Annotated in this window: 60 protein-coding genes and 2 riboswitches (1 of these 62 running past the window's edge); of the genes, 36 read left to right on the top strand and 24 right to left on the bottom strand. The window is 73.7% G+C overall.

Annotated elements, in window-relative coordinates; translation table 11 throughout:
- From A4V12_RS03560 to A4V12_RS03550, 3 genes are all read left to right on the top strand, one after another.
- On the top strand, positions 1–318 hold the 3' end of the coding sequence (locus A4V12_RS03560) for a hypothetical protein (RefSeq protein WP_064067705.1). The gene continues 357 nt to the left of window position 1, outside the view; 318 of the gene's 675 nt are visible here — the last part of the coding sequence; its start codon lies beyond the left edge, outside the window; its stop codon occupies positions 316–318.
- A 151-nt stretch (positions 319–469) separates the two neighbouring features.
- Positions 470–907, top strand: coding sequence for an SRPBCC family protein (locus A4V12_RS03555; protein WP_064067704.1), 438 nt, complete (start codon positions 470–472; stop codon positions 905–907).
- A 38-nt stretch (positions 908–945) separates the two neighbouring features.
- Positions 946–2,598: a phytoene desaturase family protein gene (locus tag A4V12_RS03550; RefSeq protein WP_064067803.1), complete on the top strand. Its 1,653-nt coding sequence runs from the start codon at positions 946–948 to the stop codon at positions 2,596–2,598.
- A gap of 154 nt (positions 2,599–2,752) precedes the next feature.
- Here A4V12_RS03550 and A4V12_RS39405 read toward each other — a convergent pair whose 3' ends face one another.
- Entirely contained in the window at positions 2,753–3,766 is a 1,014-nt protein-coding gene (locus A4V12_RS39405) for a hypothetical protein (protein ID WP_064067703.1), read from the bottom strand.
- Positions 3,767–3,958: 192 nt separating this feature from the next.
- Here A4V12_RS39405 and A4V12_RS03540 point away from each other — a divergent pair, with 192 nt between their 5' ends.
- On the top strand, positions 3,959–4,783 hold the full coding sequence (locus A4V12_RS03540; protein ID WP_064067702.1) for a DUF2382 domain-containing protein: 825 nt from the start codon (positions 3,959–3,961) through the stop codon (positions 4,781–4,783).
- 230 nt (positions 4,784–5,013) lie between these two features.
- Here the strand turns inward: A4V12_RS03540 and A4V12_RS03535 are convergent, their stop codons facing one another.
- Entirely contained in the window at positions 5,014–5,451 is a 438-nt protein-coding gene (locus tag A4V12_RS03535; protein ID WP_064067701.1) for a subtilase-type protease inhibitor, read from the bottom strand.
- Between the two features lie 530 nt (positions 5,452–5,981).
- On the opposite strand from A4V12_RS03535, the gene A4V12_RS03530 reads away from it, so the two are divergent.
- Entirely contained in the window at positions 5,982–6,566 is a 585-nt protein-coding gene (locus tag A4V12_RS03530; RefSeq protein WP_064067700.1) for a carbonic anhydrase, read from the top strand.
- Positions 6,567–6,653: 87 nt separating this feature from the next.
- Positions 6,654–8,159: a SulP family inorganic anion transporter gene (locus tag A4V12_RS03525; protein WP_064067699.1), complete on the top strand. Its 1,506-nt coding sequence runs from the start codon at positions 6,654–6,656 to the stop codon at positions 8,157–8,159.
- Here A4V12_RS03525 and A4V12_RS03520 read toward each other — a convergent pair.
- Complete coding sequence (locus A4V12_RS03520) at positions 8,132–8,350, bottom strand: hypothetical protein (RefSeq protein ID WP_064067698.1); 219 nt, start codon at positions 8,348–8,350, stop codon at positions 8,132–8,134. The two genes, A4V12_RS03525 and A4V12_RS03520, sit on opposite strands and share 28 nt — an antisense overlap.
- Positions 8,351–8,571: 221 nt before the next feature.
- Between A4V12_RS03520 and A4V12_RS03515 the strand changes: the two genes are divergently transcribed.
- The gene (locus tag A4V12_RS03515; protein WP_064067697.1) at positions 8,572–9,036 is read left to right on the top strand and encodes an SPW repeat protein; all 465 of its coding nucleotides are present in this window, start codon (positions 8,572–8,574) and stop codon (positions 9,034–9,036) included.
- A 195-nt stretch (positions 9,037–9,231) separates the two neighbouring features.
- Positions 9,232–9,717: a DUF1360 domain-containing protein gene (locus tag A4V12_RS03510; RefSeq protein WP_350497994.1), complete on the top strand. Its 486-nt coding sequence runs from the start codon at positions 9,232–9,234 to the stop codon at positions 9,715–9,717.
- Between the two features lie 33 nt (positions 9,718–9,750).
- Here the strand turns inward: A4V12_RS03510 and A4V12_RS03505 are convergent, their stop codons facing one another.
- The 4 genes from A4V12_RS03505 to A4V12_RS03490 all read right to left on the bottom strand — a co-directional run bounded on the left by A4V12_RS03505 (position 9,751) and on the right by A4V12_RS03490 (position 14,746).
- Positions 9,751–11,478, bottom strand: a complete 1,728-nt coding sequence (locus tag A4V12_RS03505) for an ATP-binding SpoIIE family protein phosphatase (RefSeq protein WP_064067802.1) — start codon at positions 11,476–11,478, stop codon at positions 9,751–9,753.
- Between the two features lie 243 nt (positions 11,479–11,721).
- Positions 11,722–12,546: an ABC transporter ATP-binding protein gene (locus tag A4V12_RS03500; protein WP_064067695.1), complete on the bottom strand. Its 825-nt coding sequence runs from the start codon at positions 12,544–12,546 to the stop codon at positions 11,722–11,724.
- Entirely contained in the window at positions 12,546–13,685 is a 1,140-nt protein-coding gene (locus tag A4V12_RS03495) for a FecCD family ABC transporter permease (RefSeq protein ID WP_064067694.1), read from the bottom strand. The genes A4V12_RS03500 and A4V12_RS03495 overlap by 1 nt, the downstream gene beginning before the upstream one ends.
- Positions 13,682–14,746: an ABC transporter substrate-binding protein gene (locus A4V12_RS03490; RefSeq protein ID WP_064067693.1), complete on the bottom strand. Its 1,065-nt coding sequence runs from the start codon at positions 14,744–14,746 to the stop codon at positions 13,682–13,684. The genes A4V12_RS03495 and A4V12_RS03490 overlap by 4 nt, the downstream gene beginning before the upstream one ends.
- Before the next feature lie 30 nt (positions 14,747–14,776).
- Positions 14,777–14,958, bottom strand: a riboswitch (cobalamin riboswitch).
- Positions 14,959–15,264: 306 nt separating this feature from the next.
- Positions 15,265–15,384, top strand: a riboswitch (cobalamin riboswitch).
- A 58-nt stretch (positions 15,385–15,442) separates the two neighbouring features.
- On the opposite strand from A4V12_RS03490, the gene A4V12_RS03485 reads away from it, so the two are divergent.
- From A4V12_RS03485 to A4V12_RS03475, 3 genes are all read left to right on the top strand, one after another.
- Positions 15,443–16,288 carry a (2Fe-2S)-binding protein gene (locus A4V12_RS03485; RefSeq protein WP_079136780.1) on the top strand — a complete coding sequence of 282 codons (846 nt, stop codon included), beginning with the start codon at positions 15,443–15,445 and terminating at the stop codon, positions 16,286–16,288.
- A 445-nt stretch (positions 16,289–16,733) separates the two neighbouring features.
- Complete coding sequence (locus A4V12_RS03480; RefSeq protein WP_064067801.1) at positions 16,734–18,026, top strand: MFS transporter; 1,293 nt, start codon at positions 16,734–16,736, stop codon at positions 18,024–18,026.
- Positions 18,027–18,229: 203 nt separating this feature from the next.
- Positions 18,230–20,506, top strand: a complete 2,277-nt coding sequence (locus tag A4V12_RS03475; protein WP_064067692.1) for a catalase — start codon at positions 18,230–18,232, stop codon at positions 20,504–20,506.
- Between the two features lie 4 nt (positions 20,507–20,510).
- On the opposite strand, the gene A4V12_RS03470 is transcribed toward A4V12_RS03475, so the two are convergent.
- Genes A4V12_RS03470 through A4V12_RS03460 form a run of 3 tightly spaced genes read right to left on the bottom strand, consistent with a single transcriptional unit; the run spans position 20,511 to position 23,441 of the window.
- The gene (locus A4V12_RS03470; RefSeq protein WP_064067691.1) at positions 20,511–21,095 is read right to left on the bottom strand and encodes a cupin domain-containing protein; all 585 of its coding nucleotides are present in this window, start codon (positions 21,093–21,095) and stop codon (positions 20,511–20,513) included.
- Positions 21,092–22,315 carry a cytochrome P450 gene (locus A4V12_RS03465; RefSeq protein ID WP_064067800.1) on the bottom strand — a complete coding sequence of 408 codons (1,224 nt, stop codon included), beginning with the start codon at positions 22,313–22,315 and terminating at the stop codon, positions 21,092–21,094. The genes A4V12_RS03470 and A4V12_RS03465 overlap by 4 nt, the downstream gene beginning before the upstream one ends.
- A complete protein-coding gene (locus tag A4V12_RS03460; RefSeq protein ID WP_079136779.1) occupies positions 22,308–23,441 on the bottom strand; it encodes a type III polyketide synthase in 1,134 nt (377 codons plus the stop codon). Before A4V12_RS03460 ends, A4V12_RS03465 begins: the two co-directional genes overlap by 8 nt.
- Before the next feature lie 353 nt (positions 23,442–23,794).
- Between A4V12_RS03460 and A4V12_RS03455 the strand changes: the two genes are divergently transcribed.
- From A4V12_RS03455 to A4V12_RS03440, 4 genes are all read left to right on the top strand, one after another.
- Positions 23,795–24,037 (top strand): acyl-CoA carboxylase subunit epsilon, encoded by a 243-nt coding sequence (locus A4V12_RS03455; RefSeq protein ID WP_064067690.1) that lies wholly within the window; start codon positions 23,795–23,797, stop codon positions 24,035–24,037.
- A 21-nt stretch (positions 24,038–24,058) separates the two neighbouring features.
- Positions 24,059–24,583 carry a metallophosphoesterase family protein gene (locus A4V12_RS03450; RefSeq protein ID WP_064067798.1) on the top strand — a complete coding sequence of 175 codons (525 nt, stop codon included), beginning with the start codon at positions 24,059–24,061 and terminating at the stop codon, positions 24,581–24,583.
- Between the two features lie 18 nt (positions 24,584–24,601).
- A complete protein-coding gene (locus A4V12_RS03445) occupies positions 24,602–25,858 on the top strand; it encodes a hypothetical protein (protein WP_064067689.1) in 1,257 nt (418 codons plus the stop codon).
- Between the two features lie 126 nt (positions 25,859–25,984).
- Positions 25,985–26,797 (top strand): SAM-dependent methyltransferase, encoded by an 813-nt coding sequence (locus A4V12_RS03440; RefSeq protein WP_064067688.1) that lies wholly within the window; start codon positions 25,985–25,987, stop codon positions 26,795–26,797.
- 64 nt (positions 26,798–26,861) lie between these two features.
- Here the strand turns inward: A4V12_RS03440 and A4V12_RS03435 are convergent, their stop codons facing one another.
- Together A4V12_RS03435 and A4V12_RS03430 are read right to left on the bottom strand one after the other, a co-directional pair.
- The gene (locus A4V12_RS03435; protein ID WP_064067687.1) at positions 26,862–27,767 is read right to left on the bottom strand and encodes a helix-turn-helix domain-containing protein; all 906 of its coding nucleotides are present in this window, start codon (positions 27,765–27,767) and stop codon (positions 26,862–26,864) included.
- An 84-nt stretch (positions 27,768–27,851) separates the two neighbouring features.
- A complete protein-coding gene (locus tag A4V12_RS03430; protein WP_064067686.1) occupies positions 27,852–28,067 on the bottom strand; it encodes a DUF397 domain-containing protein in 216 nt (71 codons plus the stop codon).
- A 170-nt stretch (positions 28,068–28,237) separates the two neighbouring features.
- Between A4V12_RS03430 and A4V12_RS03425 the strand changes: the two genes are divergently transcribed.
- On the top strand, positions 28,238–28,705 hold the full coding sequence (locus A4V12_RS03425; protein WP_234372059.1) for an ATP-binding protein: 468 nt from the start codon (positions 28,238–28,240) through the stop codon (positions 28,703–28,705).
- Positions 28,706–28,782: 77 nt separating this feature from the next.
- Here the strand turns inward: A4V12_RS03425 and A4V12_RS03420 are convergent, their stop codons facing one another.
- Entirely contained in the window at positions 28,783–29,172 is a 390-nt protein-coding gene (locus A4V12_RS03420) for a rodlin (protein WP_064067685.1), read from the bottom strand.
- A gap of 201 nt (positions 29,173–29,373) precedes the next feature.
- On the opposite strand from A4V12_RS03420, the gene A4V12_RS03415 reads away from it, so the two are divergent.
- A complete protein-coding gene (locus A4V12_RS03415) occupies positions 29,374–29,664 on the top strand; it encodes a hypothetical protein (RefSeq protein ID WP_064067684.1) in 291 nt (96 codons plus the stop codon).
- A 9-nt stretch (positions 29,665–29,673) separates the two neighbouring features.
- On the opposite strand, the gene A4V12_RS03410 is transcribed toward A4V12_RS03415, so the two are convergent.
- Entirely contained in the window at positions 29,674–30,372 is a 699-nt protein-coding gene (locus A4V12_RS03410; protein WP_064067683.1) for a maleylpyruvate isomerase N-terminal domain-containing protein, read from the bottom strand.
- Between the two features lie 130 nt (positions 30,373–30,502).
- Between A4V12_RS03410 and A4V12_RS03405 the strand changes: the two genes are divergently transcribed.
- Positions 30,503–30,985: a hypothetical protein gene (locus A4V12_RS03405; protein ID WP_064067682.1), complete on the top strand. Its 483-nt coding sequence runs from the start codon at positions 30,503–30,505 to the stop codon at positions 30,983–30,985.
- Between the two features lie 134 nt (positions 30,986–31,119).
- Positions 31,120–32,058: a DUF3048 domain-containing protein gene (locus tag A4V12_RS03400; protein ID WP_234372058.1), complete on the top strand. Its 939-nt coding sequence runs from the start codon at positions 31,120–31,122 to the stop codon at positions 32,056–32,058.
- 49 nt (positions 32,059–32,107) lie between these two features.
- Here A4V12_RS03400 and A4V12_RS03395 read toward each other — a convergent pair whose 3' ends face one another.
- The 3 genes from A4V12_RS03395 to A4V12_RS03385 form a co-directional block, all read right to left on the bottom strand.
- The gene (locus A4V12_RS03395; protein WP_064067680.1) at positions 32,108–32,962 is read right to left on the bottom strand and encodes an aldo/keto reductase; all 855 of its coding nucleotides are present in this window, start codon (positions 32,960–32,962) and stop codon (positions 32,108–32,110) included.
- Between the two features lie 86 nt (positions 32,963–33,048).
- Entirely contained in the window at positions 33,049–33,939 is an 891-nt protein-coding gene (locus tag A4V12_RS03390) for a LysR family transcriptional regulator (protein WP_079136776.1), read from the bottom strand.
- 245 nt (positions 33,940–34,184) lie between these two features.
- The gene (locus A4V12_RS03385) at positions 34,185–34,586 is read right to left on the bottom strand and encodes a helix-turn-helix domain-containing protein (RefSeq protein ID WP_079136775.1); all 402 of its coding nucleotides are present in this window, start codon (positions 34,584–34,586) and stop codon (positions 34,185–34,187) included.
- Between the two features lie 101 nt (positions 34,587–34,687).
- Here A4V12_RS03385 and A4V12_RS03380 point away from each other — a divergent pair, with 101 nt between their 5' ends.
- The 3 genes from A4V12_RS03380 to A4V12_RS03370 all read left to right on the top strand — a co-directional run bounded on the left by A4V12_RS03380 (position 34,688) and on the right by A4V12_RS03370 (position 38,165).
- Positions 34,688–35,071 carry a bleomycin resistance protein gene (locus tag A4V12_RS03380; RefSeq protein ID WP_064067678.1) on the top strand — a complete coding sequence of 128 codons (384 nt, stop codon included), beginning with the start codon at positions 34,688–34,690 and terminating at the stop codon, positions 35,069–35,071.
- A gap of 280 nt (positions 35,072–35,351) precedes the next feature.
- Positions 35,352–36,833: an MFS transporter gene (locus tag A4V12_RS03375; RefSeq protein WP_064067677.1), complete on the top strand. Its 1,482-nt coding sequence runs from the start codon at positions 35,352–35,354 to the stop codon at positions 36,831–36,833.
- 156 nt (positions 36,834–36,989) lie between these two features.
- On the top strand, positions 36,990–38,165 hold the full coding sequence (locus A4V12_RS03370) for a MalY/PatB family protein (protein ID WP_064067676.1): 1,176 nt from the start codon (positions 36,990–36,992) through the stop codon (positions 38,163–38,165).
- Between the two features lies 1 nt (position 38,166).
- Here the strand turns inward: A4V12_RS03370 and A4V12_RS03365 are convergent, their stop codons facing one another.
- The 4 genes from A4V12_RS03365 to A4V12_RS03350 all read right to left on the bottom strand — a co-directional run bounded on the left by A4V12_RS03365 (position 38,167) and on the right by A4V12_RS03350 (position 42,459).
- Positions 38,167–40,101 carry a transglycosylase domain-containing protein gene (locus A4V12_RS03365; protein ID WP_234372057.1) on the bottom strand — a complete coding sequence of 645 codons (1,935 nt, stop codon included), beginning with the start codon at positions 40,099–40,101 and terminating at the stop codon, positions 38,167–38,169.
- A 122-nt stretch (positions 40,102–40,223) separates the two neighbouring features.
- Positions 40,224–40,481: a hypothetical protein gene (locus A4V12_RS03360; protein ID WP_064067675.1), complete on the bottom strand. Its 258-nt coding sequence runs from the start codon at positions 40,479–40,481 to the stop codon at positions 40,224–40,226.
- Positions 40,482–40,764: 283 nt separating this feature from the next.
- Positions 40,765–41,451 carry a formylglycine-generating enzyme family protein gene (locus A4V12_RS03355; protein WP_064067674.1) on the bottom strand — a complete coding sequence of 229 codons (687 nt, stop codon included), beginning with the start codon at positions 41,449–41,451 and terminating at the stop codon, positions 40,765–40,767.
- Between the two features lie 12 nt (positions 41,452–41,463).
- Positions 41,464–42,459 carry a helix-turn-helix transcriptional regulator gene (locus A4V12_RS03350; RefSeq protein WP_064067673.1) on the bottom strand — a complete coding sequence of 332 codons (996 nt, stop codon included), beginning with the start codon at positions 42,457–42,459 and terminating at the stop codon, positions 41,464–41,466.
- Positions 42,460–42,611: 152 nt separating this feature from the next.
- Between A4V12_RS03350 and A4V12_RS03345 the strand changes: the two genes are divergently transcribed.
- The gene (locus tag A4V12_RS03345) at positions 42,612–43,025 is read left to right on the top strand and encodes a DUF3224 domain-containing protein (protein ID WP_064067672.1); all 414 of its coding nucleotides are present in this window, start codon (positions 42,612–42,614) and stop codon (positions 43,023–43,025) included.
- Between the two features lie 86 nt (positions 43,026–43,111).
- Positions 43,112–43,582, top strand: a complete 471-nt coding sequence (locus A4V12_RS03340) for a hypothetical protein (RefSeq protein ID WP_064067671.1) — start codon at positions 43,112–43,114, stop codon at positions 43,580–43,582.
- 157 nt (positions 43,583–43,739) lie between these two features.
- On the opposite strand, the gene A4V12_RS03335 is transcribed toward A4V12_RS03340, so the two are convergent.
- Positions 43,740–44,204 (bottom strand): SRPBCC family protein, encoded by a 465-nt coding sequence (locus tag A4V12_RS03335; RefSeq protein ID WP_064067670.1) that lies wholly within the window; start codon positions 44,202–44,204, stop codon positions 43,740–43,742.
- Between the two features lie 507 nt (positions 44,205–44,711).
- Here A4V12_RS03335 and A4V12_RS03330 point away from each other — a divergent pair.
- From A4V12_RS03330 to A4V12_RS03300, 7 genes are all read left to right on the top strand, one after another.
- The gene (locus A4V12_RS03330) at positions 44,712–45,863 is read left to right on the top strand and encodes a sensor histidine kinase (protein ID WP_064067669.1); all 1,152 of its coding nucleotides are present in this window, start codon (positions 44,712–44,714) and stop codon (positions 45,861–45,863) included.
- Complete coding sequence (locus A4V12_RS03325; RefSeq protein WP_064067668.1) at positions 45,860–46,528, top strand: response regulator transcription factor; 669 nt, start codon at positions 45,860–45,862, stop codon at positions 46,526–46,528. The genes A4V12_RS03330 and A4V12_RS03325 overlap by 4 nt, the downstream gene beginning before the upstream one ends.
- Positions 46,529–46,607: 79 nt before the next feature.
- Positions 46,608–47,975: a S1 family peptidase gene (locus A4V12_RS03320; RefSeq protein WP_064067667.1), complete on the top strand. Its 1,368-nt coding sequence runs from the start codon at positions 46,608–46,610 to the stop codon at positions 47,973–47,975.
- Positions 47,976–48,078: 103 nt separating this feature from the next.
- Positions 48,079–48,486, top strand: coding sequence for a hypothetical protein (locus A4V12_RS03315; RefSeq protein WP_064067666.1), 408 nt, complete (start codon positions 48,079–48,081; stop codon positions 48,484–48,486).
- A 193-nt stretch (positions 48,487–48,679) separates the two neighbouring features.
- Positions 48,680–48,919, top strand: a complete 240-nt coding sequence (locus A4V12_RS03310) for a hypothetical protein (RefSeq protein ID WP_064067665.1) — start codon at positions 48,680–48,682, stop codon at positions 48,917–48,919.
- On the top strand, positions 48,919–49,293 hold the full coding sequence (locus A4V12_RS03305) for a hypothetical protein (RefSeq protein WP_064067664.1): 375 nt from the start codon (positions 48,919–48,921) through the stop codon (positions 49,291–49,293). The genes A4V12_RS03310 and A4V12_RS03305 overlap by 1 nt, the downstream gene beginning before the upstream one ends.
- A 156-nt stretch (positions 49,294–49,449) precedes the next feature.
- A complete protein-coding gene (locus tag A4V12_RS03300) occupies positions 49,450–50,037 on the top strand; it encodes a phospholipase A2 (RefSeq protein WP_064067663.1) in 588 nt (195 codons plus the stop codon).
- Between the two features lie 55 nt (positions 50,038–50,092).
- On the opposite strand, the gene A4V12_RS03295 is transcribed toward A4V12_RS03300, so the two are convergent.
- Positions 50,093–50,641, bottom strand: coding sequence for a VanZ family protein (locus A4V12_RS03295; RefSeq protein WP_234372056.1), 549 nt, complete (start codon positions 50,639–50,641; stop codon positions 50,093–50,095).
- Positions 50,642–50,811: 170 nt separating this feature from the next.
- On the opposite strand from A4V12_RS03295, the gene A4V12_RS03290 reads away from it, so the two are divergent.
- A complete protein-coding gene (locus A4V12_RS03290; RefSeq protein ID WP_064067662.1) occupies positions 50,812–50,997 on the top strand; it encodes a DUF6381 family protein in 186 nt (61 codons plus the stop codon).
- Positions 50,998–51,149: 152 nt separating this feature from the next.
- Here the strand turns inward: A4V12_RS03290 and A4V12_RS03285 are convergent, their stop codons facing one another.
- Positions 51,150–51,575: an Asp23/Gls24 family envelope stress response protein gene (locus A4V12_RS03285; protein WP_064067661.1), complete on the bottom strand. Its 426-nt coding sequence runs from the start codon at positions 51,573–51,575 to the stop codon at positions 51,150–51,152.
- A 284-nt stretch (positions 51,576–51,859) separates the two neighbouring features.
- Between A4V12_RS03285 and A4V12_RS03280 the strand changes: the two genes are divergently transcribed.
- The 4 genes from A4V12_RS03280 to A4V12_RS03265 all read left to right on the top strand — a co-directional run bounded on the left by A4V12_RS03280 (position 51,860) and on the right by A4V12_RS03265 (position 54,112).
- Complete coding sequence (locus A4V12_RS03280; RefSeq protein ID WP_064067660.1) at positions 51,860–52,063, top strand: cold-shock protein; 204 nt, start codon at positions 51,860–51,862, stop codon at positions 52,061–52,063.
- 159 nt (positions 52,064–52,222) lie between these two features.
- On the top strand, positions 52,223–52,594 hold the full coding sequence (locus A4V12_RS03275; protein ID WP_064067659.1) for a hypothetical protein: 372 nt from the start codon (positions 52,223–52,225) through the stop codon (positions 52,592–52,594).
- An 85-nt stretch (positions 52,595–52,679) separates the two neighbouring features.
- Positions 52,680–53,027, top strand: coding sequence for a DUF6233 domain-containing protein (locus A4V12_RS03270; RefSeq protein ID WP_079136772.1), 348 nt, complete (start codon positions 52,680–52,682; stop codon positions 53,025–53,027).
- Positions 53,028–53,128: 101 nt separating this feature from the next.
- Positions 53,129–54,112, top strand: a complete 984-nt coding sequence (locus A4V12_RS03265) for an IS481 family transposase (RefSeq protein ID WP_064067658.1) — start codon at positions 53,129–53,131, stop codon at positions 54,110–54,112.
- Positions 54,113–54,116 lie beyond the last annotated feature (4 nt).

The following is a 54,116-nucleotide window of genomic DNA, read 5'->3' as shown; positions in this document are numbered from 1 at the left end:
TGGCTCGCCCTCAACGGCGACCCGGCGGACGTGGCGATCGCGCTGTACGCCAATTTCGCCGCGTGGGGCGACTACTGCGCGACCATCGCCGGGGCACTGCGCACGCGGTACGGCTTCACCGACGAGGCGTGCGGCTTCTTCGACTTCTTCGCCCTCCCGGCGCCCGCCCTGGAGGACCTGGCCGTTGCGGCCGCCCAGGAGGGCCTGGACGGCGGGCACGTCACCATGCCGGCCGCACTCCGCCACGGCCGGCTCCTCCAGTCCTACGAGGCGATGTTCTGGAACACCCTCGCGTCACAGACGCCCGAGCGCCGCTGACCCGCCCGAGCACTGCCGACCCGCCCGAGCGCCGCAGGCACACCTCCCGGCCGCCCGCCTGCGCGCGTCGGTACACCCGGGCGTTCGCAGCGGCCGGATCCGGGTACCCGCGCTGCGTTCGTTCCCCGACGGCGGACAACGGAGGCGTTCCATGGCCGTACGGCACCAGTTGATCAAGAGGCCCCCCGAGGCGGTGTGGGCCGTACTCGAGGACGCGTCGCGCTACAGCGACTGGGTCGTCGGCACCTCGTCGTCCCGGCGCAAGAGCGGGGACTGGCCGAAGACCGGGGCGGCCCTCGAGTACACGGTGCGCCTCGGCCCGTGGACCGCTGACGGTGAGACCGTCGTACGTCTCTACGACCCGCCCGGGCGCCTGGAACTGGAGGCCAAGAGCGGTGCCCTGGGCACGGCCAGGATCGCCATAGAGGTACGCCCCTGGGGTGACGAGACACTCGTCGTCGTGGACGAGCACCCCCTGCGCGGCCCCGGCGGACTGCTGCACAACACCGCCATCGACGCCCTCCTGCAGGTGCGCCACCGGGCGATGCTCCGCCGCCTCGCCGACGTGGTCGAGGGGGACGCCCCGTGACCTCCGGTCGCCTCGTGCCCGACGCGGCGCCCGACACGGTGCCGGACGCCGTCGTCATCGGCGCGGGCCCCAACGGCCTGGTCGCCGCCAACCTGCTCGCCGACGCCGGCTGGTCGGTCGAGGTCCTGGAGGCACAGGACGAGCCCGGCGGGGCGGTCCGCAGCGACCGGGGCGTCCACCCCGACTACGTGAGCGACGTGTTCAGCGCCTTCTACCCGCTGGCGGCGGCCTCCCCGATCCTGTCCCGCCTCGACCTCCACGAAGAGGGCCTGCACTGGAGCCACGCCCCCAGCGTCCTGGCCCACCCGCTGTCCGACGGGCGGTGCGCCGTGCTGGAGCGCCACCGCACGTCGACGGCCTCCGGACTGGAGAAGTTCGCCCCCGGCGACGCCCTGGCCTGGGACCACCTTTGCGACATCTGGGACCGGATCGGCGCCGACATCGTCGACGCCCTGTTCACCCCCTTCCCCCCGATCCGCTCCACGGCACGGCTCGCCGCCCGGCTGCGCGCCGCGGGCGGCCTCCGGCTGGCCCGCATGATGGTCCTGCCGGTGCGACGCCTCGCGGAGGAGGAGTTCCGCGGCGAGGGCGGCCGGCTGCTGCTGGCCGGCAACGCGCTCCACGCCGACCTCGCCCCGGAGGCGGCCGGCAGCGGCGGCTTCGGCTGGCTGATGTCCATGCTCGGGCAGGCCCAAGGCTTCCCCGTGCCGGTCGGCGGCGCGGGCGCGCTGACCGACGCCCTCGTACGCCGCCTCCAGCGCCGCGGCGGTGTGGTGCGGTGCGGTGAGCGGGTGGTGGAGGTGACCGTCCGCTCCGGCCGCGCGGTGGCCGTCCGCACGGCCGCAGGGGAGACGGTCCCGGTGAACCGGGCGGTCCTCGCCGACGTGGCGGTCCCCGCGCTGTACGGCGAACTCGTCGCCCCCCAGCACCTGCCGTCCCAGCTGCTCGACGACATGCGGCGCTTCCAGTGGGACTGGGCCACCTTCAAGGTCGACTGGGCGCTGTCGGGCCCCGTCCCGTGGACGGCCGGCGAACCGGCGGCCGGCGCCGGGACCGTGCACCTGGCCGACGGCATGGACGAACTGACCCGGTTCTCCGCCCAGCTCTCCATGCGGGAGGTGCCCGACCGGCCGTTCCTGCTGTTCGGACAGATGACGACCGCCGACGCGTCCCGCTCCCCGGCCGGCACCGAGTCGGCCTGGGCCTACACCCATGTACCGCACCACGCCCGGGGCGACGCGGGCGACGACGGCATCACCGGCACCTGGGACGCGCGGGAGCAGGAGGCGTTCGCCGACCGGATGGAGGAGCAGGTCGAGCGATTCGCGCCCGGTTTCCGTTCGCTGGTGCGCGCCCGCCGGATCCTCGCTCCGACGACCCTCGAGGCGATGGACGCCAATCTGCGCCGGGGCGCCATCAACAGCGGCACCACCGCCATGCACCAGCAGCTCTTCTTCAGGCCCGTGCCCGGCACCGGCCGCCCCGAGACCCCGGTGGAGGGGCTGTACCTCGCCTCAGCAGGCGCCCACCCGGGCGGCGGAGTGCACGGGGCGCCCGGCGCGAACGCGGCCCGCGCGGCCCTGCGCAGTTCCCGCCCGCTTCGCCGGGCGCTGAGCCGGGCGCAGTCCGCCCTGGCGGGCCGCGGCGCCCGTGCCGTGTCCGGCCCGGAAGGCCTGCCGCGCACCGGCTGACCGGGCCCGGCGGGTGCTCCGTGCGCACGCGGCGCCACCCGGACGCGCCCGAGGTCCGGCCGGCCGCACCGTTAGGTGGCACCGGCACGGGGGCACCGCAGCCGACAGCCGGCACCCGGCCCGGGCACTCGCACGACCGGCCGGCGCCGGGCCCTCAGGGCGGGGAGCCCCGCCGACCGGGGCGGGCAGCCGCGTCCCGCGCGCGGCGCCGGGCCTCACGCGCCGCCCGCTCGGCCTCCTGGAACCGCCGCCGTGCGATGCGGACCTCCTCGTCCGCCGTACGCCGCGCCCGCTCCGCCTCCGCGAGTTCCGCCGCCAGCGCGTCCACCCGCGACGCCGCTTCCCGCAGCCCCTCCTCGGCGCGATCCCGGTCCGCCGCGGCCCGCTCCCGCTCGTCCTCCCGGGCTCCGGCCTCCTCCTCCGCGCGCCGCAGCTCCTCCCGGAGTTCCCGTTCCCGCCGCTCCCGCTCCGCCCGTTCCCGTTCCTCCGCCGCCTGCTCCGCCCGTTCCCGCTTCTCCTCGGCATCCGCCTTCGCCTCCCCGCCCCCCACCGTCCCCTCCCGCGCCGACCGCCCGCCGGTGCGGCGGGCACCGGTGCCGCGGGGGCGCTGTGCCGGCGCGGCCGCCCGCTCCGCACTCCGCTCCCGCCCACCCGTGCCCCGGCCGCCCTCCGGAAGGGGCGCCTCCGTGAGTGCCGCGCCGAAGCCCACCGGGGCGCTCAGTGGTCTCACCAGCCGCCCCGACGCCCATTCCCCGGCAGCCGCCGGGTCCGCCAGGACCGCGTGCAGGGTCGCCTCGACCTCGTGCTGGACGTCGTCCCCGACCGGCTGTCCGGCGTCCGCCGCGAGTTGCCGGGCCTGGCGGGCGAGGGCCGCCACCACGGCGTGCTGTTTCCGGCTCAGTTCCCTGAGCCGCTCCCCGTCCAGCTCGCGGTGGGCGCGGCGCAGACCGTCCCCGAGGGCGGCCAGCGACCGTGCCTCGGCCGGACGCTCCCGTACGAGCAGATTGCTCACCCACGCCGCCAGGGTGGGCCTGCGCAACGACCGCACGGCCTCGGCGAGCGCGCGGTCACCGGCCTTGCGCGCCTCGGCGACGCGTGCGTTGCGGGCGGCGGTGAAGCGGTCCGGGCGCAGCCCGTACAGCTCTTCGGTCACGCTCTCCAGGTCCACGGCTCTCCCGTCCGGCACGGTCGGTCGGACCGGCGTCGTCCGCACTCCTCCGAGACTGACCAATATGCCCAACTTTGAGCGTGTTGGAGATGTTTCCCTTCCGAAGGTGACGGTCACCCGCCCCCATAAGGGGTCACGAAGACCCGGAGGCCAGACGACTCCGAAGGTACGAGAAAATCCTCAGGAGGATGCATGATCACCCAGGCACAGATCCCGGCCGTGCTCGACCATCCGGTGTACGACGCGACCGGTGACAAGATCGGCGAGGCCAAGCACGTGTTCGTCGACGACGTGACGGGCCGGCCCGACTGGGTCAGCGTGAAGACCGGCTTCTTCGGCTCCGGCGAATCGTTCGTGCCCATCCATGACGCCAGCGTGGTCGAGGACCACCTGGAGGTCCCGTACCCCAAGGGCAAGGTCAAGGAGGCCCCGAACGTCGACGTCGACGCGGGGGGCCACCTCTCCGCAGAGGAGGAGCGGCGCCTGTACGAGTACTACGGCATCCGCTGGGACAGCACCCTGGAGAGGGACGACCGGGCCGGCGACGCGTACTCCGCCGGAACGGCGGGGACCGCCGGTACCGCGGCGGACGCCGGAACGGTGGGCGCGGCGGGTACCGCCGACCGCGCCGCGGACGACGCGATGACCCGCTCCGAGGAGGAGATGCACGTCGGGGTGGAGCAGCTCCAGACCGGCAAGGCGCGGCTCCGCAAGTACGTCGTCACCGAAGAGGTCCAGCAGACGATCCCGCTGCGACACGAAGAGGTCGTCCTGGAGCGTGAGCCCGTCACGGACGCCAACCGCGACGCCGCCCTGTCGGGCCCGGAGATCACCGAGGCCGAGCACGAGGTGACGCTGCACGCCGAGCGTCCGGTGGTGGAGACCGAGGTCACCCCGGTGGAGCGGGTACGGCTCGGCACCGAGGAGGTCACCGACGAGGAGACCGTGCGCGGCCGGGTGCGCAAGGAGCGGATCGAGGCCGATCTCCCCGACGACGAGACCGGAAAGAACCGCTGACGAGCGGGTCCGCCCCGCTTCCGTAGGGGGTGGGGCGGAACGCTTCTCCCTTCCCGGTTCGGCCGTTCCGGGCGGCCGGCCGTATACGGCCGGCCGCCCGGCGCACATTTCCGTGGCACGTTCTGTGCTCACGGTCCGGGTGGTGCGGGAAAAGCGAAAAGGGCCGCACGGCAGAGGGCCCGCACGGCCGTCGAGCGGCCGTGCGGGCCCTTGGTGCGGGGAGGGGAGATCTAGAAGGAGAAGACGCTGGACCCCTCGGTCTGCATGACGCAGGAATTCGCGTACATCTTCTCGAAGTTCACACGCCGGCCTTCCCACGTACCTTGCGCCGTGACGACGACCGGGTCGTAGATCTTGATGCAGGGGCGGGTCTCCTCGCCGCCCAGCCTGTCGAACCTGCCCTCCACGGAACGCAGTTCCTCGCACGCCTTCTTCGGCGCCGGATGCGTCCCCGCGGCGGTCGGAGTGCAGGTGAGCGTCACCGCCCGCAGCGGTACGGCGGTGGCGGCGCTCTCCCCCTGGGCGACCGTGAGGACGAGGGCGCTCGGTGCGTAGAGCCGCGGCTCGGGCGCGGCGGCCTCCGCGGCGGCCCCCGAGGCGGTCATCGGTCCGAGGACCGCCGCCGTGGCCAGACCGCAAATGACGGCGCGCCTTACCAGTGTCCGCATGACAGGAAACCTTTCCGTTCGATCGGGATTCTTCCGGTGTGTGCGGCAGCCACATTGCCCTGCTCGCTCTGTTGACGCACATTCAACGGCGCTTTTCGGTTTGGTCTGTTATTCAAGCGGTGACGCGAAACCGGCTCCGGGAGGGGTGCGATCGCACTGGCGCGCCGCGTTCACCAGGGCTTTGTGGTCTGCCTGAAATGGTTCAAACGTGCACCATGCGTAGAAACGTGCGAGTCGGCGGTCGTCAACACGTCCGAAACACGCGGGCAACACTCGGGGTTGATATTCGGCCTCCCCCGGTCGGCGTGCCGACTTAAAAGGACCTTTCATCAACAGGTAATGTCCTGGCAAAGTTGACGACGCTGCTGCCATGCATGATCGTTTGAGCATCGCACCCCGGTGCCGCGTTCCGGCAGTGCCGCGGAGACCCCGCGGCGCGCGTCAGCCCCACCCCCCACCTGCACACCGACAATGACCCGACCACACCGCGTCCCGAGCCCCCACGGCCGGAGCGCAGGAGGCAGGCCGCCATGAAGACCCTGATCGACAACGCCCGCACGTTCCCCACACGCGTTGCCCAACAGCCGCACGAATTCCGTCGGCTGGCCGCCGGACAAGCCCCCGAGGCGCTGTTCATCACCTGCTCGGACTCCCGGGTGATCCCCTCCCTCATCACGGGAGCCCGCCCGGGCGAACTCTTCGAGCTCCGCACCGCCGGCAATGTGGTGCCCCGCTACGACGAGGCACGGCCCAGTGCCGAGACCGCCACCGTCGAGTACGCGCTGCGCGTCCTCGGCGTCCGCGACATCGTCGTGTGCGGCCACTCGCACTGCGGCGCCGTCGGCGCCCTCGTGCGAGGGGACGACCTCTCCGCGCTGCCCGCCGTCCGCGGCTGGCTCGAGCACTCCGTACCGGAACCGCCGGACACCACGGACCTCGCCCGCGCGGTGCGCCGCCACGCGGTCGCGCAGCTGGAGACGCTGCGCGGCTACCCGTCCGTGCGGGAGTTCCTCGACCTCGGGCAACTGACGCTGCACGCCTGGTACTACGAGGTCGACACGGGCGTGGTGAGCGCCCACCGGCCGGAGACGGACGGGGAGTTCAGGCCCCTCTGAGGGGCCGTCGGCACTCTCCCGTCCCCTCCGCCCGTCCGCCGCCCCCTTCCGGGGCGGCGGACCTCTCCCCCTGAGGAATCCACTCCCATGTCCTCCCTGTTGAAGAACCCCACTGTGCTGCGCCGCGACATACTCGCGTCGCTCGTCGTCTTCCTCGTCGCCCTGCCGTTGTGCGTGGGCATCGCCGTGGCCTCCGGCGTACCCGCCGAACTCGGCCTGGTCACCGGCATCGTCGGCGGCCTCGTCGTGGGAGCCCTGCCCGGAAGTTCCCTCCAGGTCAGCGGCCCCGCCGCCGGCCTGACCGTACTCGTCTACGAAGCCGTCCAGGAGTTCGGCCCGGCGGCGCTCGGCGTCATCGTGCTCATGTCCGGGCTGCTGCAACTGCTCCTCGGAGCACTCGGGTTCGGCCGCTGGTTCCGTGCCATCTCCATCGCCGTCGTCCAGGGGATGCTCGCAGGCATCGGGCTGGTGCTGGTGCTCGGCCAGGTGTACGCGATGGCCGACACCGAACAGCCCTCCGGCGGCCTCGGCAAGCTCGCCGGCCTGCCCGGACTGGCCGGCTCCGTCCTCTCCGGCGGCACGGCGCTCACCGCCTTCCTGCTGGGCGCCGGAACCGTGGCCGTCCTGGTCCTCTGGCCGCGGCTCCCGGCCCGCGCCCGCGTGGTGCCCGGCCCACTGGTGGCCGTCGCCCTCGCCACCGCCGCGGCCGTCGCCTTCGACCTCCCCGTCGCCAAGGTCGAGGTCAAGGGGCTGCTGGAAGCCGTACAGCCGCCGGGCCTCGACGCCTTCGGGGACGTCGCCACGGTGGCGGCGATCGGCACCGTCCTCGCCTTCACCCTCATCGCCTCGGCCGAGAGCCTGTTCAGCGCCGCCGCGGTGGACCGCATGCACGACGGGCCACGCACGGACTACGACAAGGAGCTGATGGCCCAGGGCGTCGGCAACACCGTCTGCGGTGCGCTCGGCGCCCTGCCGATGACGGCCGTCATCGTCCGCAGCGCGGCCAATGTCCAGGCCGGTGCCCGCACGTCCCTCTCGCGGATCCTGCACGGAGTGTGGCTGCTGCTGTTCGTCGCACTCCTGCCCGCCGCGATCGGTGTCATCCCGCTCGCCGCGCTCGCCGGTGTCCTGGTACACGCCGGCTGCAAGCTGGTGCCCGTCAAGGACCTCGCCCCGCTGTGGCGCGAGCACCGCGGAGAGGCGGTGATCCTCGCCGTCACCGCCGTGGCCATCCTGGTCACCAACCTCTTCGAGGGCGTGCTGCTGGGCATGCTGCTCGCGGTGTGCAAGACGGCCTGGGAGACCTCCCACCTCCACGTCGAGGTCCGGGAGCTGACCGGGGGCCGCCTGGTCGCGGCCATCACCGGCAACGCGACGTTCCTCCGGCTGCCCCGGATCCTCGAGGAACTGGAGGGCCTGCCCAAGGACCGGCCCATCGAGCTCGACCTCTCCGGGCTGCGCCACCTCGACCACGCGTGCCGCATCGCCCTGGAGAACTGGGCGCTGCGGCACAACGACGCCGGTACGGAACCGGTGCGGATGCTGCCTCCCGAGCAGATCCCCGCTCAGCTCTCGTCGGCGTCCAGTACGTAGCCGACGACGGACGAGGGTGTCAGCCGGTCGTTCTTGACGATGGCGACGCTGTCGCTCCCGGTACCGGCGTCGGTACCGGGAGCGGCCCCGTGTCCGGCGGCCTGCGCGGCGGCGGCTCCCGCAGCTCCGGCGGCTCCCGCGGTGAGCAGGGCGCCGGTGGCCACGGCCAGGACGGTGGCTCGGAGGTTCATGCTCGTACCTCTCGGTCGGTGGGTCGTCGTAGCGGTGGGGCACCGTCGAGGCGCCCCGCCGATGATCAACGAAGCCCCGCCGGAGAAGTGGCGGGTCGGGTGGTGCGGCCCGGAGGGAGGGGACAGCAAGTGGGCGGCATCCCCCTGTTGACCGAAACGCACGAAAGTAGTTCTATTGCGAATAAAGGGCAGATAAGTCTTCCACAGGAGGCAGGCCCGCGATGACCACCCACCCGAGCATTGAGCAACACCCCGACCTGGCCGAGATGCGCTCTCGGTTCGAACGGGCGACCAGCACCCCTCGTGGCCAGGCGATCGAGACCCTCGGCCTTCTCACGGGTCTGTACCTGGCGGCCTCGCCGTGGATCGTGGGCTTCAGCGACCTCACGGCACTCGCCATCTGCAACCTCATCACCGGTGTCGCCTATGCCCTGTGCATGGGCGGGTTCGGCTCGGCGTACGAGCGGACCCACTCCATGGCCTGGGCCGCCTGCGCCATCGGTGCGTGGACGATCGTGGCCCCCTGGGTCGTCGCCGGCGACGTCGACACGACCCGCAGTGTGGTCAGCAACATCATCGTCGGTGCCGTGGCCCTGCTGCTCGGCCTGGCGATGGCGGGCTCGGCGATGGCCGACCGGCGTGCCGGCCGCACCCGGGTCCGCGGCGGGCCCGGCCCCATGGCGTAACCGTCCCGAGCCGACGCGCTCGACCCCGCGAGGCCCCGGCGCCCCTGGTGCCGGGGCCTTCCGCGTGCCGACGGGCCGTCGCGTACGGCCTCGCCGCGCCGCCACACACCCGGCGTCATAGCGTGGCGGGCAAGGGGCACAAGGGCACGGGAGGAGGCACAGATGGCGCGATCGATCACACGTATGGTCCGGAGGGTGAGCCGCACGTACGCGAAGGGGGAGGAGCGCCCACCGCTGGGCGGGTACGCCGCCGCCCTGGCGGCCTTCGGTGGCTACGCGGCGGCATGGGCCGGGGTGGTCCGGTGGAGCGGCCGCACCCTGCCGGCGCGGCCCGAGCCGCTCGACCTGCTGCTCACCTCCGTCGCGACGTTCCGGCTCAGCCGGCTGGTCAGCAAGAGCTCGGTGCTCAGCCCGCTGCGGGCACCGTTCACGGAGTACCAGGGACCGCAGGGCCCGGCCGAACTGGCCGAGAAACCCCGCGACGGCGCCAGGGGCACCGTGGGCAACCTGCTGACGTGTCCCTTCTGCGTGAGCGTGTGGACGGTGTCCACGCTCACCGGCGCCGCACTGCTGTGGCCCCGCGCCACCCGCACGGTCACCGGCGCCCTCACCGCGCTGGCCGGGGCGGACGCCCTGCAGTTCGCCCACTCGGCCATGCGGCGCAAGGCCGAGGGCGACTGACGGAAGAGGGAGGACGGCGCCGCGGCCGCCCCGTCACATGGTGGCCGGCCCGGCGATGTCCTGCTCGGCCCAGACGACCTTGCCGGCCGGCGTCCGGCACGAGCCCCAGCGGCGGCAGAGCATGTTGATTAGCTGGAGGCCCCTGCCGCCCTCGGCGCTGAGCGGCGCGTGCTGGATCTGCGGCAGGTCGGGGCCGGTGTCCGACACCTCCACGCACAGCCGGTCGTGCCGCACGAGCCGGAGCTGGTTCGGGCCCCCGCCGTACCGCAGCGCGTTGCCGACCAGCTCGCTCACCACCAGTTCGGTGACGTCCACCAGGTGCGGCAGCGACCAGTCCTCCAACTGCGCACGGACCAGCCGGCGCGCCTCCCCGGCGGCCGACCCGTCGGGGGGAAGGGGACGTACGAACAGCTCGCCCTCCGTGAAGGCACGGGATTCCGCCACGAGGACGACCGCGTCGTCGAAGCGCCGGTCCGAACCCCCGTCGATCCGCACGCCCGGCAGGGCGCAGCTCTCCGACAGGTCCGGCTGCGGACCCCGGACCGCCTCGCGCAGCCGGTCCAGCCGCGTCCCGATGTCCTGCTCCCGGCTCTTGACCAGACCGTCGGTGTAGAGCATCAGCCGGCCGCGCTCGGGCACCCGCGTGATCGCCGGGTCGTACGGGATCACTCCCGCGCCCAGCGGCGCGCCCGCGGGCACGTCCACGAACGCCGCCTCGCCGGCGGCGTCGATCAGCAGCGGTGGCAGGTGCCCGGCGCTGGCGAGGCGGAACGTCCGCTCGGCCGGGTCGTACACGGCGCACAGGCAGGTCGCGACCTGGTCCTCCTCCAGGTCGCGGGCGGCGAGGTCCAGCCGCGCCAGGACGCGTTCCGGCGCGATGTCGAGGCCCAGCAGCGTCCGCGCGACCGAACGCAGCCGCCCCATGGTCGCGGCCGCCGCCAGGCCGTGCCCCATGACGTCCCCGACGACCAGCGCCGTGCGGCCGCTCGGCAGGGGCACCACGTCGAACCAGTCACCGCCCACTCCGCCCGGATCGACGGCGGGGCGGTAGTCGGAGGCGACCCGCAGCCCCGGCGTCGAGGGCGCGGTCCGGGGGAGCAGCGCGCGCTGGAGGGTGACGACCGTCTCGCGTTCGCGGCCGTAGAGCCGGGCGTTGTCGATGTACACCGCGGCCTTCGAGGCGAGCTCCCACGCCAGTGCCAGGTCGGTTGGGGTGAACGAGGCCCTGCCCCCGGCGCGTACGAAGTCGGCGGCGCCCAGCAGCACACCGCGGGCCACCAGCGGCACGGCCATGTAGCTGTGCACCCCGGCGTCCCGCATGAGGCGTGCCGCCCGGGCCGTCGGGGCGATGGACTCGTACTGGTCCGGGGCGATCCGGCTCACCAGCACCGGTCTGCGGGTGGTCAGGCACTGGTGGACGTACGTGGGCGTCGGGGCGCTGGTCAGCTCGCCCACGGGATCCGGTTCCAGGTGCCGCAGCCGGTCGATCACGGCGACGGCCATGGCGCGGGTCAGCGGGACACCGGCGCCGGCCACGCGGTCCCCCTCGCCGCCCCGCAGTACCGAGTCCAGCAGGTCCACCGCGGCGCCGTCCGCCATCCTGGGGACGGCGAAGTCGGCGAGCTCCTGGGCGGTCCGGCCGAGGTCCAGCGTCGTGCCGATCAGATCACCGGCCTCGTTCAGCCACTGGAGGCGGCCGCGGTCGGCGGCGGCGGTGCCGATGGCGGACGCGGCGCGGCGCACCGCCCGCGCCGCTCGCAGCGAGCCGGTGCGCACACCGAATCCGCCGCGTCCCCGGCTGCGGTCGTCGTCCACGTCGCGCACCTCTCCCCACGGCGCTGCGGATCCGTGGAAGACCCGATTGTGCCCTGTTCCGGCCGCGGCGGCCTGCCGGGGGCACGAGCCGGTGGCGCGTCAACTCAACTTCTGTCGTTCACTCTTCCGGGCGAGTGCCTCGTCCCGGGCCCCGCGCACCGAGCCGCTGCGCCCGCCGCACCCGCGCCGTCACGCTCCGGATGCGCCCGGGGGCGGCGCGGCCGGCACCGCTGCCGCGGCCCCGGCGGGCAGGAAGGTGACCTGGGGAGCCCCGGTACGGGGATGCACCGCGACCTCGGCCGACACCCCGTACACCTCGGCGAGCAGCCGGGCGGTGAGCACCTCCGAGGGCGGGCCGGACGCGGTCACCGCGCCGTCCCGCAGGACGTAGAGCCGGTCGCAGTAGTACGCCGCCAGGTTCAGGTCGTGCAGTGCCACCAGGACGGTGGCGGGCAGCGCCCGCAGGTGGTCCAGGACCTCCAACTGGTGGCGTACGTCCAGGTGGTTGGTGGGTTCGTCGAGGACGAGCAGGGACGGCTGCTGCGTCAGGGCGCGGGCGATCAGCACGCGCTGCCGCTCGCCCCCGGACAGCCGGTCGAAGGGCCGGTCCGCGAGCCCCGCCGCGTCCACCGCCGCCAGCGACCGCTCGATCAGCCGCGCGTCCTCGGCGGTGTCCCCGTCGAGCAGCCGCTTGTGCGGCGTACGGCCCATGGCGACGACCTCCCGCACGCTCAGGTCGAAGCCCGCCCCCGGCTCCTGCACCACGGCGGCCACCGTGCGGGCCAGCCGGCGCACCGGCAGCGACCGGACGTCGGCACCGTCGACGCGGACGTGCCCGGCGTCGGGACGCAGGACGCGGTAGACGGCGCGCAGCAGGCTGGACTTGCCGCTGCCGTTGGGGCCGACGAGCCCGATCACCTCCCCGGGGCGCGCGGCCAGCGAGACGTCCCGTACGAGACGGCGGGCACCCGCGGTGAGCGTGACGCCCTCGACGACGAGTTCCGCCGCGGTCATCAGGCCACCCCCTCGTCGTCGCGCCGGCCGTCCCGGCGCAGCAGCCACAGGAAGAACGGCCCGCCGCACAGGGCCGTCAGCACCCCCACGGGGATCTCCATGGGAGCGGCGACCGTACGGGCGGCGACGTCGCACCAGATCAGGAACACCGCCCCGGCGAGCGCCGCCGTGGGCAGCACCCGGCGGTGGTCGCCGCCCACGAACAGCCGCACGATGTGCGGCATGATCAGCCCCACGAAACCGATGGGCCCGGCCGCCGCGACCAGCACACCGGTGACGAGGGACAACAGGACGAACATCCGGCCCCGGAACCGGGCGACGTCCAGCCCCAGCGTGGTCGCGGACTCCTCGCCGGCCAGCAGCAGGTTCAGCGACCGCGCCCGGACCAGCAGTATCCCCACCCCCAGCAGCACGGCCGCGCCGGGCAGCCACAGGGTGCCCCACCGGACACCGCCCAGACCGCCCATCGTCCAGGCGAGCACCGCCCGCGCCTCGTTGCCGCGCTCACCGGTCAGCAGCAGCAGTTCCATCACCGCGGTGAGCACGGCGGCGAACGCCACCCCGGACAGCACCAGGCGCATCGAGGTGATCCGCCCGCCGGTCCGGGCCGTCGTGTACACCAGCAGCAGCGTCAGCAACGCCCCGGCGAAGGCGGCGGCCGACAGCGAGAGGGGCCCGAACAGGCTCACCCCGAACACGAGGACCGCGACGGCGCCCAGCGACGCCCCGGACGACACCCCGAGCAGGTACGGCTCCGCCAGTGGATTGCGCACCAGCGCCTGCATGGCCGCGCCCACCACCGCGAGGCCCGCCCCCGTCACCGCGCCCAGCAGCACGCGCGGCGCCCGCACATCGAGGACGATCGTCTCGCGTGCCCGCGACCAGGCCGGCTCCGAGCGGTCGAGGCCCAGCGCGTGCGTCACGATGCCCCACACCTCGCCGGGCGGCACGCGCACCGAACCGACGGCCATGCCCGCGACGGCGGACAGCACCAGGGCGGCGCCGAGGACCATCAGGACCACGGCGAACTGGACGCGCCGCGCACCCGGCTCGCCGTCCCCGCCGCCCCCGCCTCGGCCTCCGTCCCGGTCCGCGGGTGCGGAGCGGGGCACGGGGGCGGCCGGTGCGGTGGCCGTCACCGGAAGCGCCCCGGGTGCAGGGCGCGCGCGAGGTCCTCGACCGCGTACGGCGGCCGGACCCCGATCAGCGTCGCGGTCAGCGGCAGCACGACGAACCGCTTGTTCCGGATGGCCGGGACGTCGGCGAGAGCCGGCTGCGAGAGCAGGAACTTCTTCTTCTGCTCGACGCTGCCGGCGCCCGCGTAGTCGTAGATCGCGATGACCTCCGGCCTGCGGGCGACGACCTGCTCCCAGGACGCGTCGCCGAAGACCTCGTCCAGGTCGGCGAAGACGTTCCGCCCGCCGGCGAGCCGGATGATCTCGGTGCCGAGACTCTTGCCGCCGGCGGTGAACGCCGCCTTGTCGCCGCTGTCGTAGACGAACACGGGTACCGCCGGGGCGCCCCTGACGGCGGCGCCGGCCTTCTCGACGCGGCCCCGGAGGTCCGCCACCAGCCGCTCGGCCCGCTCCGGGACCCCGAAGATCGAGCCGATGGTGCGGATCTCGTCGTAGGTGTCCCGCATCGACACCTGCTTCTTGCCGCAGTACTCCCGGTTCAGGTAGGTGTCGATGCCGGCGTCCGCGAACGCCTTGCGCGACCGGCCCTCGTTCTCGGCGAACGCGCTCCCGTACCCGCCGTAGACGAAGTCCGGCTCGGCGTTGAGGACCGTCTCGAAGGACGGTTCCTTCTTCGCCAGTTCGGGGACGGACTCGTAGTCCTTCCGCAGGTGCGGAAGGATCGCCGAGTCGGGGAACGCCGTGCCGACCAGCCGGTCCCTCAAGCCCAGGGCCAGCATCAGTTCGGCGGGGTGCTGGTGGATGGTGACCACCCGCGCGGGCGGCTCACGGTAGGTGGTGCTGGTGCCGCAGTTGTCGACGGTGACCGGGAACCCCTTGGCCGGCGAGGACGCGGCCCCCGGCCGGTCCGCCGGCGCGGTGCCCGCCGCGCAGCCGGCCAGCACGGCGGTGGCCGCGACGGTGCACAGGGCGGTGCGCAGGGCGGAGGAGAGCGCCGCGGCACGGGGGGCGCGGCGGCGCGAGGGGAAGGAAAAAAGGACAGGACGGGGCGTGCCGTCGTACACGTGAAGCCTCCTGGGGAGTCCGCGCTCCTCGGATCGGGCCCGCGACAGGCCAGTGTCCTGACTCCCGGATCGACGTTCCCCCCGCCTTCCCGCGCGGTGCGCAGTGGCGTCCAGAAGGGGTGCACTCCCCGGTCACAGTGGCGGGACCGTGCCGGAATCGCACCGGCTTCCTGTCTCCCGTCGCGGTGATGACCAGGTGATCTTACGTATACGTGGCGGAAGGGTGAAAGGGCGCATGACCGGAAACGCGCGCCCCCGGGTGCCCCATGTCACCGGCAGTCCCGGGGTGGGCCGCCTCGTCACCGGCCGCCGCGAGGCGGGCCGTTCGGCGCCCCGCCGCCCAAGGGCCCCCGCACCGGGCCCTGTTCACCCCTCCGCCCCGTCCCGGCGTGAAAGGGCGAAGGCGCCCGTCCGGGCCGCCGGCTCCGCCGGGCGCGCTGTGGCCGGTCGCACAGAAGGGGTCCTGGCGCGCCGCGCGGCCCGTCTGCGATCCTGCCACCGACCAGCGACGGCGGAACGAGGAAGCCGGTGGGAATCCGGCACGGTACCGCCACTGTGAAGGGGGAGCGAACCCGCCACGGTCACCGCCCGGCCGGGCGGGAAGACCGGGGGAGCGTCGATCCCGAGTCAGGAGACTCACGCCGTCGCACCTCGACGGACCGGGGCGGATCTCCCCGAGAGAGGACGGTGGCACACATGTGCCCGCCCCCGACCCCACCCCCCGCCGCGCGCCCGGGTGCCGGCGACGCCCCGCCGACGGCAGCCGACGGCCCCGGCGGGGACGGGACGTTCGCCGGGACGCCGGCGCGGGTCGCGGCCGTCGGCCCGTACTTCGCCGTCTCCAGCGGCCCACGCGCCGACGCGGCCGGCTTCCGGCCCTTCACCGCGCTCCACCACGATCCGGCGCCCCTGGCGGAGTACGTGGCGGAGACGGGCCGCCGGCTCGGCACCGACCAGCGGCGCGTCGCGGCCTCGACCCTGCACATCGGCACGGCCGCCCGCCTGTGGTCCGTCGCGCTCGCCACGGCCGCGCTGACCGGCCGGGCCGTGGACCTGACGCCCGAGCGGCTGTGGTGGCGCACGCCGCCGTCCGGACCGATCGAGCTCTGGCTGCCGGAGTGGCCCGCCGGGACCCCCGGCGAGGACGTGCCCGGCGCGCTGTACGAGACCGTCGTCGTGCGACACCTGGGGCCGCTGGACGAAGCGCTCCGCAGGGACTTCGGCCTGTCGCCCCGGATCCTGCACGGCAACTCCGCGTCCGCGCTGCTGGGCGCCGTGCGCGTACTGCTCGCCCGCGTCCCGGACGCCCCGTGGTCGCCGCTGCCCGTCGCGGCGGCGCTCCTGGCGCGGGAGCCGCTCGCGAGCGCGGGCGTCCTCACGGCCGACACCTGCGGGGCGGACCTCGGCGGGGCGGGCCCCCGCAGGGCGGGTCCCCGTGGGGCGGACGACCCCCTCAGCTACCGCCGCAACAGCTGCTGCCTCTACTACCGGGTCCGCGGCAACGGGTACTGCGGCGACTGCATCCTCGCCCGCCCGCGCTGAGGGCCGGCGGCTCCGGCGCCGCCCGTGTGCGGCGCCTGTCTGGTGGATGGTGGGGTGTGGCCCCTCCGGGCTCGCCTCCTCGGGGCCGGCGGCCTTGGGTCACGCGTAAGGAAGCCCACCCCTTGCCTCCCCCAAGCTCTCGCTGCGCTCGAGCAGGGGGTACCCCCACTCCTGCGGGGGCGACCCTGCACGGCCCCACCCCTGGGCCGTCGCCCGGCTGCGGATCGGTGGGTGTAGACGAGCCCCGCCCCTGGGCCGTCGCCCGGCTGCGGATCGGTGGGTGTACAGGGCCCCCGCTCCTTGGCTGTCGCCTGGCTGCGGACCGGTCGGTGTAGACGGCCCCGCCCCTGGGCCGTATGCCGGCTGCGGGGCCGGGCGGGAGATCACACGAAGCCGTAACACCCGGCACGTGTGGGGGACCTCCGCACCGGGGAGGGCCGTGATCATGACAGAGACCTCCACCACCGGGCCGGGCACCGCCCGCCGCCCCGTGCGGCAGCTGCTCGCCGCCTCCGTGGGCAACGCCGTCGAGTGGTACGACTGGTACGCGTACACCTTCCTCGCCACCTACATAGCGGCCCGGATCTTCCCCGAGGAGTCCGGCAACTCCCTCGTCCCCCTGCTGTCCACCTTCGCCGTCTTCGCGGTCGGGTTCTTCATGCGGCCCGTCGGGGGGCTGCTCATGGGCGCCGTGGCCGACCGGCACGGCCGGCGGGCGGCGCTCACCGTCACCATCCTGCTGATGGGCGGCAGCAGCCTGCTGGTCGGGCTGACACCGACGTACGCCGCGGCCGGCGTCCTCGCACCGGTGGTGCTGGTGGTCGCGCGCCTCCTGCAAGGGCTGTCCGTGGGCGGGGAGTTCGCCGCCTCCACCACCTTCCTCGTCGAGTCGGCCGGTCCCGGCAGGCGCGGGCTGTTCTCCAGCTTCCAGTACGTCTCCACCACCGCCGGCCAGCTCGCCGCCTCCGGCGTCGCCGCCGCCCTCGTCGCCGGCCTGGGGGAGGGGCGGATGGAGAGCTGGGGGTGGCGGGTGCCGTTCCTCCTCGGCGCGGTCCTCAGCCTGGTCGGCTTCTGGATCCGGCGCGGGGCCGAGGAGACCCTGCGCGAACCGGCCGCAGGCACCGGCGGGCCCCGCCCCCGGCTCCTCGACGCGCTGCGCCACCACCCGCGCGCCTCCCTGCTGATCTGCGGCATCACGGCGGGCGGCACCCTCGCCTACTACACCTGGACCTCCTACCTGCCCACGTACGCGGAGCTGAACGCCGGCATCGACAAGGCGGACGCGCTGCTCGCCGGGACGTTTTCCCTCGCCTTCTTCGCGCTGCTCCAGCCGGTCGGCGGAATGCTGTCGGACCGCTACGGCCGCAAACCACCGCTGCTGTTCTTCGGCGTCGGGTTCGCCCTCCTCGCCGCGCCCCTGCTCCGTTCCGTCGGCGACTCCTTCGGCTCGCTGCTCCTGGTCCAGTGCGCGGGCATGGTCCTGCTCACCGGGTTCACCTCGGTCTCGGCCGCGGTCAACGCGGAGATCTTCCCCGCCCGGGTGCGGGCCGCGGGCATCGGCTTCCCGTACTCGCTGACCGTGGCCCTCTTCGGCGGGACGGCGCCCTACGTGGGGACGCTGTTCAAGGAGCTGGGCCGGCCCGGCCTCTTCCCCTGGTACGTGTCCGCCCTGTGCCTGGTGTCCGCCGCCGTGTACCTGCGTCTGCCCGAGACCGCCCACAAGGAACTGGAGCGCTGACACCCGCTGCCCGAACGGATGGCCAAAGTCCGTGCTTCCCACAACGACATGGGGGTACCAGGGCGGTCGTGACCGCTCGCGGACCGGTGACCGGCGCCGCCCGGCCGGTGTGTGCCGATGGACGGATGTCCGCCGCGCATCCGTTACGCCCCGCCCCGCGGCGGTCATGGCTGAGGAGTCCCAGTCCCGAGCACGGAGGAACAATGCCGAACCCCAACCCGCTGAAGGCCGCCGCCGAGAAGCTCACCGCGCCCCTGCGCGACGGCGGTCCGGCCGAAGGCGTCCCGGGCGCCCCGGCCCCGGAACCTGCCCAGGTCGACGAGCCCACCGAGGTACGCGGCCCCCTGCCGCCCAAGCCGGACCAGGGCGAGCCCGCACCGTACTCGCCCACCGGCCGCCACACCGGCAACCCGCCGCAGTCCCGCGCCCAGGACGGCCCGTACCTCACCACGGCCCAGGGCGCCCGGCTGTACGACACCGACCACTCGCTCAAGGCGGGTCCCCGCGGCCCGGTGCTCCTCCAGGACCACCACCTGCGCGAGAAGATCATGCACTTCGACCACGAGCGCATCCCGGAGCGCGTCGTCCACGCCCGCGGCGCCGGCGCGCACGGAGTGTTCCAGGCCTACGGGACCGCCGAGGGCGTCACCAAGGCGGCCTTCCTGCGCAAGGGCGCCGAGACCCCGGTCTTCGTGCGGTTCTCCACGGTCCTCGGCTCACGCGGTTCCGCCGACACGGTCCGCGACACCCGGGGCTTCGCGACGAAGTTCTACACCGAGGAGGGGGTCTTCGACCTCGTCGGCAACAACATCCCGGTCTTCTTCATCCAGGACGCCATCAAGTTCCCCGACGTGATCCACGCGGGCAAGCCGCACCCCGACCGGGAGATCCCGCAGGCCCAGAGCGCGCACGACACCTTCTGGGACTTCGTCTCGCTGCATACCGAGGCCCAGCACCACACCATGTGGAACATGTCCGACCGGGGCATCCCGCGCTCGTACCGCACCATGGAGGGCTTCGGCGTCCACACCTTCCGGCTCGTCAACGCCGAGGGCGCCACCACCCTGGTCAAGTTCCACTGGAAGCCCAAGCTCGGTGTGCACTCCCAGCTGTGGGAGGAGGCGCAGATCGCCGGCGGCGTCGACCCCGACTTCCACCGCCGCGACCTGGCCGACGCCATCGAGGCCGGCGCGTACCCCCAGTGGGAGCTGGGCATCCAGACCTTCCCCGACACCCCCGAGCAGACCTTCGAGGGCATCGACCTGCTGGACTCGACGAAGATCGTCCCCGAGGAGCTGGCGCCGGTGCAGCCCATCGGCCTGCTCACCCTCAACCGCAACCCGAGCAACTTCTTCGCGGAGACCGAGCAGGTCGCCTTCCACGTCGGCCACCTCGTCCCCGGCATCGACGTCACCGACGACCCGCTGCTCGCCGGCCGTCTCTTCTCCTACCTGGACACCCAGATCACCCGGCTGGCGGGCCCGAACTTCAACCAGATCCCCATCAACCGCCCGCACGCCCCGGTCAACGACATGCTCCGGGACGGCTTCCACCAGCAGGCCGTGCACAGCGGCGTCGCCCCCTACAAGCCCAACTCCCTGGACGGCGGCTGCCCCTTCTTCGCCGGCGCCGACACCGGCGCGTACATCGAGACCCCGGTCGAGCTGCCCGCCGCCCGCAAGGTCCGCGAGGCGCCGGCCAGCTACGACGACCACTTCAGCCAGCCCAGGCTGTTCTGGCTCAGCATGTCCCCCGTCGAGCGGGAGCACATCGTCACCGCCTACACCTTCGAGCTCGGCAAGTGCTACGACAACGCCGTCAAGGAGCGCCAGCTCAAGGCCCTCGCCAACATCGACGCCGAGCTGTGCGCCCGGGTCGCCGAGGGACTCGGCCTGCCCGCGCCCGAACCGACCCTCCCGCCGGCCGACGTCGCACCGAGCCCCGCGCTGTCCCAGGTCGGCCAGGAATGGCCCGCCGACGGCCGCATCATCGGCATCGTCGCCGACGACAACGGCGACCTCGACGGCGTCCGCGCCGTCCGCCGGGCCGTTCTCGAAGCCGGCATGGTGCCGCTCGTCATCGCACCGGCGGGCGGGAAGATCGGCGCCACCGGCCCCGACCCCGTCACCGTGCAGCGGACCTTCGCCACCGCGCGCTCCATCGAGTTCGACGCCCTCGTCCTCGCCGGAGTGCCCGCACCGGGCAGCGACGCCTACGGCGCCCGGGACGCCAAGGCCGGTGACGCCGGACAGGCCGCCACCGCCCTCGACCCCCGCCTCCTGCTGATGATCTCCGAGGCCTACCGGCACGCCAAGGCCATCGGCGGCTGGGCCGGCGCCGAGAGCGTCCTGGAAGCGGCCGGAGTACCGGCCGGCGCCCCCGGCGTGGTGACCGGCGACAGCGGGGAGACGGTCCTCGCCGGGATCACCCGGCTCCTGGGCCGCCACCGTGTCTGGGACCGCTTCCCCGCCGCCGCGTAGCCGGTCAGGGAGCGTCCAGGGGCCCCCGGTGCGCGTCGTGCCGCAGCGGCGTGAGCTGCTCGATGTCGTAACGGCCGCGCAGCGCGGCGATCGCCGCGTGGTCCGGGGGCCCGTCCCGGTCGAGGATCTCGATGAGCTCCTCGAAGTACCGCTCGTGGTCCGGCGGAGGGGACGCCTGGAAGAACATCCTCGCCGGCCGGTCCGTACGGTTCGCGAACGCGTGCGGGCAGCCCGGCGGCACGACGATCACCGTGCCCGGCGTCGCCCGGACGGTGCGCCGGCCGGACGGCGACTCCCAGTGCCGCCAGTCGTCGCCCGTCCGCACCCGCGGCTCGAACGCCAGGACGTCCAGCTCGCCGTCGAGGAGGTAGAACAGCTCCTCGCTGCGGGCGTGGACGTGAGCCCCCACGTCGAACCCGGGGGGCACCACCACCTCGAAGCTCGACGCGGCGCGGGAGTGCTCACCGGTCACCTTGAAGGTGACCTCCTGCGCGGGCGAGCGCAGGGTGCGCCCGTGCCCCTTCGGCACCAGGAGCCCGTCGGGGGCGTCGGCCAGCAGCGCGGCCGGCGCCCCCTGATGTGCGGTCACCAGGTCACCGGAAGGGACTCGGGCCCGCGGATGAGCGCCCCGCGGCGGAACCGCACCTCCTCGACCGGGACCGCGAAGCGCAGACCGGGGAACCGGTCCAGGAAGGCGTCCACCAGCAGTTCCGACTCCATCCGCGCGAGCATCGCGCCCACGCAGAAGTGAGGACCGTACCCGAACGCCACATGCGGGTTGTGACTCCGGTCGAAGTCCAGCGACTCCGGCGCGGGGAACACGTGCGGATCGCGGTTGGCCGCCAGGTACGAGACGTACACCGGCTCGCCGGCCCGGATCCGCACCCCCGCCACCGTCACGTCCTCCAGCGCGATGCGGGACAGACCCACGGCGCTGCGGTGCGGGATGTAGCGGAGCAACTCGTCGATGGCGCGCGGGCGGACGTCCGGCTCGGCGCGCAGCCGCGCCATGTGCTCCGGGTGGGTGAGCAGGACGAACAGCATGTTCCCGCAGTTGTTCGTGACCGCCTCGCCGCCGATCTGGATCAGCAGCGCCAGCCCCACCGCCTCGGAGGCCGTGATCTCACCGTTCGCCACGGCCGTGCCCAGCAGCCCGACGACGCTCTCGTCGTCGTCGCCGTCCCCGTCACGTGGCTGGCTGAGCAGGTCGGCGAAGTAGGCGCACATGTCCTCCTTCGCGCGCTGGCTGCGCTCGACACCGTGCGCGGACGACAGGATCAGGTTCGTCCACTCGTGCATCCGCGGCCGGTCGATGGACGGCACGCCCATCAGCTCGCACACCACCGCCAGCGGGAACGGCCCCAGCAGCCGCTCGGTGAAGTCGGCGGGCGGGCCGTCGGCCAGCACCTCCTCGACCAGTTCGTCGAGCATCCGCCGGGCCCGCTCGCGCAGCCGCTCCACGCCCCGCGTGGTGAACGCCGGCGCCACCGCCCTGCGCAGCCGCGTGTGGTCGGGCGGATCCTCGAAGCCCACCGCCCCGTCCACCGGGATGAAGTGCGGGGCCAGCCGTGTGACGTCGTTCTCCACGACCAGCTTGCGGCTGAAGCGCGGGTCGTTCGTCACCGCCCTGACGTCGTCGTAACGCGTCACCAGCCAGGCCCAGCCGTCGCCGTTGGGCAGCTTGATCCGGGTGACCGGGCCCTCGCGCATCAGCTCCGCGAGCACCGGGTCGAACTCCACGCCGAACAGGTCCAGGGCGGGCCAGTGGCGCACGGGGGGCAGTGCCGCCGTGGTCGTCGTCTCATCCAGCACGGGTCGGTTCCTCCACCAGGACACGGTCGGGCACGTCACTGATCACACGGGTGCCGAGGCGCTCGGACGCCCGCTCGGAGACGGTCCACCGGCCGAGCGACATCTCGGCCGTGATGCCGGGGCCGAAGCCCGCGAGCAGACCGCGCGCCGTGGGGTGCACGCCCCCCTCGTCGAACATCCGCCGCAGCGCGTCCAGGACGACGGCACTCGCGATGTTCCCGTACTCCGTGAGCGTGGCCCGGCTGAAGCGGAACGCCTCGGCGGGCACGCCCAGGAACTTGCTGAGGTCGTCCAGGATCCTCGGACCACCCGCGTGGATGATGTAGAAGTCCAGGTCGGAGGCGTCCCAGTCGTGCTGTCCCGCCAGCTCCTTCAGAGCCGGCGCCAGCGGTTCCATGGTGCCGGGCACCCGCTTGTCCAGCTTGAAGTGGAAGCCGGTGGAACGTACGTCGTACGCGATCCAGTCCTCCGTCTCGGGGACCAGATAGGAGCCGTTGCGCTCCAGTGCCACACCCGTTCCGCCCCGGCCCCGCATCACCGCTGCCGCGACTCCGTCGCCGAACAGGCCGTTGGACAGCAGGTTGCCGACGCCCAGGTCGGTCGGCTGGTAGCACAGCGAGCAGAACTCGCACGCCACGATGAGCGCGTTCGCCTCCGGGTAGGCGGTGCAGAAGTCGTGCGCCCGGTTGATCGCAGCGCCGCCCGCCGCGCAGCCGAGCTGGGCGATGGGCACCTGCCGGGTGTCGCTGCGGAAGCCCATCGTGTTGATCAGCCAGGCCGTGAGCGACGGCATCATGAAGCCGGTGCACGACACGTAGATGATCACGTCGATGTCCGCGGCCCGGAGCTCCGCGTCCTCGAGCGCCCGGTCGATGACCGCCGGCACCCGGGCCTTGGCCTCGGCCTCGTATATCCGGTTCCGTATCTCGAACCCGTCGTGCCGCAGCGTCTCCTCGATGGGCCTCAGGAGGTGCCGCTTCTGGACGCCGGTGTTCTCCATCAGCCGCAGGGCCAGCTGCAGCTGAGGGTGGTCCGCGTGGATGGTCCGCGCCAGGTCGAGCGTCTGCTGCATCGTGATCACGTGCTCGGGCACGGAAACCGCGGGTCTGCACAACGTGGCCATGGGGTAAGCCCTTTCGTCGCGTTTGCACCTCAAAGGATCCGTGACCGGCGTGCGCCGCGCGCGTCGAAGGACGTCCCGCCCGTTACGTCGAACCGGTGACGCGGCACCCTCCGCCGACCCGGCCCGCCGGGTGCGCGCACCACCGGGACGCCGCCCCGACCGGCCCCCACCGGCCCCGACCGGCACCTGCCCGCGACCGGCCCGGGGCCCGCGCACGGAGCACACACCCCGCCGTCGCGCCAGCCCCGGGCGTTGCGCCCGGCCGGCGCACGGACCCGTACGGGCACCGTCCGTTCCCCCGGACGGGGGAGCAGCGGATGCTCCGCCCGCGGGGAGCGGCGGAGCATGGACGAATGTCCCTCCACCTCCGCATCGTCCACGGCCGCCCCACCCCCACCGAACTGGCCGCCCTCACCGCCGTCCTGACCGCACTCGTGTGCCGCACCGGCACGGAGGGTCCGGGGCACGGTGCGCAGGGGAGGGGGCACGGCGCGACCGGGCGCCGGGCCGAGTGGGACCGCGGCTGGCGGGCCCACCCCGCCCCCGGCTCATGGCGCGCCCGCTTCGGGCTCCCGCCCCGCCACCCGCACCATTGAGGGGTGAAGCCGACCCGCGACCTGCGCCTGCTCCTGACCTCCGACACCCACCTGCCCAAGCGGGCCAAGCACCTGCCCGCCGAGCTCCTGGCGGCCGTCGGGGAAGCCGACGTGGTGATCCACGCGGGCGACTGGGTGGACACCGCCACCCTGGACCTCCTGGAGGACCGCGCCGCGCGGCTGCTGGGCGTCCACGGCAACAACGACGGCCCGGAACTGCGGGCCCGGCTGCCCGAGGTGGCGCGCGCCGAACTCGGCGGCCTGCGGTTCGGGGTCGTCCACGAGACGGGTCCCGCGCAAGGCCGCGAACGCCGGTGCGAAGAGCGGTTCCCCGACCTGGACGTCCTGGTGTTCGGGCACAGCCACATCCCCTGGGACACCACGGCCCGCGGTGGGTTGCGGCTGCTCAACCCCGGTTCGCCCACCGACCGCCGGCGCCGGCCGCACTGCACGTACATGACCGCCGTCGTCACGGGCGGCGTGCTGGCCGAGGTCCGCCTCCACCGCCTGCCGCCGCGCCACCCGGTGGGACCCGGCGCCGCGTAGAACGGATACGGTGCTGCTGTGGTGATCGACAGGGAGGACACGGCCGGGACGGCGCTGCTGCTGGCGGCCGCCCCCGTCGGCAAGGGACGACTGATCGACGCGGTGGGCGTGCTTCCCGCGCTCGCCGCCGTACCGCCGGGGGCGCTGACCGGCACGGATGCGGCGACGCTGGTCGAGCTGGCGGACCCGCTCGACCCCCAGGCGGTCCTCACCCGCCTCCGAGCCGCCGTCGCCACGCCCGGTCCGCTCTCCCTCTACGTCACCGGGCAGCTCCACCTCGACCACCGGCAGCAGCTGGTGCACCTCGCCCTGGCGCGTACGTCACCGTCCACCCTGCGGTACACGGCACTGCCCTGGCACTGGATCGCCGGTGAGCTGAGACTCCGCCGGCCCGGCACCACCACGGTCATGGTCGACCTGGTCGCCGACGACCAGGCCTGGCGCCGGCTCGCCGCCGGCCCGGGCCTGCCGGCGCTCTGTCACGGGGCGCGCGTGTACGGCCGGGTCGTCCCCCCTCCGCCGCGCCGGGCGATCGCGAGCCCCGACTACCTGAAGGCCTGCGCGGCGATCTGGCGGAGCGGGGCGCGCCCGTCCCTGGCGGCGCTCCACGAGCAGGTCGTCGCCCAGATCTCGGCCGAGCCGGGCGCGACGCTCGGCGCACTGGTGTTCGCCGCCGACTTCCCCCCGGCGCAGGTCGCGGGGCAGGTCCCGGGGCTCGTGCCGCCGCTGTCCGTGCCGCCGCTGTCCGGGCCGGCGCCCGCGGCCGTACCCGCTCCGGGTGAACCGTCCGGCCGGTCTGCCGGTAGCGCCGTACCTCCGGCTCGCCGGGAGACCGGCGCCGACCCGCTGCCGGCCGTCCTCGCCGCCGCCGAGTCGGGCCGGCACGACGAGGCGGCCGCCGCCGCCGCTGCCTGGGAGCAGCACGCCCACCGCACGCACGGCTCCGGCTCGCCCCAGGCGATCCACTGGCTGGAGGTCCGCGCCGACCTGGCCCGGCTCGCCGGGGACCCGGCGGCCAGTTGCCGCCTGTGGATGGTCGCCGCGGAGGCCAGACTGACGCGCCGGCAGACCTCGGACGATCCCGAGGTCGAGGGCGCCGTGGACCGGGCCCACCACCAGTGGGAACAGCTCCGTGACGCGGACACCGCCCGCGCCCTCGCCCCCGCCCTGATCGCCCTGCGCCGGCGGGTGCCGGGACGCCAGCGAGGAGCGCTCCAGGTGCTGCAACGCCGGCTGGAGCGCTGGCACGACGGCAGCGAAGGTGTCACGCGCTGACACGTTGGCCGAAAGAGGTCCTCAGCGACTGCTCTTACGGTCATTCTTCGTACCGGCGGGCCGACTCTCCCTAGCATGTGCCTCTCGTACGACCGAGTTGACGGCACCCGAGCGGATGAGGACTGGATGGCACGCGAGTTGTGGAGCCCTGCGGAAATTGACACGACCGTGCCCAGCGTGGCGCGCATGTACGACTTCTTCCTGGGCGGCAGTGACAACTACGAGTCCGACCGCGAGGCGTGCGAGCTCCTGCTGAAGCAGGTCCCCAGCACCAAGACGCTCGCGGTGAACAACCGGCACTTCCTGCGCCGGGTCGTGCGCGTCCTGGCGACGGAGTACGGAATTCGCCAATTCGTCGACCACGGGTCGGGTCTGCCCACCCAGGACAACGTCCACCAGGTCGCCCAGGCCGTCGACCCCGCCTCCCGGGTCGTGTACGTCGACAACGACCCCATCGTGCTGGCGCACGGCCGCGCCCTCCTGGACGAGAACGACCGCACCGCGGTGATCCAGGCGGACATGCGGGACACCGACGGCATCTTCGGCCACGAGGAGACCACGCGGCTCATCGACTTCGACCAGCCCGTCGCGGCACTGTTCGTGTCGGTGCTGCACTGCATCCCGGACGCCGACGACCCGGGCGCGCTCGTCCGGCGGGTCGCCGAGCGCCTCGTACCGGGGAGCTTCCTGGTGGTGTGCCAGCTCGTCAGCGACCGTCCGGAGATCCGGACCTTCGTGACCGACTTCATGGCGCAGGCCACCGACGGCCACTGGGGCCGGGTGCGGGAGGAGCACGAGGTGGCCGCGTTCCTCGACGGCATGGAGATCCTCGAACCGGGCCTGGTGGAGGTGTCGACCTGGCGCCCCGACAACGACCTCGCCCCCACCCAGCAGACCGACGAGTGGGTGGAGTGGGGCGGCGTCGCCAGGATCCGCTAGGAGCGGCCCGGCGGTCCGCCGTCGTCCGCCCGACGTACGAACGTCCGGCGTGGTCCGCGGGTCGTCAGGAGTAGCGCGCGATCCGTTCCTCCAGCAGCACCAGGGACTCCTTCGGGGTGAGCGCGCAGGCCCCCAGTCTGTCGAGCATGTCGCGGTACTGCTCGACGGTCTGGGGCTTCTGGCTGAAGGTGCTGTCCGTGAGGTGCTCGATGTAGACGGCGTCCCGCAGGTCGCCGAGCGCGAACCGCAGATACGTCACGCCGGTCCCGACGCCCACGGACGCGGTGACGTCCAACGGCGCGACCTGCACGGTGACATGCGGGCGCAGCATCATGTTCGCCAGGTGTTCCAGCTGCTCCCGCATCACGCGCGGGCCGCCCACCGTCCGCATGAGCACCGACTCGTCGATCACGGCCCACAGGCGGGGCGCGTCGGGCTGGTCGAGCTGCCGCTGCCGTTCCTGCCGCAGGTCCACCCGGCGCCTGATCTCGTGCGGGAGGAGCCGGGCGGGGCCGGACTCGATCACCGCACGCGCGTACGCCGGGGTCTGCAGCAGGCCCGGCACGTAGAACGGCTCGTAGGTGCGTATGATCGCGGCCGCGCCCTCCAGGGCGACCAGCGGCGTGAAGAAGTCGGACAGGACGTCGCTGAAGGAGCGCCACCAGTCGGGGCGGCGGGACTGGGCCACCAACCGCTGGAACTCCGTGAGCAGTTCCTCGTCGTCGACGCCGTACAGCCGCAGCAGGGCCGCCGCGTCGGCGGGCTTGCAGCCGTGGCGGCCCAGCTCGATCCTGCTGGTCTTCGACCGGGAGAAACCGAGGCGGAGGTCGACGTCCGCGGGGTCGAGCCCCGCGTTCACCCGCAGTTCGCGCAGCTTGCCGCCCAGGATGAGCTTCAGGGCGGTCGGGTTGTTCTCGACCGCCCCCAGGGGCCGGACGAACAACGACGGGCTCCGTTCCGTTGCAGCCATCTTGGGCGCTCCTGCTCTGTGAGGACACGACAGTATCCAGCACGCGGTCCGCTGAGCCAGAGCGTGGGTCGACCGGTGGCCGATTCAGTCAAGTACGGTGTCGAAGTCGCCGTCCCGGGCGCCCGCGACGAACGCGGCGATCTCGTCGCGCGTATATATGAGCGCCGGCCCCTGGGGATCCCGGGAGTTGCGGACGGCGATCCGGTCACCCGGGAGCACCGCCAACTCGACGCAGTTGCCTGTGGCGTTGCTGCGCTTGCTCTTGGTCCAGGTGACCGGGCCCAGGGCCCCGGCCCGCATACCGTTGGAGAACTCCACCCTCACCAACCCCTCCCGTTTCGCTCAGGCGTTCCAGCCATCCTTGACTGCAATCCCAGATGCAATTGCATTTTCAGCGTACCGCCGACGATACTCGTTGCAGATCACCTGCCGCACCGTCGAACACCGAAGCCTGCAGGGGGACATGCCCAGTGACGGCTCACACGTCGGCCTTATCGCCCACGGACACCGCGCTGCCGCGCGACGAGAGTCTGGACGCCTTCGCCGCCTGCGGGCTGGGCGGGTCTCCCCGCAGCCCCGGACAGGCGCGGCGGTTCGTCCGGTCCACGCTCACCTCGTGGGCGCTGCCGTCGCTGGTGCCGGACATGACGCTGATCGTCAGCGAACTGGTGACCAATGCCGTCCAGCACGGCCTGGACCCGTCGTCGCCGCCCTCGGAGAACCCGGTGTGGCTGGGGCTGTTCCGCTACCCCGCCGCCGTGGTGTGCGCCGTCTCCGACCCGAGTTCCGAGCCGCCGTGCCCGCGCACCGCGCACGAGGTCGCGGGCAACGGCCGGGGTCTGGCCCTCGTCGGCGCCCTCAGCGAGTCCTGGTCCTGGGACCCGGCTCCCTTGTGGGGCAAGACCGTCTGGGCGTCGCTCGCCCTGCCTCCCGCCTGACCGCGCCCCTCCCGCCCCTGCGCAGACGAACGGCCCGCACGCCGCCCGGTGGCGACGTACGGGCCGGCGGACCCGCGTCAGTCCTGGACGGCGGCCGAGAGGTTCTCGGAGATGACGTCCTCCAGGATGTGCGACAGGGCGCTGTCACCCTTGACGGCCGTCGAGTTCTCGGCGCACTGCTGGTTCTGGGTGTCGTTCACCAGGTCCTGGACACCGATGTTGATGAGCAGGATGTTCTGGACGTCACCCTGGACCGGCAGGCCGACGCACAGCTTGTTCAGCGACCCCTGGACGAGCCCGACCTGCGGGCTCATCTGGCCCCCGGTGGTGGTGTTGCCGTACGACTGGGTGGCGAAGTTGCCGTTCTGCGTGTCGATTCCGCGGTCACCCACGGCGGCGGCCACCGGCGCGGACGCACCGAGAACGGCGGCGGCGACACCGGCCGTGGCCAGAACCTTCTTGATCATTTTCGTCCTTCATCGTCGTGACACCCGGATCCCGGGTTCCTGTTGCGTAACAGACGACCCCCCGGCGCGTAACGGCCCCGTCCCCGGGGCGGACGGAGTTCACCCTTTCGCCGCAACGAGGGCGTGCGCCGCCGAGTGGCGGCGGGGGTACCTGCGGGACCGGGGGAATGACGGCGGGGCCGAGCGGTCACACATGAGGGCATGAACGATTCCGCAGCGGACGAACAGGTCGTCGAACGGCTCGTACCGGTATGGCTGGAGGAAGCGGCGCGTCATGACGCGCGGACTGCCGAGGATGTACGGGAAGGATGGCGGCGGGGCGCGTTGTCCGGAGAGGCGGCCCGGGAGCTGGCCGACTGGGTGACGGCGCGGGTCACCGACACCGGGTTCAACGAGGACGAGGGGCCCGCGCCCGACGGGCCCGTCCGCATCAGCGTCGCCGACAAGGCGGCCGTCCACCGCTGGCTCGCCGCGCAGGGGCACGACGTGTGACGGCCGCCCTCACCCGATGAGGGGCAGGCGGTCGGCGTCCGGGCCGAGGGCGGCGCGTTCGGCGGGGGTGAGCGCGGCCCGGCCGGTGACCGCCCGGACGTAGTGCACGTCGTCCCACGGCACCGGGACGGGGCGGCCCAGGAGGCCGTCCAGCGTGCGGCGGACCTCGGCGAGCCCCTCGGGGGAGGGGCCCGGCAGGCCGGAGGCACGGACGTCCAGGTCCAGGTGGTGGATCGTCGCCTCCACCGCGAGCGTGCGCACCAGGTCCCCGGCGGTCAGGACATGGCCCTGGGTGACCACGCGCCGGGCCGGGTCGGTGTGGTCGACGGCGTGCAGTGCGGCCGCCGCCGTCTCCAGGTACAGCTCCCGCAATTGCCCGAAGTGCAGGAACATCCCGGCGACCGTCCGGGCGAACCGGCGCCCGTGCGCCGCGCGGAGCCTGCCCTCGGCGTCCTGCTGCCGCCAGTCGGCCCAGTAGCCGACGGCGTCCCGGTCGGGCGCGGCGTCCGTCGGGGTGTGCAGCGCGTTCAGGGCACGCTGCGCGTCGGTCAGGCAGTGGAACACGAGGTCGCGCGCGGCCCAGCCCGTGCATCCGGTCGGTGCCCATGACGCCTCGTCGTCGATCTCCCGGACGGCCGCCATGAAGGCTCCGTACACGGCGTGCAGCAGACCGCTCGGACTCTCGGGGTGGTGGTCGGTGCCTGTCATGACGCCAGTGTGCGACAGCCGGGTGCCGTGCACCGGCGTCAGCGCCCGGCACCCGCACCCGCCGTCGGCTTGGTGTGTACCTGACGCTAGAGTGCGGTGCCGATCACCGGCGTACGGAGGGGGGCGGCGCATGAGTGCGCAACTGCGGGAGGCTGCGGGCGAGTTGGCGGCCGTGTTGTGGCGGCAGCACACCGTCTACCGCGAGCGGTCCGGCGGCGTGGTCATCCGCGGCGAGCACGTCGAGCGCTGGATCAGCCTCGCTCCCGCCGGAGGCCGGGACGAGATTCTGCTGCGCGCCGGGCGCATCCTGGACGGCGGGACGACCGCCCCGGCCCGCTCCGAGGCGGTCATGCCGCTCACCGCGGGCACGGCGGAACTCGCCGCGGCGTGCCGGCGGCTGCTCGCCGAGACCGCCGCCGACGCCGCGCCCGGCACCGCCGGCTCCGCCGCGACCGGGCGGAAGGGCGGCGGTTCGCGGCCGAAGGCCCGGGGCCGCAAGCCCCGCCGGCCCGGCCGCAGGACCCGGCACACCGGCACCGCCTCCTGGATCGTCCTGCTGTGCCTCGCGGGCATGGTCACCTACCACCTGTGGAGCGTCCGGGCGACGCCCTGAGGAGAACCCGCCCGCCGGCTGTCGCGGCCCCGCTTTCCGTGGTCCACTTGAGGCAGGCAGGAGCGGGGCCGATGAATGCGAAACGCAGGTCGGGTCGGGCCGGCGCAGCCGTCGCCGCCATGGTGTCCGCGGTGATGACCGCCGGTCTTTACGCATGTTCCGGCAGCGGCCCGGCGCCCCAGCCACCGCCCGGCGGCTCCGTCCCGCCGAACCCGCCCGGCAAAGGGGTCTCGCCCTTCACCGGACTCCCGGCCGAATCCGCCCCGGTGCTCGCCGTCAAGATCGACAACGTCCGCCCCGCCCGGCCCCACACCGGCCTGGGAGCGGCGGACATCGTCTACGTCGAACAGGTCGAGGCCGGCCAGACCCGGCTCCTCGCGGTCTACTCCTCACGGCTGCCCGCCACGGTGGGGCCGGTCCGCAGCGCCCGCGAATCGGACCTGGAGCTGCTGCGCCAGTTCGGCCGGCCCGCCCTCGCCTACTCCGGCGAGCAGTCCGCGCTCCGGCCCCTGGTCGACGCCGCCCCGCTCATCCCGCTCACCCCGGGCGACGCCCCAGGCGCCTACTTCCGCAGCCAGGACCGCCCGGCTCCGCACAACCTGTACGTCCGGCCCGAACGCGCCCTGGCCGCCGCTCCGGAGGCCGGGAAGGCCAAGGACATCGGCTTCCGCTTCGGCGCCGCGCCCCCGGGCGGCAACCGGGTCGACCAGCACACCGTGCGCTACCCGGCCACCCGGTTCACCTTCACCTGGTCGGCCACCGGCGAGCGGTGGCTGGTCGCCATGGACGGGACGCCCACCCGCACCACGGACGGGGGCCGTGCCACGGCCCGGACGGTCGTCGTCCAGAACGTCGAGGTCCGCCCCTCGCGGTTCCGCGACCGGGGCGGCAACGTCACCCCGTACACCGAGACCGTGGGGTCCGGCACCGCGCTCGTCCTGCGGGACGGCAGGAGCCACGCGGCCCGCTGGAGCCGCCCCGCTGCGGACGGCGTGACCAGCTTCACCACCCCCGGGGGAGAGCCCCTGACCTTCGCACCCGGCCAGGTCTGGGTCGTCCTCACCGGCCGCTGACGCCGCCGAGAAGCCGCCGAGAGGCGGCCGGGGAGCCGGGACGCCGCCGTCAGGCGTCCAGGCGTGCCAGCTGCTCCGGTGCCAGCGTCAGCCGCGCGGCCCGGGCGCAGTCCTGTACGTTCCCGGGGCGCCGGGCACCCGGAATCGGCACGACACAGGGCGACAGGGCCAGCATCCACGCCAGGCACACCCGCTGGGGGCTCACCTCCAGCTCGGCGGCCACCTCGTGGAACGCGCGGTGCCGCGACCCCAGCTCGCCCGCCCCGCCCATGCCCCCGAGCGGGCTCCACGGCAGGAACGCCAGCCCCAGCCGCTCGCACAGCTCCAGCTCGGGCAGGCTGCTGCGGAACGACGGGGAGAACTGGTTCTGCACGGCGACGAGCCGCTCGCCGAGGATGCCGTGGGCCAGCAGGATCTGCTCCGGGTCGGCGTTCGAGACGCCCACCGCCCGCACCTTGCCCGCGTCGCACAGCTCCTTGAGCGCGCCGACGGACTCCGCGTACGGTACGGCCGGGTCCGGCCGGTGGTACTGGTACAGCCCGATCGCCTCCACCCCCAGCCGCCGCAGCGACGCGTCGGCGGCCCGGCGCAGGTGCTCCGGCGAGCCGTCCAGCGCCCACGCCCCGTCCGGCCGGGTGTGGCCGCCCTTGGTGGCGACCAGGACGCCGGACGTGTCCCCTCCGTACGCCGCCAGCGCCGAGGCGATGAGCGTCTCGTTGTGGCCCGGGTCGCCGGCGTCCAGGTGGTAGGCGTCCGCGGTGTCGATCAGGGTCATGCCGGCGTCCAGCGCCGTGTGCAGGGTGGCGATCGCCTGCCGCTCGTCGGGACGTCCCCGGACGGAGAGCGGCATGGCGCCGAAACCGATGGCGCCCACCTCCACGCGTCCGACGCGCCGGGCGGGCATGGCGGGATGTGTTCGTGTCACAGTCACCGCTCCAGCCTCGGTTCCGGGCCCCGGCACTGTCCAACACGGACTGGTGATGGCAGCCATCACCCGGACCGATCGCCCCCCTCGGGCAGCGACGCCAGCAGCGCCCGCACGGCCGCCGAGGGGCGCGCGTGCGCCGGCCACGCCACGGACACCTCCCACACGGCGGCCGCGGCCGGAACGAGGCTCCGCAGACCGCGGGCCTGCTCCTTGTCCGCCGCCGAGCGCGGCACCAGCGCCACGGCGCCCCCGCGGGCGACGGCTTCGAGGAGCTTGTGCACGTCGTCCAGCTGCATGGCGATGCCGCGCCGCACCCCCGCGGCCGCGAACGCCGCGTCCGCCACCCGGCGCGACCCCCAGTGCGGGTGCAGGTCCACGAACACCTCGTCCGTTAGCCCGGCGAGGTCCACCGGCTCCGCCCGGTCCGCCAGCGGGTGCCCCGGCGCGCACAGCAGCACCATGGGCTCCCGCGCCAGCTCCCGTACCCGCAGCCCCGCCGTGTCGCCCGGACCGGCGACGAAGGCCACGTCCAGACGGCCCTGCCGCAACCGCTCCAGCAGCAGGGCCGACCCCGCCTGCTCGACGTGCACGTCCACCGAGGGATGCCGCGCCCCGAACTCCATGAGCGCGCCGAACGGGTCGGCCGCGCCCATGCACTGCTCCGTCCCCACCCGGAGCGTCCCGCCGACCACGCCCCGCACCGCCGCGACCGCCTCGCGCGCCGCCGCCGCGCTGTCCAGCGTGCGCCGGGCCTCCCGCAGGAGTGCCCGCCCGGCCTCGGTCGGCCGCACACCCCGGGCGGTACGGACGAACAGCTCCGTCCCCAGCTCCCGCTCCAGGGCGCGCAGCGACGCCGACAGCCCCGACTGCGCCAGGTGCAGCCGGGCCGCGGCGCGGGTGACGTTGCCCTCCTCGGCGACGGCCACGAAATGTTCCAGATGCCGAAGCTCCACGTCAGGAAGTCTAGGGACACCGGAAGGGCCGGTCGTGGCGGGCGCCTGGCCCGCCGCGACGGTGCCGGGCCCGTGCCCCAGGGCCTCGTGCCCCCGGGGCTGCGCCGGGCCCGTGCCTGTGCGGGCCCGCACCCGCCCCGCGCCGCCGGAGGGCGCGGCACCCGGGCCCGGTGCCGCCGGGGCAGCGCCTCACCCACACCCGCCCCCGCCCCGCCGGACCGCGCGGCACCCGCGCGCGCCCGTGCCTACGCCGCCAGACCGAGCCGGGCCTGCCGCGTGCCCGGGCCGGGGACCCGGACCGTGCGCACCCGCCGGAGGCCGGTCGCGCTCACGGCGGAGCCGTCGCCGGCCGGCGCGGCGACCCGCCCCGCGGCCGACCGTGTCCGCGCCGGACGGACCAGATCGGCCTGGGCGCGGGCCAGCAGGTCGGCCAGCCCCAGGCCCAGGGCACGCGCTGCGGCCGCGAGGACCTCCGACGACGCCTCCTTGCGGCCGCGCTCCAGCTCGGAGAGGTACGGCATGGAGATCTTGGCCGCGTCGGCGACGTCCTTCAGCGTGCGCTCCTGGGCGAGTCGCTCACGACGCAGGACGCCACCGACGACGTGCCGCCAAAGGGGCTCTGGGGGTTCGTGGTTGCTCACCCGCACAGCCTAGGAGCGCCGGCTCCCGCGCGTCCCCCGGCGGAGGCGAGCGGTGTTGCGCTCTCGGTGGAATCGGCAGGCGGGGAGGTCTCTGCGACGATGGCCGCATGGATACGGATACGCGGACGGACACGGCGGACACGGGCGCGGGCGGTGCCGTCGGCGAGGAGGTCATCCCGATCCTGCGCGTCCAGGACGCGGCCGTGGCGGTCGCCTGGTACGAGCGGCTGGGCTTCACACCGCAGTGGGAGCACCGCTTCGCCCCCGGCCTTCCCGCGTTCGTCGAAGTGGCACGCGGCGGTGTGCGGTTGTTCCTGTCCGAACACCACGGCGACGCCCGCCCGGGCACCCTGGTGTACCTGCGTGTACGTGATGTGGACGCCCTCGCGGCCGCGTTCGGCGAGCGGCCGGCGGAGCAGCCCTGGGCGCGGGAGATCGAGTTGCGCGACCCCGACGGCAACCGCGTCCGCATCGGCACACCGACGGAGTGACCGGGCCGGTGGCGGCGGTTCGCACGTGCGCCGGAGCCGCGCGTGGCGACGGGAGGCCGGGCGGGAGGCCCGGATCAGGACCGGGAACCGCCCCACCGCCGCACACGTGATCGACTGGTCGGGTCGGGCGCCCGGCCTTACGGTCGAACAGTGGACGGAGGCGTCCTTGACGCTCCGTGACCGTCAGCCGACGCTCCGACGAGGGATGCGCGCCATGACCGGATCCCAGCAGACCCCCGCTCCCGGGACGACCAGCCCCCGGCGGGGTGGTGGCAATGCGATGGCGCTCCTGGTCATCGCCTCGTGCCAGTTGATGGTGGTCCTCGACATCACCATCGTGAACATCGCTCTGCCGCAGATCCAGAGCTCCCTGGACTTCTCGACCACCAACCTCTCCTGGGTGGTCAACGCCTACACGCTCACCTTCGGCGGCCTGCTGCTGCTCGGCGGCCGGGCGGGCGACATCCTCGGCCGCCGCAGGGTCTTCATCTTCGGCGTGCTGCTGTTCGTCCTCGCCTCCCTGCTCGGCGGACTCGCCCAGAACTCCGGGCAACTCCTCGCCGCCCGTGCGCTCCAGGGCGTCGGCGGAGCCATCGCCTCACCGACCTCCCTCGCCCTGATCAGCACGACGTTCAAGGAAGGACCCGAACGCAACCGGGCGTTCGGCGTGTTCGCCGCGGTCTCGGCCGGCGGCAGCGCCATCGGCCTTCTCGCGGGCGGTGTCCTCGTCGAATGGCTCGACTGGCGCTGGGTGCTGTTCGTCAACGTACCGATCGGTCTGCTCATCGCCCTCGCCACGCCGAAGTGGATCAAGGAGTCGGAGCGTCACCCCGGCAACTTCGACGTCGCCGGTGCGCTGACCTCGACCCTCGGCATGGTGCTGCTGGTCTACGGCTTCATCCGGGCCGCGCAGGAGGGCTGGGGCGACACGCTGACCGTGGTGTCCTTCGTCCTGGCCGTGGTGATCCTGGCCCTGTTCGTCTTCGTGGAACGGCGGTCCCGGCAGCCGATCACCCCGCTGCACATGTTCGCCGACCGCAACCGCTCGGGCACGTACGCGATCATGCTCAGCCTCGCGGCGGCGATGTTCGGCATGTTCTTCTTCCTGACCCTCTTCGTCCAGAACGTCCTGGACTTCAGCCCGCTCCAGGCGGGCCTGGCCTTCCTGCCGGTCAGCGCGATCATCGCGGTCGGCGCCGGCCTGGCATCCCAGCTGCTGCCCAAGTACGGCCCCAAACCCTTCATGGTGACCGGCGGGCTGCTCGCTGCCGCCGGCCTCGCCTGGCTGACCCTGACCGACGTGCACTCCACCTACCTCGGCAGCGTCCTCGGCCCGATGCTCGTCTTCGGCCTCGGCATGGGCATGGAGTTCGTCTCCCTCACCCTGATGGCGCTGTCCGACGTCCCCGTGCACGAGACGGGAGCAGCCTCCGGCCTGCTCAACGCCACCCAGCAGGTCGGCGGCTCGCTGGGGCTGTCCATCCTGGTCACGGTGTTCGGGACGGCGAGCGCCAACGAGGCGGAGAAGCAGGTCACCTCCTTCCTCTCCCAGGCCGGCCCCGCGGAACGGCTGCGCTTCCAGCGCACCAGGGAACTGCCACCCCCCTGGTCCGACCAGGTCCTCACGTCCGGTGTCTCCGCGGCCTTCGTCGTGGCGGCCGTCTTCACCGCCGTCGCGGCGCTCGTCGCCCTGGTCGTCATCCAGGTGCGCCCCTCCGACATCGAGCGGCTCAAGGGCGGGGTGGGCCCGGGCGGCATGTGAACCGCCGCGCGGCTCCGGTCGGGCGGCCCGCCCCGCCGGACCCGCCCGACCGGAGCGGCCCGACCACGCCGGACCCGCCCACCCCGCCCGTCACCCCGGCGCCCGGCGCAAAAGGCACCCGGCGGATCCACGGCCCGCCGCCTAGAATCGCCGGGCATGGAGCAGATACCGCACGGCTCGCCCGACGACCCGAACCCGCTCCGGCGGCTCTCCCTGGAGCAGCTGCGCCGCCGCACCAGCGTCAAATGGCGCGAGTACCCCGCCGACGTGCTGCCCCTGTGGGTGGCCGAGATGGACGTGCCGCTCGCCGGACCCGTGGCACGGGCGGTCACCGACGCGGTGGCCATCGGCGACACCGGCTACCCCTCGGGGACCGGTTACGCCGAGGCGCTCGCCTCCTTCGCGAGCGACCGGTGGGGCTGGGACACGATCGCCGTGGAGCACACCCGGCTCGTGCCCGACGTGATGCTCGGCATCGTCGAGGTGCTCAAGCTGATCACGGACCCCGGCGACACGGTCGTGGTCAACTGCCCCGTCTACAACCCCTTCTATCTCTTCGTCGAGCACATGCAGCGCCGGGTCGTGGAAGCACCGCTCGACCGGCGGGCGCGCATCGACCCGACCGCGCTGGAGGAGGCGTTCCGGCAGGCCGTACGGGACGGCCGGCGCGCGGCGTACCTCCTGTGCAGCCCGCACAACCCGACCGGCACCGTGCACACCGCCGCCGAACTGGCCGCCGTGGCCGCCCTCGCCGACCGCCACGGCGTACGGGTCGTGGCCGACGAGATCCACGCCCCCGTGGTGTCCCGCTCGGCGCGGTTCGTGCCGTACCTGACCGTGCCGGGCGGGGAGCGCGGCTTCTCCCTGATGTCCGCCTCCAAGGCCTGGAACCTGGCCGGGCTCAAGGCCGCGCTCGCGATCGCCGGACCGGCCGCCGCCGGTGACCTGGAGCGGATGCCGCCCGAGGTCGGCCACGGGCCCAGCCACCTGGGCGTCATCGCCCATACGGCCGCCTACCGGGACGGCGGCGCCTGGCTGGACGCCGTGCTGGACGGCCTGGACGACAACCGGCGCCTCCTGGGCGAGCTGCTGGCCAAGCACCTGCCGGGCGTGCGCCATCTGCCGGGCGACGGCACGTACCTGGCGTGGCTGGACTTCCGGTCCCTCGGCCTGGGCGACGATCCGTCCGCGGTGCTCGTCGAACGGGCCAGGGTGGCCCTGCACCCGGGCCCGCCCTTCGGCACCGGCGGCGCCGGCCACGCCCGCCTCAACCTCGCCACCTCGCCCGAGGTGCTCACGGAAGCGGTCCGGCGCATCGCCGACGCCCTGTGACCTACTCGGCCTCGCGGGAGGCGGGAGTGCCCGTCATGTACGACGACCACACCCGCAGCGACAGGAAGTCGGCCCGGTCCGACTCGCTGCCGCCCACACCGTTCATGGGCAGCAGCCCGTCCGTACCGGGCCGGCTCCGGAAGACGGTGACCGCGGTGGACAGCCGGCCGGTGTAGCCGACGAACCAGGACGCGGGGACCTGGTCCCCGGCACCGGTCCGGCCGGCGGCGACCGGCGGCAGCGTGCGGAGGGCGTCCGGCGTCATGACGTCCACCGCCACGTCCCGCAGCGCCTCCGACACCTCGCGGGCGACCCTCTCGTCCAGCGCCCGCCGGCCGGCCGGCCGCTCCATCCCCTCCAGCGGCGTGCCGAAGTGGCTGACCGCGGTCACGGAGTACGGGTCGGTCTGCCGCCCGCCGGCGGCGAACGTGCCGTACGCCCCCGCCATCCGGATCGCGCTCGGCGTCGACGTACCGGCCGGGAAGGACGGCTCCAGCGGTGCCATGCTCAGCGGCAGCAGGCCCGAACCCACCGCGAGGTCCCGTACCTTCTCCAGCCCGACGGCCTCGCCCAGCCGGTTGTAGACACCGCTGTCGCCCCGCACCAGCGCGCGGCGCAGCGCGCCCGGCGCGTCGGCGGCGGCGCCGGCACCGTGCTCCAGGGCCGCGGCCAGGACGAACGGGGTGAACGCCGAGCCCACCGGTACACCTGCCGTGTCGGCGTTGTTGGTGAAGTGCTTGGTCGCGTCGGGGCCCCCGTACAGCGCCAGTACCGCGCCGTCGCCGGGCCGGATCGACGCCGCGCCGATCTCCACGTCCCGGTCGGCGATCCGCCGGGCCGGGTCGAGCGACCTCTGGCGCACCTCCTCCACCGTCCTGCGCAGCCGCTCCACCTCTCCCTTGTCGAAGGTGGTGCGGATCCGGTAGCCCCCGCGCCCCAGTTGCTCGGTCGTCAGGCCGGTGCGGTTCTTGATGTACTTGTTCGCCACGTCGACGAGGTAGCCGATCTGGCCGGACATGCTGGTGGACACCGACTCGGGCCGGGGCTCGGGGAAGACGGTGTACTTCGCCCGCTCCCGCTCGGTCATGTACCCGAGGTCCACCTGCCGGTCCAGTACGTACTTCCACCGCTCGACGGCCCGGCGGTGGTGGGCCGGGCTCAGCGACGGGTCGTACAGCTCACCGCCCTTGAGCAGGGCGGCCAGCAGCGCGCTGCGGGAGGGGTCGAGGTCCTTGGCGTCCATGCCGTAGTACGCCACCGCCGCGGCCTGCACCCCGTAGGCGTTGCGGCCGAACCAGCTGGTGTTGAGGTACCCCTGGAGGATCTCCTGCTTCGACAGCGACCTCGACAGCTTGACCGACAGGCACAGTTCGCGCAGCTTGCGGTCGAGGGTCTGTTCCGGGGTGAGGTAGGTGTTCTTCACGTACTGCTGCGTGATGGTGGAACCGCTCTGCACCTCCTGGCCGCGTGCCATGTTCACCACGGCCCTCGCCAGTCCGCGCACCGAGAAACCAGGGTCGCTGTAGAAGGTGGCGTTCTCGGTGGCGATCACGGCGTTCTGCAGGGACGGCGGGATGTCGGACAGCGGGACGTTCTGCCGGTTGACCGGACCGACGCTCACCATCTGGGTGCCGTCCGCCCAGTAGTACACATTGGCCTCGGCCCGTGCTTCGGCGTTCACGTCCGCGATCCGCACGGTGGAGTACACGTAGCCCACCAGCGCGACGACCCCGGCGAGGCCGATCAGCGCGAGGGCGGACACCTGGCGCCACGACGGGATCCACCGCAGGACGCCCCGCCGGGCGCGGCGCGGGTAGTCGACGCGGAACCGGCGGACCCGCCCCGGCGGCGGCCCGGCCGATGGCCGGCCCTCCGGCAGCACGCTCCCCGCCAGTCCGTGCGGAACCCACGCCTTCCGCCCCCAGCGACGCAGCACGGCTCATCGCCCCCTTTTCCGTACGGGTGACCTGCTCGTCCCCTACTACGGGACGTGGCAGCCACCCGTTCAGGGGGCGTGGGGGAGTGGCGCGTTCCGGTGCGGGTCGCGCGGTCGCGGCCTCAGCCGCCGAGGGGCAGGCCGGCGGGCAGACCGCCGAGCAGGGCGCCGCCGACCGGCAGCGGGGAGGCCTGGTGGCCCTGCGTGTCGGGGGAGGTGCTGAGCGGGCCCGTGCTGTTGAGGTCGGTCACCACCGGGGCGCCGACGGACGCGGGCGGCTGCTCGCCGGCCATCGCGGGCGTGGCGGTGGCGACGCCGACGCCGGCGCCGGCGATGGAGGCGCAGACGGCGATCAGGCGGGTGCGGGGGTGGCGGGACATGGGGTGCTCCTGTTGCGTGAGGGAGGAATTCGGCCGGAATGCGCGGCCGGAATGTGCAACGAACCGGACCGGCCGACGACACGGCCCGCCCGGCCGCACGGCCCGGGCCGGTGACACGGGCGCCCGACGACAGAGGCCGCCGACGACAGGGGCCGGCCGACGACGGGGGCCGACCGACGACAGGGCGCCCGACCGCGGCGTCGGCCGCCGCCGCGCGCCGACGGAACCGGACCGCCCCGGCCCCGCTCCCGCGGCCTCCCGGCCCCCGCCCCGAGCGCCCGCTTCAGAGGGAGCGCGCGACGCGGAACCCCACGTCGTCGATCCGCAGCGTCGGATGGCTGCGGCGCCGCACCGAGGCCCGGCAGCTCCAGCGCTCGTCGAACCACCCGCCGCCGCGCAGCACCCGGTACGTGCCGTACACCTCGGGGTCGTACAGGTCCCAGCACCACTCCCACACGCCGCCCAGCATGTCGTACAGGCCCCAGGAGTTGGGCCGGCGGCCGCCCACCTCGCGCAGCCGCTCCCCGGAGTTGCCGCGGTGCCAGGCGATTTCGTCCAGCTCGCCGTAGCGCGCGCCGGTCGTGCCGGCCCGGCAGGCGTGCTCCCACTCGGCCTCGGTGGGCAGCCGGTACCCGTTCGCCGACGCGTCCCACCCGGCCCCGACCCCGTCGCCGCCACCGCCGTCACCGCAGGGGAGGCGGTACGCGGGCGTCAACCCCTCCCGCAGGGAAAGGGAGTTGCAGAACCGGACGGCGTCCCACCACGAGACGCTTTCGACCGGCAGCCGGTCACCGTGCGCGCTGCTGGGCCGGTCACCGGTGACGTGCGCGTACCACGCCTGGGTGACCGGGTGCGCGGCGAGCAGGCAGGAGCCCACCTCGACCGGCCAGCTCCGCCCGGTCCGCCGGTCCGACAGGGTCACGAGCCCCTCCGGGACGGTCACCCACACGTTCTCCCCCGTCATGCCCATGATCCGCCGATCCTACCGGCGTGCCGCGGCACCGCCGGGCTCCTGCACCGCGTACCGTCCCGCCAGCACCGAGACCGCCTCGGCCACCGCCTGCCGCAGTTCCGGGGGGTCGAGCACCTCGGCGTCCGTGCCGAGCCGGAGCAGGTCCCCGACCGCCACCCCATCCGTCTCCACGGCCATCTCCACCCGCACCCACCCGTCCTCGTCGGGCGGCCCCGCTCCCTCCAGGGCCCGCGTGCCCGCCGCACCGAAGTACATGGGCAGCAGGCGCTGAGCCCGGGGCGATATCCGCAGGCCGGCCGTCCTCCGGTGCAGCGCCGCCTCCAGGCGCCGCGAGGAGTCCTCCCAGTAGGCGGCCAGGTCGAAGCCGGCCGGCCGATCGAAGGTGCCGGGCACCGGCTCCACCGCCAGGAACCGCGCCACCCGATAGGTCCGTACCGTGTCGTCCGCCAGCGCCACCGCGTACCAGATGCCGCCCTTGAGGACGATGCCCAGCGGGCACAGCTCCCGCCGCACCTCGCCGCCCCAGCGCCGGTAGTGCGTCCGCAGCACCCGCTGCTCCCACACCGCCCGTGCGATCGTCTCCAGGTGCGGGACCGGGTCGGCGTCCCGGAACCAGGCGGGTGCGTCGAGGTGGAACCGGTCCCGCACGCGCCGCGCCAGCTCGGCCGTCCCGGGCGGGAGGGCGGCCTGCACCTTGAGCTGGGCGGTCGCCAGCACCGCGCCGAGCCCGAGGTCCCGCGCCGGGCCGGGCGCCCCGGCGAGGAACAGCGAACCCGCCTCGGCGTCGGTGAGCCCGGTCAGCCGTGTGCGGTAGCCGTCCATCAGCCGGTACCCGCCGTCGGGCCCGCGGTCCGCACGGACCGGGACGCCCGCCGCGCCGAGCGCCTCGACGTCCCGGTACACCGTGCGGACGGAACACTCCAGCGCCTCGGCGAGCTGGGGCGCCGTCATCCGCCCGCGGTTCTGGAGGAGCAGGAGCAGGGAGAGAAGCCGGTCGGCGCGCATGGGGGCATTGTCGCCCCCGTACCTGACAGAAGGTGTCAGGTACGGGGGACAGGCTGGTCGCACACCGCGGGCACGGCCCAAGGGGGCCGGCCGCAGGGCGCCCGTGCCCCCTGCCGCCCGTGCCCGCGCGGACCCACCGAGAGGACACATCCATGGCCACGCAGACCACCGGACACTTCACATTCGCCGACTGGCAGGAGCGCCCTCTGGGGCCGGCCGAGTCGTCGGGAACTCCGAGACTCGCCCACGCCTCCGTCACCAACACCTTCACCGGTGGCATCGAGGCGGCCGCGACCACGTGCGTCTACACGATCGCCTACGCCACCGACAAGACCGGCACCTACACGGGCATGGAGCTGCTGACCGGCCGGCTGGACGGACGGGAGGGCGCCTTCGTCGTCGAGGAACGCGGCACGTTCGAGGCGGACGGGAGCGTCAGCTGCGTCTTCGAGGTCGTGCCCGGTACGGCCACCGGAGCGCTGGCCGGCCTGCGCGGAACCGGATCCTTCACGGCCCGGCACGGCGAGCCGTCCGTGGCCTACCGCTTCGCGTACGACCTGGGCTGAACGCCTGCGGAGCGCATTGACCGGTTCTCGTAAGCCCCCGTATGGTGCATATCACTCATCACGCCGATCGTCTGTCGGGTGCTCCCATGGTTCTCACGGTCCTCGTCCCCCGTACCCGCCGCCGCGCCGCCGCCTTCGCGGGTCCGGCCCTGCTCACCGCCGGCCTCCTGTTCACGGTGTCCGCGTGCGGTTCGGAGGGGGCCCCCGCGGCGGACAAGCCGGCCGCCCGGCCCGCGGCCGTGTCCCTGGAGCCGGCCGGAACCTCGCTCGCGCGGGCGGTGGAGACCCAGGCCACCACGCAGGTCGCGGCGGCGCGGCAGGCGGTGGACCGGGGCCCGGGCGCCGGCGTGTGCACCACCGACCCGGCCGACCGGCCGGCCTGCCGGAACCCCGGCGGCACCATCGACCCGCATGGCGGCGACGTGGACGGCGACGGCGTCTTCGAGCCGCACGAGCCGGTCGGCCCCGGTCACCGCGACCCGCGCGCGTACGACGGCGGCATGACGTCCGGCGAGACGCAGTGCGCGTGGCTGCGCTCCCAGGGCAAGGCCTGCTGACGCGGGCATTCTGCGTCGGGCGGAATCCGCCGGGTCGGGCGGGCAGGGCGGACGACACGGCGCCGGCGCCGGGCGGCGCGGTGCGGCGGATGTCGCCGTACCGGCCGGCCGGCGCCGGCGTGGGGTGCAGGCACGGGTGTCGTCCCGTGCCGGTGCGTCAGCGGTCGCCCGGCCTGATGCGGCCGCGCCAGCCGCCGGACTCGCCGCCCTGACCCTCGATGTACTCCTTGAACCGCCGCATGTCACCCTTCACCCGCCGGTCGATCGTCCCGGTCAGGTCGGCGGCCTTCTCCGCGACGCCGCTGGGCTCGATGTCCATCACCAGCTCCACGCGCGTGTGCGTCTCGTCCAGGCGCTGGAAGCTGACCACGCCCTTCTGGTGGGTGTCGCCGCTGGTGGTCCGCCACGCGATCCGCTCGTCGGGCAGCTGGTCGACGATCTCGGTGTCGAACTCGCGCCGCACTCCAGCGATCTTCGTCTTCCAGTGGTTGTGGCGGGCGTCGACCTGGACGACCTCCTCGACGCCCTCCATGAAGTGGGGGAACTCCTCGAACATCGTCCACTGGTTGTACGCGGTGTGGACGGGGACCTCGACCTCGACGGCTTCCTTCACCCTGCTCATTTCAGCGTCTCCTCTTTCCCGGTCTGCGGCGCGAGCGGAATCCGCGGCGCGCACGTCGGCCGGTGGTGCGGGTACCCGGTCAGGCGGATCCATGCGTACGGATGCGGGAAGGACCCGTGCCGGTCCTGTGCCCCGTCCGTGTCCGCCGTGTGCCGTGTGCCGTGTGCCGTGTGCCGCGTCCGGGCCGGCGGGTCCCGGCGCGTGCCGGTGCCCCGCCCCCTCCCCCGGAGGACGGGGCACCGCCCTGCCCCCGCCGGCGACCGGCCCCGGTGCGCTCCCGGGCATCACCGCCGTCGCCCCCGTCCGCGGCCTGCCGGGCGCCCCCCCGCCCGCTGCCGGCACCGGCGGTGGCGGTCCACGAACCTACGGCGGCCCCCGCGGCCGCGTCGTCCACCGACCGGTCGACACGGGCGCCCACCCCGGGCGGCAGGCCGCCGGTTCCTGCAACTTCCGCGGTACCGCCGCTGGTTGACGTGGCCCCTTCCGCACCCGCGTTACGCTGCGGCGATGCGGATCCGCCCCCTCGCCGCCGATGTCCTGATCACGGCGGCGCTCACCAGCGTGGCCGTCACTCTCGGCCAGGAGGCCCCGGGTCAGGGATGGCCGCCGCTCGACCTCGCCGGCCACCTGCTGGTCGGACTGGTCAACCTGCCGGTCGTGGTGCGCGGCCGGGCTCCGGTCGCCGTCTGCCTCTTCGTCCTGGCGATGTGGACCGTGTACGTCACCGCCGGCTACTGGCCCGTGGTGAACTCCTTCGCCCCCATGCTCGCCGTCTACACGGTCGCCTCCCTCCGGCCGCTGCGCACGGCGGCCTGGTGCGCGGCCCTGATGAGCGCGGTCTGGGTGTACGCGGGCCTCGTCAGCGACCGCGCCGCCATGCCGTCCGTCGTCGGCCAGGCCCTCGGCTTCTCCCTCGTCCTGGTCCGTTTCGGCCATGTGGCCCGCCGCTCCGCCGAGCTGGCCCGCAGGCTGCGCGCCGAGCAGGAGGAGCGGGCCCGCCGCGAGGTCGCCGAGGAGCGCGGCCGGATCGCCCGGGAGCTGCACGACGTGGTCGCCCACCACATGTCGGTGATCTCCGTCCAGGCGGGGCTCGCGCGCTTCGTCTTCGACTCCGACCCCGGCACGGCCCGTACGGCCCTCGGGACCATCGCCGGCACCAGCGCGGAGGCGCTGGAGGAACTCCGTCGCGTCCTTCAGGTGCTGCGCGCCGACGGGGACAGCGGCCCCGCCGCGCCCATGCCGGGCCTCGCCCGCCTGGAGGAGACGGCCGACCGCGTACGGGCCGGGGGAGTCCCCGTCGAGCTGCGGGTGGACGGTGCACCGCGTCCGCTGCCGCCCGGTGTGGACCTGTGCGCGTACCGCGTCGTGCAGGAGGCGCTGACGAACGTGCTGAAGCACGCCCCCGGTTCCACCGCCCGGGTGGAGGTGCGCTACCGGCCGCACCACGTGGAGGTCTCCGTCACGGACGACGGCCAGGGGGTGATTCAGGACAGAGTGGCGACGGGCGGCGGCCATGGCTTGATAGGGATGCGGGAGCGGGCCAAGCTGTACGGGGGGACGATCAGCATCGGCCCGCGGAGCGAGGGGGGATTCGCCGTCCGGCTGACCCTGCCGACCTCCACGCGGACCGCACGGCAGGGGGACGGCTCGTCGCAATGACCAGGGTGCTCGTCGTCGACGACCAGTTCCTCATCCGGGCCGGTCTGGTGGGGCTGTTGCGGGCCGCGCCGGGCATCGAGGTCGTCGGTGAGGCCGCCGACGGCGAGGAGGCCGTCGCGCTCGTACCGGAGGCCCGCCCCGACGTGGTGCTGATGGACATCCGGATGCCCGGCATGGGCGGGATCGCCGCCACGGAGAGGATTCTCGCCGAGGCACCGGACCCGCCCCCCAAGGTGCTGGTGCTGACCACCTTCGACCTGGACGAGTACGTGTACGGGGCGCTGCGCGCGGGTGCTTCGGGCTTCCTGCTCAAGGACTCGGGGCCGGAACGGCTGCTGGCGGCGGTCGCCGCGGTGGGCGGCGGCGACGCCCTCTTCGCCCCCAGCGTCACCCGGCGGCTGGTCGAGGCGTTCGCGCACCGCGCGGGCACCGCTGCCCCGCAACCGCCCGCCGACCTGGCTCTGTTGACCGGCAGGGAGACGGAGGTGCTGCGGCTGACGGCGCGCGGCCTGAGCAACCAGGAGATCGCGGGCGAGCTGTTCATCAGCGAGGCCACGGTCAAGACGCACCTGAACCGTGCCATGACCAAGCTGGACCTCGACAGCCGTGCCCAGGCCGTCGTGGTGGCGTACGAGACGGGCCTGGTGACACCCGGCGGTACGTGACCGGTGAACCGAACGGTGCGGCGGCACGTATGGGAGGGCGACCTTTCGTTTCGCACCGGTACGGCATTGGGGGCCATGGATGAAGCACGGGCGGCGCACCCTCCGGCGGGCCATCAGGCTGGCGGCTGTCGGGGGGCTGCTCTGCGGCGGGCTGATGGTGACGAACGCGGTGGCCGGCGAGCCGGTGCCGCCGGGCGGCCGTCCCGCCGCCGGCGCCGCCCCGCCCGACGCCGTGGCCCATCAACTCGTCGCCCGGCTGGGCACGTCGCGCACCGCCGGGAGCTGGATCGGGGCGGACGGCCGCCCGGTCGTCGCCGTGACCGACGACGCCACGGCCGACGAGGTCCGCCGGGCGGGAGCGCGGGCCGAGGTGAAACGGCACAGCATGGAGGACCTCCGCTCGGCGACCGAGACCCTGGAGCGGGCCCCCAGGGTGCCGGGCACCGCCTGGACCGTGGACTACGCCACCAATCAGGTCACGGTGTACGCGGACCGGACGGTGTCGGCCGGCGACTGGTCGCGCATGTCCGGAGTCGCGCAGCGGGCGGGCGACTTCGTCCACATGCGGCGCACCGGCGGCGCCTTCACCACGAGGATCAACGGCGCGGTCCCCATCTTCAACGGCACCGGCCGCTGCTCGGTGGGCTTCAACGTCACCGACGGGCGGGACAACTTCCTCCTGACGGCCGGACATTGCGGCCCGGTCGGCACGCCGTGGTTCCGCGGCACCCAGGGCGGCGGGCAGCTCGGCACGACGGTCGCCCGCAGCTTTCCGGGCAAGGACTTCTCCCTGGTCCGGTACGACGACCGCGGGGCCTTCGACGGGACCAACGCCGTCGACATCGGCGAGGGCCGGAGCGTGCCGGTGATCGGCGCCGCCGACCCGGTCGTCGGCCAGGAGGTCTTCCGCAGCGGCAGCACCACGGGGCTGCGCTCGGGCCGGGTGACCGCGCTGGACGCGACGGTGAACTACCGCGAAGGAACGGTCACGGGGCTGATCGCCACCACCGTCTGCGCCGAGCCGGGGGACAGCGGCGGCCCGCTCCTCGCCGAGGGACTGGCGCTGGGGGTGACCTCCGGGGGCAACGGCGACTGCACGGAGGGAGGCATGACGTTCTTCCAGCCGGTGACGTCCGCGCTCACGTCACTCGGGGTACGGATCATCGACGGGCGCATCGCGGCCGACCGGAACACCGCCGCCGCTCCGTCCGCGCCTCCTTCGGCGCCCCCGTCCCCGGCCGGTGCGGTCCCGCCCGCCCAGGCCGCCGGTCCGCCGGGCGGCACCGGACGGCGGTCGGTCACCGCGATCGTCCAGGCCCACCAGCTCGTGCCCGGTCTCGGCATCATCGGCGTGAGCCTGCTCGCGCTGCTGGCCGTCGGCCGGCTCCTCTCCGACCGGGCCGACCGCGACCACCTGCGTGCGCACTACTCGCAGCACTGGGGGTGACGCTGGATGGATTATCTGGTTCGTGTCGAATAATCCGGTTATCGACCTACGTGCTTATGGTGAGCCCGCTGAAGCCACCCCCCTACGCTTGGGAGACATAGCAATGGGTCACTTCGCACGTACTTGGGGCGCCGCGATCTCCGCCGCCGCGCTGATCGCCGGCTCGGTCGGGACGGCCGTGGCGGTCTCGTCCCCGTCCTCCGCGCCGAAGAAGCCGGCGGCCGGTGCCGCGCTCACCACCGCGTCGGCCAACGCCTCGGTGAAGACCGTCCGGGCCTGGCAGCAGTTCCGCATCCGCGGCACCGTCAAGAGCCTGCGGCCGGGCAGCAAGGTCATCCTCCAGCAGAAGCAGTTCGGGCGCTGGACCACGCTCCCCGCCTCCATGAACACCACGTCCCGCTCCACCTACAGCATGCGCGTCATGCTCGGGATGAAGGGCCACAACAAGCTGCGTCTCGTCGACAGCCGCAAGCGCGTCGTCTCGCCCGTCATCAACGTCTACGTACGCTGACGCCGGCCGCCCCGTCGCGGGGCGGCCCGCACGGCCCCCGGGCTCGCCGCCGCCCCGGCGCCTGCGAGCCCGGCCCGGCACGGAGCCCGGCCCGCCCCGGAGCCCGGGCCGAAACCCCCGCCCGGGCGCGGGGGAGGGGCGAGGCCGGCCGGGAGCACTGGCCGCCCTGGTACCTACTAGGTACCATCCCGGTATGCCGTCCCTGAACATCACCTTCACCGACGAGGAGCTGGAGGAGGTCCGCGCCGCGGCGGCCGCCGAAGGCAAATCGCTCAAGCAGTACGTCCACGACCTCCCCCTCCGCGAGCGGCAGCGGCGCCAGTTCGTCCGCTACGCCGTGTCCTGGGGCGAGGCCCACCGCGCCGAGTTCGACGAGGCCTTCCCGGACGAGATCCCGCGGGCCGAGGAGCGGCGGGGAGGCGCGGCCGCCTGATGGTGTTCTACATCGACGTGCCCTGGCTCCTCGACGTGCAGGAGCAGGCCGTGCCCGAAGACGTGTCCGTCGCGGACTACTCCGCCCTCGTCGCGGCCGTCGCCCGGCACAAGACCCGCATCCCGCGCCCCACGACGGCCGAGCCGGATCCCGCCTGGCGCGCGGCCGCCCTCCTCCACACCCTCGTGCGCCTCCAGCCCCTGCCGCACCGCAACTCCCTGTACGCCTGCCAGGTGGCCGTCGCCTACATGCACGCCGCCGGCGAGGGCATCGACGCCCCCTACGGGGCGCTGGTGGAGCTGGTCCGCGACATCCAGGCGGCGAAGACCACCGTCTACCAGGCGGCGGACCGCATCCGCGGCTGGCGGATCTGACCCGCCGTCAAACCCCCGTCGCGTACGGGCCGGAGGGGCACGCCCGCCCCGGTGATGCGTGCCCCGTACAGGCGAATCTCGGCAACCTCCCCCGGAACCGGTCGTTGGCAGTCCTGGGCGTATCCCCGCGCCCACGACCGACTCCCTGGAGGCCCGATGCGCCGGAAGCTCCCGACGGCTGTCGCCGCACTCGCGTTCGTCACCACCACCGCCCTGAGCGGCGTCGTCGCCACGGCCGGTGCCGCCGCCGCCGACATCGACCCCGTGCCCGTCACGGAGCTGGGGGCCACCTCCGTACTGCTCCCCATGCCCGTCCCCGTCCCCGTGCTCGTATCCGTTCCCGGGGTGGGTGCCGCTCCCGCCGCGGACCCGGCCGTGCGGCGGGAGGCGGACCGCATTATGCACCTCACCTACCGCGAGTTCGCCCGCACGCCGCGCGTCCAGCCGTTCGACTGGACGACCGACGGCTGTTCCGTCCCCGTCGGGTACGCCCCCTACAGCCAGGTGTTCCGGCCCGCCTGCGTCCAGCACGACTTCGGCTACCGGAACTACGGGGCGCGGGGCGCGCTGAGGCTCAGTCCGACCCGGGAGACGAAGAACTGGATCGACAGCCGGTTCAGGGTCGAGATGGAGCGGGTCTGCCAGGACACCTACGTCACCCCCCTGGCCGGTCTGAACTGCATGAACGCGGCGCGGGCCTACCACGTGGCCGTCAGCCTCGGAGGGGACGGGGCGTTCTTCTGAGAAACGGGCGGGCGGCCGGACCGCCCGCCCGCCGCGGTAGCGCCTCCGCCGGGTGCTACCGCTCCGCCTGCGGCGGCTTCGGCCGCCCGGTGAAGCGGTGCCACCAGTGGTGGCGCCGGGGGTGTACGGCCCTGCCGAGCCGGCGGCCGATCAGCAGGTAGCCCAGCAGCGCGCCCGTGGTGTTGAGCAGGACGTCGTCGATGTCGAAGGCCCGCCCGGTGATCAGGGCGCCCTGGACCAGTTCGACGAGCAGCATCACGAGCGCGGTGACCACCGCCACGCGCAGCAGCCCGCGGGCGCGGGGGACCAGCACGGGCAGCAGCACACCGAACGGGACACCGAGCAGGATGTTGCCGCCGAGCTGCTTCACCGTGTCGCGGAAGGCGGGCTGTCCGAGGTAGTCGCGGATGGAGTCGCCCGGCCGCAGGTTGCTGTGCGTCAGCGACTCCGAGGCGGCCGAGGGTTCCAGGGTCAGCCGGGCCAGTACGACGGCGAAGGCCACCATGCCCGCGAAGGCCAGCAGCATCGCCGCCGCCCGCCCCCACCGGGGCGCCCCCCGCCGGTCGTCCCGCACCGTCTTGTCGCGCAGTTCCGTCCGCGCCATCACACGCCCCCAACTCAGGTCCGTCCGGTCCCCATCCCGTTACCCCCGGCAGGGCGTCGCACGCCGGTGACGATGTGCGACCGCCCGGGATGCGGATGCGCGGCTGCTCTGTTTGTCTGATCTGGCCCGGCCCCGAGCGGCCCCCTCACCGGACGGAAGGCAGGATCACGATGAGCATCGCGGACGAACCCGGCAGGATCAGCCGGATGCGCGCGAAGGCGCAGGAGCTGGAGCAGGCGGCGGAACGCGCCACCGACCCGAAGGAACGGCAGAGGCTGCGGGACAAGGCCCGCCGGCTCTCGGACCAGAGCGAGCAGGAGCGCGGCATGACCGGCGGCAACGCCGACCCGGTGTAGCGCTCCTCCGGTGTCGCGGCGGAGCCTCGGCGGGCGTGGGGGACACGGTGCCCGCGCGCGGGACACGGTGCCCGCGCGGACGGCGAGCGGCGGTCCGCCGGCCTGCGCCCGCCTCCCGGTGCGAGGCGAAGGAGGCGGGGCGGACGGGAGGTCTAGCGGACGCGCCCCTCCGACTCCTCGTCGTCGTCCTCGGGCAGATGCACGTCGCTGACGGCGATGTTCACCTCGACGACTTCCAGGCCGGTCATGCGTTCCACCGCCGCGATGACGTTCTCGCGCACGGCACCGGCCACGTCAACGATGGGGAGGCCGTACTCGACGACGAGTTCCAGATCGATGGCGCTCTGGCGCTCGCCGACCTCGACCTTGACGCCGCGCGTGACGCTCGAACGCCCGCCGGGCACGCGGTCGCGCACCGCTCCGACGGTACGGGCCAGGCCGCCGCCCAGGGCGTGGACGCCGTCCACCTCTCCGGCCGCCATGCCGGCGATCTTGACCACCACGCCGTCCGCGATGGTCGTCCTGCCCCGCGCCGCCGGGTCGGCAGCGGGGTTCCTCGAAGTGCTCGGCTCCGTCATGAGGAAGCCACCTCCTCGGTGCGAGAGATCGGGGGAGTCCCCTCACCCCAGCGTGCGCCCGTGGCTCCGCCCTCGCATGCGGGGGCGGGTGGCGACACACGAGCGAGCGTGTGCGCTGCGTAGCGGGGCGACCACTGTTCGGGTACGGTCGGGGCAGAGAAGTCGTGGTTCCGAAGTGTGCGCCCGTGATCGCGATCACGGGCGTTCGTGCTGTCACAACCCGTGTCGGGCCCGCACTCTCCGGGCCCGCACGGTGCGGGCCGTCCAGTCACAGGAGGCCTGGTATGGCTACGGGAACGGTCAAGTGGTTCAACAGTGAGAAGGGCTTCGGTTTCATCGCCCAGGACGGCGGCGGACCGGACGTCTTCGCCCACTACTCCCACATCAGCGGGGCGGGTTACCGCGAGCTGATGGAGGGTCAGAAGGTGACCTTCGACGTCACCGAGGGCCGCAAGGGCCCGCAGGCGGAGAACATCGTCTCCGCCTGACGCCGGTGCGGGACGGTCGCCCGGGCGTTCGCCGCCCGGGCGGCCGTCCCGTCGTCGTTCGCTGTACCGCCGGCCCTTCGCCGGCCGGAGTGGCCGCCAGGCTCGGCGGTGCTCGGGTGCCCTCCCCGCCGAGAATCGAACAGGCGTATGATTCCAGCCATGGCTGGAACTGACTTCCCCGACGACCTGCGCGCCGCGCAGACCCGCCTGCACCGGGCGACGGCCGAGCTGGCCGCCCTGTGCCGCAAGCTGCCCTGGAGCGTCGAGCCGCTGCCCGGCCGGCCGGGCACCACGCACCCGCACACGGGGCACGTCACGGCCGGCCGGGCCGACAGCCCCGGCTGGACCGAGGAGGAGAAGCGGGCCGTGGCCCGGCTCCGCACGGAGTGCGTCGAGCTGTCCCTGCTGATCAGCACCCACGGCTACTGGTACCGGTTCGAGGCGGAGGAACGCGTACGGGCCCGCTCCGAGCTGAAGGACGTCACACGGCGGTCGGCGACACCACCGCATGGCATCACCGAAGCCGCCTGACCCGCGCTTCCCCGCCCGGTGCCCCCTCGACTCCGTAACCCCGTGACCCCGTGACTCCGCCGACGACGTCCGACAGGACTGGACCGTGTCCGACCCACTGCCGTCCCCGTACCCGCCCGACGACGAGCGGCTGGCCGCCATCGAGGCGTACCTGACCGTGCAGATCATGCACGTCCGGCAGCAGCGCGCCGCGAAGGCCCGCCAGAGGGAGATCCAGCAGCGCACAGCCCCTCCGGCCCCGCCGCCGTACCGCATCCAGCGGAGCCTGGACGCCACCCGCACACCGGTCAGGGTGCACATCGGCACCTGCGCGCTGGCCGGCCGGGGGGCCGCCGGGGCGTCCGCGGAGACGGCACGGCGGGCCCTGGCCGAACAGGTGGAGGCTTGCTCGGTGTGCCGCCCCGACACCGAGCTGGGCATCATCGACGGCTAGGTGTATTGATCACGAGCGTTGTTGACACTTGGCGGTCTTGATCATGGCGAAGACCTCCGGTGTGGTGGAGGTGTCTAGGACTGCACCGCACGGAGGTCTTCGTGTCCCACCGTAATGCCCGGCTGACCGTTCACGGCAGGCGGATCCTGGTCGAACGTGTCCTGGCGGGCCGTCCCGTCGCGCATGTGGCGGCGGAGATGGGGATATCCCGGCCCACGGCCCACAAATGGGTCCGTCGCTGGCGGACCGAAGGCAACGCGGGCCTGCACGACCGTTCCAGCAGGCCCCGCACGACACCGCACCGGACTCCCCCCGCGGTCGAGGCCCGGGTCTGCCGACTGCGGTCCGACCGCAAACTCGGCCCGGCACGGATCGGCCCGATCCTGGGCCTGCCCGCCTCGACCGTGCACCGCATCCTTCTCCGGCACGGCCTGCACCGTCTGGCCTGGCTCGACCGGCCCACCGGCGAACCGATCCGACGCTACGAACACGACCAGCCCGGCGACCTGGTCCACGTCGACATCAAGAAACTCGGCAACATCCCCGACGGCGGCGGCTGGCGAACCGTCGGCCGCACGGCCGGCGACCACAACCGGCAGGCCACCACCCACGAGCGCCGCAGCTGCAAGCCGATGATCGGCTACAGCTACATCCACTCCGCCGTCGACGACCACTCCCGCCTGGCCTACAGCGAGGTCCTGCCCGACGAACGCCAACACACCGCCGCTGCCTTCTGGCAACGGGCAAACGCCTTCTTCAGCGCGCACGGCATCACCGTCCAACGCGTCCTGACCGACAACGGCGCCTGCTACAAGTCCAAGATTTTCACCCAGGGCCTGGTTACGGCTGGCATCGCCCACAAGAAGATCCGCCCCTACCGTCCGCAGACGAACGGCAAGGTCGAACGCTTCAACCGCACGCTCCTGGACGAGTGGGCCTACCTGCGGCCCTACACCTCGAACCACGAGCGGACCGAGGCCCTGGCAGACTTCCTCCACACCTACAACCACCACCGCTGCCACACCGCACTCGACGGACACCCACCCATCAGCCGTGTCAACAACGCTGCGGGTCAATACACCTAGGGCG

Source organism: Streptomyces noursei (assembly GCF_001646665.1).
In the GTDB taxonomy this organism is placed as follows: domain Bacteria; phylum Actinomycetota; class Actinomycetes; order Streptomycetales; family Streptomycetaceae; genus Streptomyces; species Streptomyces lavendulocolor.
The sequence above is the reverse complement of the archived record's forward strand: the minus strand, read 5'-3'. Positions and strand labels throughout refer to the sequence as shown.

Coding starts and splice junctions, on each gene's coding strand:
- A4V12_RS03555 (WP_064067704.1), top strand. CDS start 470: ATGGCCGTACGGCACCAGTTGATCAAGAGGCCCCCCGAGGCGGTGTGG.
- A4V12_RS03540 (WP_064067702.1), top strand. CDS start 3,959: ATGATCACCCAGGCACAGATCCCGGCCGTGCTCGACCATCCGGTGTAC.
- A4V12_RS03535 (WP_064067701.1), bottom strand. CDS start 5,451: ATGCGGACACTGGTAAGGCGCGCCGTCATTTGCGGTCTGGCCACGGCG.
- A4V12_RS03530 (WP_064067700.1), top strand. CDS start 5,982: ATGAAGACCCTGATCGACAACGCCCGCACGTTCCCCACACGCGTTGCC.
- A4V12_RS03525 (WP_064067699.1), top strand. CDS start 6,654: ATGTCCTCCCTGTTGAAGAACCCCACTGTGCTGCGCCGCGACATACTC.
- A4V12_RS03520 (WP_064067698.1), bottom strand. CDS start 8,350: ATGAACCTCCGAGCCACCGTCCTGGCCGTGGCCACCGGCGCCCTGCTC.
- A4V12_RS03515 (WP_064067697.1), top strand. CDS start 8,572: ATGACCACCCACCCGAGCATTGAGCAACACCCCGACCTGGCCGAGATG.
- A4V12_RS03500 (WP_064067695.1), bottom strand. CDS start 12,546: ATGACCGCGGCGGAACTCGTCGTCGAGGGCGTCACGCTCACCGCGGGT.
- A4V12_RS03485 (WP_079136780.1), top strand. CDS start 15,443: ATGTGCCCGCCCCCGACCCCACCCCCCGCCGCGCGCCCGGGTGCCGGC.
- A4V12_RS03480 (WP_064067801.1), top strand. CDS start 16,734: ATGACAGAGACCTCCACCACCGGGCCGGGCACCGCCCGCCGCCCCGTG.
- A4V12_RS03475 (WP_064067692.1), top strand. CDS start 18,230: ATGCCGAACCCCAACCCGCTGAAGGCCGCCGCCGAGAAGCTCACCGCG.
- A4V12_RS03460 (WP_079136779.1), bottom strand. CDS start 23,441: ATGGCCACGTTGTGCAGACCCGCGGTTTCCGTGCCCGAGCACGTGATC.
- A4V12_RS03455 (WP_064067690.1), top strand. CDS start 23,795: ATGTCCCTCCACCTCCGCATCGTCCACGGCCGCCCCACCCCCACCGAA.
- A4V12_RS03440 (WP_064067688.1), top strand. CDS start 25,985: ATGGCACGCGAGTTGTGGAGCCCTGCGGAAATTGACACGACCGTGCCC.
- A4V12_RS03435 (WP_064067687.1), bottom strand. CDS start 27,767: ATGGCTGCAACGGAACGGAGCCCGTCGTTGTTCGTCCGGCCCCTGGGG.
- A4V12_RS03430 (WP_064067686.1), bottom strand. CDS start 28,067: ATGCGGGCCGGGGCCCTGGGCCCGGTCACCTGGACCAAGAGCAAGCGC.
- A4V12_RS03420 (WP_064067685.1), bottom strand. CDS start 29,172: ATGATCAAGAAGGTTCTGGCCACGGCCGGTGTCGCCGCCGCCGTTCTC.
- A4V12_RS03415 (WP_064067684.1), top strand. CDS start 29,374: ATGAACGATTCCGCAGCGGACGAACAGGTCGTCGAACGGCTCGTACCG.
- A4V12_RS03410 (WP_064067683.1), bottom strand. CDS start 30,372: ATGACAGGCACCGACCACCACCCCGAGAGTCCGAGCGGTCTGCTGCAC.
- A4V12_RS03405 (WP_064067682.1), top strand. CDS start 30,503: ATGAGTGCGCAACTGCGGGAGGCTGCGGGCGAGTTGGCGGCCGTGTTG.
- A4V12_RS03400 (WP_234372058.1), top strand. CDS start 31,120: ATGACCGCCGGTCTTTACGCATGTTCCGGCAGCGGCCCGGCGCCCCAG.
- A4V12_RS03395 (WP_064067680.1), bottom strand. CDS start 32,962: ATGCCCGCCCGGCGCGTCGGACGCGTGGAGGTGGGCGCCATCGGTTTC.
- A4V12_RS03380 (WP_064067678.1), top strand. CDS start 34,688: ATGGATACGGATACGCGGACGGACACGGCGGACACGGGCGCGGGCGGT.
- A4V12_RS03375 (WP_064067677.1), top strand. CDS start 35,352: ATGGCGCTCCTGGTCATCGCCTCGTGCCAGTTGATGGTGGTCCTCGAC.
- A4V12_RS03370 (WP_064067676.1), top strand. CDS start 36,990: ATGGAGCAGATACCGCACGGCTCGCCCGACGACCCGAACCCGCTCCGG.
- A4V12_RS03360 (WP_064067675.1), bottom strand. CDS start 40,481: ATGTCCCGCCACCCCCGCACCCGCCTGATCGCCGTCTGCGCCTCCATC.
- A4V12_RS03355 (WP_064067674.1), bottom strand. CDS start 41,451: ATGGGCATGACGGGGGAGAACGTGTGGGTGACCGTCCCGGAGGGGCTC.
- A4V12_RS03350 (WP_064067673.1), bottom strand. CDS start 42,459: ATGCGCGCCGACCGGCTTCTCTCCCTGCTCCTGCTCCTCCAGAACCGC.
- A4V12_RS03345 (WP_064067672.1), top strand. CDS start 42,612: ATGGCCACGCAGACCACCGGACACTTCACATTCGCCGACTGGCAGGAG.
- A4V12_RS03340 (WP_064067671.1), top strand. CDS start 43,112: ATGGTTCTCACGGTCCTCGTCCCCCGTACCCGCCGCCGCGCCGCCGCC.
- A4V12_RS03335 (WP_064067670.1), bottom strand. CDS start 44,204: ATGAGCAGGGTGAAGGAAGCCGTCGAGGTCGAGGTCCCCGTCCACACC.
- A4V12_RS03330 (WP_064067669.1), top strand. CDS start 44,712: ATGCGGATCCGCCCCCTCGCCGCCGATGTCCTGATCACGGCGGCGCTC.
- A4V12_RS03325 (WP_064067668.1), top strand. CDS start 45,860: ATGACCAGGGTGCTCGTCGTCGACGACCAGTTCCTCATCCGGGCCGGT.
- A4V12_RS03320 (WP_064067667.1), top strand. CDS start 46,608: ATGAAGCACGGGCGGCGCACCCTCCGGCGGGCCATCAGGCTGGCGGCT.
- A4V12_RS03315 (WP_064067666.1), top strand. CDS start 48,079: ATGGGTCACTTCGCACGTACTTGGGGCGCCGCGATCTCCGCCGCCGCG.
- A4V12_RS03310 (WP_064067665.1), top strand. CDS start 48,680: ATGCCGTCCCTGAACATCACCTTCACCGACGAGGAGCTGGAGGAGGTC.
- A4V12_RS03305 (WP_064067664.1), top strand. CDS start 48,919: ATGGTGTTCTACATCGACGTGCCCTGGCTCCTCGACGTGCAGGAGCAG.
- A4V12_RS03300 (WP_064067663.1), top strand. CDS start 49,450: ATGCGCCGGAAGCTCCCGACGGCTGTCGCCGCACTCGCGTTCGTCACC.
- A4V12_RS03295 (WP_234372056.1), bottom strand. CDS start 50,641: ATGGCGCGGACGGAACTGCGCGACAAGACGGTGCGGGACGACCGGCGG.
- A4V12_RS03290 (WP_064067662.1), top strand. CDS start 50,812: ATGAGCATCGCGGACGAACCCGGCAGGATCAGCCGGATGCGCGCGAAG.
- A4V12_RS03285 (WP_064067661.1), bottom strand. CDS start 51,575: ATGACGGAGCCGAGCACTTCGAGGAACCCCGCTGCCGACCCGGCGGCG.
- A4V12_RS03280 (WP_064067660.1), top strand. CDS start 51,860: ATGGCTACGGGAACGGTCAAGTGGTTCAACAGTGAGAAGGGCTTCGGT.
- A4V12_RS03275 (WP_064067659.1), top strand. CDS start 52,223: ATGGCTGGAACTGACTTCCCCGACGACCTGCGCGCCGCGCAGACCCGC.